This is a genomic window from Shewanella basaltis, from assembly GCF_023283885.1.
Lineage (GTDB): Bacteria > Pseudomonadota > Gammaproteobacteria > Enterobacterales > Shewanellaceae > Shewanella > Shewanella basaltis.
Genome location: NZ_JAKILA010000019.1, coordinates 53872 through 105706 on the forward strand (window position 1 = coordinate 53872; position 51835 = coordinate 105706).

At 44.2% G+C, this 51835-nt stretch carries 53 protein-coding genes and 2 tRNA genes (1 of these 55 cut by a window edge); 41 read left to right on the plus strand and 14 right to left on the minus strand.

The features are described from left to right. The 17 genes from L2703_RS13860 to L2703_RS13935 all read left to right on the plus strand — a co-directional run. Window positions 1–460 carry the 3' portion of a lysozyme gene (locus L2703_RS13860; protein WP_248971672.1) on the plus strand. Its footprint begins 8 nt before the window's first position, so 460 of the gene's 468 nt are visible here — the last part of the coding sequence; its start codon lies off the left edge, out of view; it ends in the stop codon at window positions 458–460. Beyond that, window positions 460–897 (plus strand): hypothetical protein, encoded by a 438-nt coding sequence (locus L2703_RS13865; protein ID WP_248971673.1) that lies wholly within the window; start codon window positions 460–462, stop codon window positions 895–897. Before L2703_RS13860 ends, L2703_RS13865 begins: the two co-directional genes overlap by 1 nt. Continuing rightward, window positions 818–1051, plus strand: a complete 234-nt coding sequence (lysC, locus tag L2703_RS19100; protein ID WP_428848662.1) for an Rz1-like lysis system protein LysC — start codon at window positions 818–820, stop codon at window positions 1049–1051. Before L2703_RS13865 ends, lysC begins: the two co-directional genes overlap by 80 nt. Then, complete coding sequence (locus L2703_RS13870; RefSeq protein WP_248971674.1) at window positions 1035–1325, plus strand: HP1 family phage holin; 291 nt, start codon at window positions 1035–1037, stop codon at window positions 1323–1325. Before lysC ends, L2703_RS13870 begins: the two co-directional genes overlap by 17 nt. Then, window positions 1322–2173: an immunoglobulin domain-containing protein gene (locus L2703_RS13875; protein ID WP_248971675.1), complete on the plus strand. Its 852-nt coding sequence runs from the start codon at window positions 1322–1324 to the stop codon at window positions 2171–2173. Before L2703_RS13870 ends, L2703_RS13875 begins: the two co-directional genes overlap by 4 nt. Beyond that, window positions 2170–2475 (plus strand): hypothetical protein, encoded by a 306-nt coding sequence (locus tag L2703_RS13880; RefSeq protein WP_248971676.1) that lies wholly within the window; start codon window positions 2170–2172, stop codon window positions 2473–2475. Before L2703_RS13875 ends, L2703_RS13880 begins: the two co-directional genes overlap by 4 nt. Before the next feature lie 52 nt (window positions 2476–2527). After that, window positions 2528–2779, plus strand: coding sequence for a hypothetical protein (locus L2703_RS13885; RefSeq protein WP_248971677.1), 252 nt, complete (start codon window positions 2528–2530; stop codon window positions 2777–2779). Between the two features lie 20 nt (window positions 2780–2799). Further along, window positions 2800–3333 carry a terminase small subunit gene (locus L2703_RS13890; protein WP_248971678.1) on the plus strand — a complete coding sequence of 178 codons (534 nt, stop codon included), beginning with the start codon at window positions 2800–2802 and terminating at the stop codon, window positions 3331–3333. Beyond that, window positions 3308–5290, plus strand: coding sequence for a phage terminase large subunit family protein (locus L2703_RS13895; protein ID WP_248971679.1), 1983 nt, complete (start codon window positions 3308–3310; stop codon window positions 5288–5290). Before L2703_RS13890 ends, L2703_RS13895 begins: the two co-directional genes overlap by 26 nt. Further along, complete coding sequence (locus L2703_RS13900) at window positions 5290–5490, plus strand: DUF6148 family protein (RefSeq protein WP_248971680.1); 201 nt, start codon at window positions 5290–5292, stop codon at window positions 5488–5490. Before L2703_RS13895 ends, L2703_RS13900 begins: the two co-directional genes overlap by 1 nt. Window positions 5491–5501: 11 nt before the next feature. Further along, a complete protein-coding gene (locus L2703_RS13905) occupies window positions 5502–7061 on the plus strand; it encodes a phage portal protein (RefSeq protein ID WP_248971681.1) in 1560 nt (519 codons plus the stop codon). Then, on the plus strand, window positions 6982–9036 hold the full coding sequence (locus tag L2703_RS13910; protein ID WP_248971682.1) for a ClpP-like prohead protease/major capsid protein fusion protein: 2055 nt from the start codon (window positions 6982–6984) through the stop codon (window positions 9034–9036). Before L2703_RS13905 ends, L2703_RS13910 begins: the two co-directional genes overlap by 80 nt. A gap of 83 nt (window positions 9037–9119) precedes the next feature. Beyond that, a complete protein-coding gene (locus tag L2703_RS13915; protein ID WP_248971683.1) occupies window positions 9120–9440 on the plus strand; it encodes a DUF2190 family protein in 321 nt (106 codons plus the stop codon). Next, a complete protein-coding gene (locus L2703_RS13920; RefSeq protein WP_248971684.1) occupies window positions 9433–9738 on the plus strand; it encodes a hypothetical protein in 306 nt (101 codons plus the stop codon). The genes L2703_RS13915 and L2703_RS13920 overlap by 8 nt, the downstream gene beginning before the upstream one ends. A gap of 22 nt (window positions 9739–9760) precedes the next feature. Then, window positions 9761–10342: a hypothetical protein gene (locus L2703_RS13925; RefSeq protein ID WP_248971685.1), complete on the plus strand. Its 582-nt coding sequence runs from the start codon at window positions 9761–9763 to the stop codon at window positions 10340–10342. 25 nt (window positions 10343–10367) lie between these two features. Then, window positions 10368–10793 (plus strand): hypothetical protein, encoded by a 426-nt coding sequence (locus tag L2703_RS13930; protein ID WP_248971686.1) that lies wholly within the window; start codon window positions 10368–10370, stop codon window positions 10791–10793. Continuing rightward, window positions 10790–11509 (plus strand): phage tail tube protein, encoded by a 720-nt coding sequence (locus L2703_RS13935; RefSeq protein ID WP_248971687.1) that lies wholly within the window; start codon window positions 10790–10792, stop codon window positions 11507–11509. Before L2703_RS13930 ends, L2703_RS13935 begins: the two co-directional genes overlap by 4 nt. A gap of 80 nt (window positions 11510–11589) precedes the next feature. Here the strand turns inward: L2703_RS13935 and L2703_RS13940 are convergent, their stop codons facing one another. From L2703_RS13940 to L2703_RS13950, 3 genes are all read right to left on the minus strand, one after another. Continuing rightward, window positions 11590–12174: a Rha family transcriptional regulator gene (locus L2703_RS13940; RefSeq protein ID WP_248971688.1), complete on the minus strand. Its 585-nt coding sequence runs from the start codon at window positions 12172–12174 to the stop codon at window positions 11590–11592. Between the two features lie 80 nt (window positions 12175–12254). Continuing rightward, a complete protein-coding gene (locus tag L2703_RS13945; RefSeq protein ID WP_248971689.1) occupies window positions 12255–12500 on the minus strand; it encodes a hypothetical protein in 246 nt (81 codons plus the stop codon). Further along, window positions 12478–12846, minus strand: coding sequence for a DUF6232 family protein (locus L2703_RS13950; protein WP_248971690.1), 369 nt, complete (start codon window positions 12844–12846; stop codon window positions 12478–12480). Before L2703_RS13950 ends, L2703_RS13945 begins: the two co-directional genes overlap by 23 nt. 123 nt (window positions 12847–12969) lie before the next feature. Between L2703_RS13950 and L2703_RS13955 the strand changes: the two genes are divergently transcribed. From L2703_RS13955 to L2703_RS13985, 7 genes are all read left to right on the plus strand, one after another. Next, window positions 12970–17238 carry a phage tail tape measure protein gene (locus tag L2703_RS13955; RefSeq protein ID WP_248971691.1) on the plus strand — a complete coding sequence of 1423 codons (4269 nt, stop codon included), beginning with the start codon at window positions 12970–12972 and terminating at the stop codon, window positions 17236–17238. 29 nt (window positions 17239–17267) lie between these two features. Beyond that, window positions 17268–17645, plus strand: a complete 378-nt coding sequence (locus tag L2703_RS13960; RefSeq protein WP_248971692.1) for a hypothetical protein — start codon at window positions 17268–17270, stop codon at window positions 17643–17645. A gap of 34 nt (window positions 17646–17679) precedes the next feature. Then, a complete protein-coding gene (locus L2703_RS13965) occupies window positions 17680–20115 on the plus strand; it encodes a hypothetical protein (RefSeq protein WP_248971693.1) in 2436 nt (811 codons plus the stop codon). A gap of 62 nt (window positions 20116–20177) precedes the next feature. Continuing rightward, on the plus strand, window positions 20178–21143 hold the full coding sequence (locus L2703_RS13970) for a hypothetical protein (protein ID WP_248971694.1): 966 nt from the start codon (window positions 20178–20180) through the stop codon (window positions 21141–21143). Then, window positions 21136–21426 (plus strand): hypothetical protein, encoded by a 291-nt coding sequence (locus L2703_RS13975; RefSeq protein ID WP_248971695.1) that lies wholly within the window; start codon window positions 21136–21138, stop codon window positions 21424–21426. The genes L2703_RS13970 and L2703_RS13975 overlap by 8 nt, the downstream gene beginning before the upstream one ends. Beyond that, a complete protein-coding gene (locus L2703_RS13980; RefSeq protein ID WP_248971696.1) occupies window positions 21423–23195 on the plus strand; it encodes a hypothetical protein in 1773 nt (590 codons plus the stop codon). Before L2703_RS13975 ends, L2703_RS13980 begins: the two co-directional genes overlap by 4 nt. A 33-nt stretch (window positions 23196–23228) precedes the next feature. Beyond that, the gene (locus tag L2703_RS13985) at window positions 23229–23441 is read left to right on the plus strand and encodes a hypothetical protein (protein ID WP_248971697.1); all 213 of its coding nucleotides are present in this window, start codon (window positions 23229–23231) and stop codon (window positions 23439–23441) included. Here L2703_RS13985 and L2703_RS19105 read toward each other — a convergent pair. The 3 genes from L2703_RS19105 to L2703_RS13995 form a co-directional block, all read right to left on the minus strand. Continuing rightward, window positions 23438–23731 (minus strand): type II toxin-antitoxin system HicA family toxin, encoded by a 294-nt coding sequence (locus L2703_RS19105; RefSeq protein ID WP_428848660.1) that lies wholly within the window; start codon window positions 23729–23731, stop codon window positions 23438–23440. The two genes, L2703_RS13985 and L2703_RS19105, sit on opposite strands and share 4 nt — an antisense overlap. A 6-nt stretch (window positions 23732–23737) precedes the next feature. Continuing rightward, window positions 23738–24061, minus strand: a complete 324-nt coding sequence (locus tag L2703_RS13990) for a hypothetical protein (RefSeq protein WP_248971698.1) — start codon at window positions 24059–24061, stop codon at window positions 23738–23740. 272 nt (window positions 24062–24333) lie between these two features. Beyond that, complete coding sequence (locus L2703_RS13995; protein ID WP_248971699.1) at window positions 24334–25404, minus strand: tyrosine-type recombinase/integrase; 1071 nt, start codon at window positions 25402–25404, stop codon at window positions 24334–24336. A 109-nt stretch (window positions 25405–25513) separates the two neighbouring features. Here L2703_RS13995 and dusA point away from each other — a divergent pair, with 109 nt between their 5' ends. Beyond that, complete coding sequence (dusA, locus tag L2703_RS14000) at window positions 25514–26545, plus strand: tRNA dihydrouridine(20/20a) synthase DusA (RefSeq protein ID WP_248971700.1); 1032 nt, start codon at window positions 25514–25516, stop codon at window positions 26543–26545. 141 nt (window positions 26546–26686) lie between these two features. Here dusA and L2703_RS14005 read toward each other — a convergent pair whose 3' ends face one another. Further along, the gene (locus L2703_RS14005) at window positions 26687–29206 is read right to left on the minus strand and encodes a TonB-dependent receptor plug domain-containing protein (protein ID WP_248971701.1); all 2520 of its coding nucleotides are present in this window, start codon (window positions 29204–29206) and stop codon (window positions 26687–26689) included. Between the two features lie 875 nt (window positions 29207–30081). Here L2703_RS14005 and L2703_RS14010 point away from each other — a divergent pair. The 3 genes from L2703_RS14010 to L2703_RS14015 all read left to right on the plus strand — a co-directional run bounded on the left by L2703_RS14010 (window position 30082) and on the right by L2703_RS14015 (window position 30809). After that, window positions 30082–30399: a hypothetical protein gene (locus L2703_RS14010; RefSeq protein ID WP_248971702.1), complete on the plus strand. Its 318-nt coding sequence runs from the start codon at window positions 30082–30084 to the stop codon at window positions 30397–30399. Then, window positions 30399–30530 carry a hypothetical protein gene (locus tag L2703_RS19020; protein WP_283107888.1) on the plus strand — a complete coding sequence of 44 codons (132 nt, stop codon included), beginning with the start codon at window positions 30399–30401 and terminating at the stop codon, window positions 30528–30530. Before L2703_RS14010 ends, L2703_RS19020 begins: the two co-directional genes overlap by 1 nt. 78 nt (window positions 30531–30608) lie before the next feature. Further along, the gene (locus L2703_RS14015) at window positions 30609–30809 is read left to right on the plus strand and encodes a PspC domain-containing protein (protein ID WP_248971703.1); all 201 of its coding nucleotides are present in this window, start codon (window positions 30609–30611) and stop codon (window positions 30807–30809) included. A gap of 56 nt (window positions 30810–30865) precedes the next feature. On the opposite strand, the gene L2703_RS14020 is transcribed toward L2703_RS14015, so the two are convergent. Beyond that, entirely contained in the window at window positions 30866–31603 is a 738-nt protein-coding gene (locus L2703_RS14020; RefSeq protein WP_248971704.1) for an enoyl-CoA hydratase-related protein, read from the minus strand. A 36-nt stretch (window positions 31604–31639) separates the two neighbouring features. Here L2703_RS14020 and L2703_RS14025 point away from each other — a divergent pair, with 36 nt between their 5' ends. The 3 genes from L2703_RS14025 to L2703_RS14035 are packed head-to-tail and all read left to right on the plus strand — an operon-like array spanning window position 31640 to window position 33849. Further along, entirely contained in the window at window positions 31640–32128 is a 489-nt protein-coding gene (locus tag L2703_RS14025; protein ID WP_248971705.1) for a copper chaperone PCu(A)C, read from the plus strand. 12 nt (window positions 32129–32140) lie between these two features. Then, a complete protein-coding gene (locus L2703_RS14030; protein ID WP_248971706.1) occupies window positions 32141–33112 on the plus strand; it encodes a DUF2333 family protein in 972 nt (323 codons plus the stop codon). 2 nt (window positions 33113–33114) lie between these two features. Then, on the plus strand, window positions 33115–33849 hold the full coding sequence (locus L2703_RS14035; RefSeq protein ID WP_248971707.1) for a TIGR04219 family outer membrane beta-barrel protein: 735 nt from the start codon (window positions 33115–33117) through the stop codon (window positions 33847–33849). 65 nt (window positions 33850–33914) lie between these two features. Here L2703_RS14035 and tolC read toward each other — a convergent pair whose 3' ends face one another. Continuing rightward, on the minus strand, window positions 33915–35210 hold the full coding sequence (gene tolC, locus L2703_RS14040) for an outer membrane channel protein TolC (protein ID WP_248971708.1): 1296 nt from the start codon (window positions 35208–35210) through the stop codon (window positions 33915–33917). 368 nt (window positions 35211–35578) lie between these two features. Between tolC and nudF the strand changes: the two genes are divergently transcribed. The 7 genes from nudF (at window position 35579) to parC (ending at window position 43617) form a co-directional block, all read left to right on the plus strand. Continuing rightward, window positions 35579–36205 (plus strand): ADP-ribose diphosphatase, encoded by a 627-nt coding sequence (gene nudF, locus L2703_RS14045; RefSeq protein WP_418358124.1) that lies wholly within the window; start codon window positions 35579–35581, stop codon window positions 36203–36205. 39 nt (window positions 36206–36244) lie between these two features. Then, complete coding sequence (locus tag L2703_RS14050; protein WP_248971709.1) at window positions 36245–36676, plus strand: DUF1249 domain-containing protein; 432 nt, start codon at window positions 36245–36247, stop codon at window positions 36674–36676. 40 nt (window positions 36677–36716) lie between these two features. After that, window positions 36717–37556, plus strand: coding sequence for a 3',5'-cyclic-AMP phosphodiesterase (gene cpdA, locus L2703_RS14055; protein ID WP_248971710.1), 840 nt, complete (start codon window positions 36717–36719; stop codon window positions 37554–37556). A 29-nt stretch (window positions 37557–37585) separates the two neighbouring features. After that, window positions 37586–38158 carry a YqiA/YcfP family alpha/beta fold hydrolase gene (locus L2703_RS14060; protein ID WP_248971711.1) on the plus strand — a complete coding sequence of 191 codons (573 nt, stop codon included), beginning with the start codon at window positions 37586–37588 and terminating at the stop codon, window positions 38156–38158. Window positions 38159–38228: 70 nt separating this feature from the next. Then, window positions 38229–40115 (plus strand): DNA topoisomerase IV subunit B, encoded by a 1887-nt coding sequence (gene parE / locus L2703_RS14065; RefSeq protein ID WP_248971712.1) that lies wholly within the window; start codon window positions 38229–38231, stop codon window positions 40113–40115. 112 nt (window positions 40116–40227) lie between these two features. Next, window positions 40228–41319, plus strand: coding sequence for a PQQ-dependent sugar dehydrogenase (locus L2703_RS14070; RefSeq protein ID WP_248971721.1), 1092 nt, complete (start codon window positions 40228–40230; stop codon window positions 41317–41319). Further along, entirely contained in the window at window positions 41320–43617 is a 2298-nt protein-coding gene (gene parC, locus L2703_RS14075; RefSeq protein ID WP_248971713.1) for a DNA topoisomerase IV subunit A, read from the plus strand. It begins immediately after the preceding gene. An 85-nt stretch (window positions 43618–43702) separates the two neighbouring features. Here the strand turns inward: parC and L2703_RS14080 are convergent, their stop codons facing one another. The 5 genes from L2703_RS14080 to rsgA form a co-directional block, all read right to left on the minus strand. Next, window positions 43703–43894, minus strand: coding sequence for a bacterioferritin-associated ferredoxin (locus L2703_RS14080; protein ID WP_248971714.1), 192 nt, complete (start codon window positions 43892–43894; stop codon window positions 43703–43705). A gap of 624 nt (window positions 43895–44518) precedes the next feature. Then, window positions 44519–45253, minus strand: coding sequence for a glycerophosphodiester phosphodiesterase (locus L2703_RS14085; protein ID WP_248971715.1), 735 nt, complete (start codon window positions 45251–45253; stop codon window positions 44519–44521). Window positions 45254–45268: 15 nt separating this feature from the next. Further along, on the minus strand, window positions 45269–48505 hold the full coding sequence (locus L2703_RS14090) for a mechanosensitive ion channel domain-containing protein (RefSeq protein WP_428848661.1): 3237 nt from the start codon (window positions 48503–48505) through the stop codon (window positions 45269–45271). Between the two features lie 189 nt (window positions 48506–48694). Further along, window positions 48695–49564, minus strand: coding sequence for an archaetidylserine decarboxylase (gene asd / locus L2703_RS14095; RefSeq protein WP_248971716.1), 870 nt, complete (start codon window positions 49562–49564; stop codon window positions 48695–48697). A gap of 41 nt (window positions 49565–49605) precedes the next feature. After that, window positions 49606–50664: a small ribosomal subunit biogenesis GTPase RsgA gene (gene rsgA, locus L2703_RS14100; RefSeq protein WP_248971717.1), complete on the minus strand. Its 1059-nt coding sequence runs from the start codon at window positions 50662–50664 to the stop codon at window positions 49606–49608. Window positions 50665–50775: 111 nt separating this feature from the next. On the opposite strand from rsgA, the gene orn reads away from it, so the two are divergent. The 3 genes from orn to L2703_RS14115 all read left to right on the plus strand — a co-directional run bounded on the left by orn (window position 50776) and on the right by L2703_RS14115 (window position 51800). Continuing rightward, on the plus strand, window positions 50776–51321 hold the full coding sequence (gene orn / locus L2703_RS14105; RefSeq protein WP_248971718.1) for an oligoribonuclease: 546 nt from the start codon (window positions 50776–50778) through the stop codon (window positions 51319–51321). Between the two features lie 194 nt (window positions 51322–51515). Beyond that, window positions 51516–51591, plus strand: a tRNA-Gly gene (locus L2703_RS14110). A 133-nt stretch (window positions 51592–51724) separates the two neighbouring features. Next, a tRNA-Gly gene (locus tag L2703_RS14115) sits at window positions 51725–51800 on the plus strand. Window positions 51801–51835 lie beyond the last annotated feature (35 nt).

Here is a 51835-nt window from a genome sequence, read left to right on the forward strand (position 1 = left end):
TAAATCCCGACTAATGGCACTGGGATTAACCGGTGCCTTACTCACTGGTGGCGCATTGGTGGCTACTGGTGAGGGTGAAATCCTGCATACCTATGTTGATCCCGCAGGTATTGAAACCGCCTGCTTTGGCCAAACAGGCCATAACATAAAGCTTGGTATGGTATTCACCAATGAGCAGTGTTTAGACATGCTGGCTACCAGCCTTAAAAGCTTTGATCGAGAATTAGTTAAACTTAGCCCGCCGTTAAGCGAGGGCGAACACATTGCGTACCTGAGTTTTATCTACAACGTTGGGGCAGATGCTTTCAGGGCGTCTACGCTCCGTAAAAAGTTGTGGGCGGGAGATCGCGTTGGCGCTTGCAATGAGTTGCCAAGGTGGGTTTACGCCAAGGGTAAAAAACTACCTGGTTTAATTGTACGCCGCTCAAATGAGCGGCGTTATTGTTTACGGGACTTGTAATGTTTAACGACTTTAAAACCACAGTGCTGTTATGCATTGTACTGATTATGGCCACGCTGTTAGGTATTGGCGCGTTGGGTACGCACTCTCTGAAAGCAAAGAACGCATCGTTAACCAATGATTTATTACAATCGCAAGTGAGTGTTGATGCATTAATTAGCAGTAACGACAATCAAGCCGAACGCATCAAAACGCTTGAGCGTGATTACCGTGTGATGACCGAACTCAATGCCGCGCATCGACAACACGTTATCGATTTGCAAGCAACGCACGAAAGCCGAATTAATCAAGCCAATCTCATTAAGGACTCACCCGATGAACCGACAAAAGATTGGGCTAATGCTTTGTTGCCTAATGATGCTTTGCAGCTGCTCAAGCAAACCGATTGTAAAAGTGGTGACGCAAACCCAAACGGTTTATGTACTCCCTCCACCTGACTGGCTTGAATCGTGTAATGCACCAGTATTTGCGGGTCGCACCAACATTGATTTACTCAAACACTCACTTACCCAAACTCACGCGCTAGCAATTTGCAATGCAAACATGCTGCGCCTACAACAATGGCGGCAATCACATGAGCATAACAACTGACATTAGTGCAAAGTTTACGTCGGTTGTGTCGTATGTCGCCTCGTTTTTCACCGCAGCAGGCAGCTATGTGAACGATATGGATATTGGGGTTTTGGTCGGTGTGATATGTGCAGTGGCCACTGCGCTAGTGAACTGGTTTTATCAGTCACGTAAAAGTGACCGCGACGAGCAGATACAAGCATTACAAAAGCAATTACTGAACAAGCAGCTGCAAAATATTGAGCTAGAACGCTCAAGTCACGTGATAGAAGATATTGAGGCCGAACCCAAATGAACGCATTCAAACCCGCATTTCGCCCAGCAATACGACCAGCGATAACGTCAGTGTTTGGTGTTCAGGTTCCTGTTGTTACGCCCCTATCATTCGTATCTCAGCCTCAATCGCAAACCGTTGACGAGTATGCTACCGCAACATTTAGTTGTGAAGTGGCTGGAGGTATTGCGCCTTACACTTACCAGTGGAAAAAGAACGGTGTGAACGTTGGTACAAATAGTGACACGCTATCATTCGTCACTGCTTCAACCGATAATTACGCATATATTACCGTTGTCGTTACTGATAGTGTCGGTACTGCGATTACGTCTACGGTTGCTGTTTTGGGTGTGACGAGTTATGTCTATGTGCTAGACGGTATAACACAAGATTTTACAATGAATACATCAATAGTTTGTGATGCAGGTAATACATTTAAATTTTCGGTGGCTGCCAAAGCTGGAGTACAATCTGCTATTTTTGGCGACGGAACCACAGAGGCGGTTATATTTAATGCAAACGGAAGTGTTGACATAAAAAGGGGGTCTTGGTATTACGGCGTATACACTGGGCTGACGATAGACGGTAATAAGCATGATTACGTCTGGACATTAGGCGGTGCATTATATGAAGATGGTGTGCTGAAAGGTACTAGCACTACATATCCAAGAACTGTTAGCACCATTGGCAGGTATTCGACAACAAGGTTAAGCGGCTATGTTAAAAATGTATCGCTTGAGGGTGTGAATAAAAGCTTGTTTTTAAACCTAAATAATAAGTCGCAAGGTGCGTCACAAGGGACTACGCCACTGTCAGCGTATACTGCTGTCATTACAAATTACAACGCAGCAGGGTGGACAGCAATATGACACAGCTAGAGCAATGGCTTGATTCTGGTTTATACGTGTTTGTTGTGCTGTCCGAACAAGGCTACCAAGACAGCGAACCCGCCAAAAACGCATGGCCTGATGCTGTGCAATATGGCGACTATCGCATGGTGAATTATCACAAGGCAAACGCAGAACGCTTTGTTGAATACTTAACTGCGCAGGGCTACACAATCGCATTTGGCATCAGCGATACAACACCAATGCTGCTAACGTGGGATGAAGCAATTGAATTTGCAGCCCAGTTTGCAACCGAGCCAGAAGATGAAACTACCACGCCATAGCAACCGCAAGTAACACCCGCAAGCAACGCCCCTAAAAACCCAAGGAACTCACATGATTTACAGCCAAAATTTAACGGTGACTACGTCGGCCGTGGACGTTACGCGCCCAGGTGTTATGCAAAGCTGCAAACAACACCAGCTGATATTTAGCGGTGACAACCTATCGCTGACTTACACCATTAACGGTACTGACTTTACTCAACCAGCCCTTGAAGCAGGCAGCCATAACATTGAACTGGGTAACGTAGAAAGGTTCACGCTAACCAGCGCAGGCACTAGCACCGCAATCATTCAAGGTTACTAACTGAAACAAATAGGCATTTTATGGCACGTATTCAAACACCCGAAGCCGAGCCAGTGCTACTGAACAAAACCGACCTGTGCAAAAGTTTGGGTATTAGTACCCAGGCGTTCGACAAGTGGGACGTACCCATACACAGCAAAAAAGGCCGTGAGTGTTTATACACCATGGCCGATGTGGTGGGGAACCGCGTGGCTAATGAGCGTAAAAAGCACATCAGCAAACCGTTAGATGATGAAGACGAAAAACCCAACATTGACTATGAACGCTATCGCTTAACCAAAGCGCAGGCCGACGGCCAAGAGCTTAAAAACGAAAAAGACCGCAAAGAAGTGGTCGAGGTGGCATTTTGCTCGTTTGTGCTCAGTCGTATTGCAGCGCAAATATCGCCAGTGCTGGACCAAATCCACATACGCGTAAAACGTAAATTCCCCGACATGCCAGAGCGCACCATAGACGCTATTCGCGCCGAAGTGATTAAAAGCCAAAACACCGCCGCAGAGCTGGCCAGCGGCATTGAGGATTTATTAGATGAGTATATCAGCAGCACAGATTAACAATCTGAAAGCCGCTGTATCTGCAGGTCTTAAATCGTTTTACCGTCCACCTGTTTTAACATGCAGTGAATACGCCGACACCCATTTTTATATGTCGTCAGAATCGTCCTACACAGAGGGCAAGTGGGAAAGCCTACCGTTTCAAATCGGAATTTTAAATGCCATGGGTAACGACCAAATCACCACGCTGAATATCATGAAATCAGCGCGTGTCGGTTACACCAAAATGCTGATGGCCAACGCTGGCTACAAAATCGAACACAAAAAACGCAACGTGCTGATATACCAGCCGCGTGACGGCGCCGCCAAAACGTTTATGAAAAAACACGTTGAAACGGCAATACGCGACATGCCGATTTGGAAGGCGCTCGCCCCTTGGATTGGCCGCAAACACAAAGACAGCACGTTAGAAGATAAGGTGTTTTCAAACGGTAAAACCTTAATGGTACGTGGTGGTACCGCAGCCGCTAACTACCGCGAAATTTCAACCGATGACGTTATTTACGATGAGCTTGCAGGTTTTGACGAGTCAATCGAACACGAAGGTAACGCAACATCACTAGGTGACACCCGTGTTGAACTGTCGATGTTTCCTAAATCGATTCGCGGATCTACCCCTAAAATTCTCGGTACCTGCCAAATTGAAAAGGCCTGTAGTGAAAGCAAATACCAATTTCGGTTTAACTTACCCTGCCCGCACTGCGACGAATTGCAGCATTTAAAGTGGGGCGGCAAAACTGAGCCATTTGGTATTAAGTGGCAAGGCAGTGACCCAAGCACAGCGTATTACGTGTGCGAACACTGCGGCTGTTGCATTGAAAACAATCAGCTGCATGATATGGAAGAGCACCCCCGCGCAGTATGGATATGCGACAAAACGGGCGTGTATACCCCTGACTTTATCTCTTTTTTTGATAAAGACGGCAACGACTTTTTAACGCCTGAAAATATCTCGATTTATATCTGGTCGGCATACAACACGCTGAACAGTTGGGCAAAGCTTGTCACTGAGTTTTACAAAGCCAAAGGCGACAAAGAAAAGCTGCAAACATTTGTTAACACCAAATTGGGCCAGCCGTGGGACAACGACAACGGCGAACGCATCGAGTGGGAAGACCTAGGCCGCCGCCGCGAAATGTACCCCAACGGCAACATGCCTGATTGGGTTGTGTATTTAACGGCGGGTGTCGATACCCAAGACGACCGATACGAGGGCCGTGTTTGGGGCTGGGGCGCAGGTAAAGAATGCGCCTTAATCGACAGGTTTATTTTGTACGGCGACCCCGCAAGCCAAGTGCTGCTCGATAAAGTCGCACTGCGCTTAAACCAAAGTTACACCCGCAACGACGGCATAGTGCTTAACATCGGCACAACCGCGTGGGACTCGGGCGGTCACTACACAGACACCGTTTACTCAATGAGTAAAAAGCTTGGTTTGTACCGTGTAATCCCAGTTAAGGGCGCCAACATGTACGGCAAGCCGATTGCCAATTTCCCGCGCAAGCGGAGCAACAAAGGTGTGTACTTAACTGAGGTCGGTACCGACAACGCTAAAGAGTTGATCATGGCCATGATGCGCACTCAGCCCAGTGTTGATACCCGTACACCTGGTGCAATTCATTTGCCGTTAAACGACAGCATTTGTGATGACACTGAACTGCAACAGCTCACCGCCGAACGCAAAATGCCAACACGCCGCGACGGTCGCATTGTGTACCGATGGGACGCAGGCGGCAGACGTAACGAAGCACTCGACTGTTTTGTGTATGCCATGGCTGCGCTGTATATCGCCATTGACCGATTCGGCATTAACCTCGACTCGCTCAGTAAAGCGATAACAAACAAAGACGAAAACCCATCATTAACCGATGAACCCCCACAACCCAAAAAACCGAAAAAAGCCCCAGCTAATAACTGGCTCAATGGTGGTTCGGCTAAATCAGGAGGCTGGCTGTAATGTCAAAGCAACAAGCGACAGAAATGGTCGCGCTGTATATCGAAGCCGAAAAAGACGTGCTGGCGGGTAAGTCAGTCACCATAAACGGCAAAATGATGAGCACAGAAGACCTAGAGCAAATTCGCAAAGGCCGCATTGAATGGCAGCGCACATTAAGCATGTACACCCGCCCACGGGGTACCACACTCGCCCGATTTTAACAGGAAACAATATGAGCATTATCAACGATGCACTATCGTTTATATCCCCTAAGTGGGCGCTAAATCGGCAGGCTGCGGCCATGAGTTATCGCAACCTAAAAGGTTACGAAGCAGCCAGCCCAAGCCGAACCCACAAAGCCAATAGAGAGGGGCGCGGCGCCAACCAAGCGGTATTTGCTGCAGGTAAAAGCTTGCGAGAACAAGCCCGTTGGTTAGACGAAAACCACGACCTCAGCATTGGCATTTTAGACCGCATGGAAGAACGGGTCATTGGCGCCCAAGGTATTGTGGTTGAGCCACAACCCCGCAGTATCAGCGGTGAAATACTCGACGAACTGGCCAATGAAATACAGCGCCGCTTTGCAACCTGGTCATTAAAGCCTGACGTAACAGGGCGCTACACGCGACCAGAGTTAGAACGTTTGGTGTTACGTACCGCACTGCGCGACGGTGAAGTATTCGGCCAGCAAGTGCGCGGAAAAGTGGCCAAGTTTGGTCACCCAAACCCGCAAGGCACGCAATACAGCATCGAGGCGTTAGAGCCTGATTACATCCCGTTTGAGCTTAACGATGTATCAAGCCGAGTGCGCCAAGGGTTGGAGGTTAATGTTTGGGGCCAAGTGGTTAACTACCATGTACTGCTTGATCACCCGTCTGACCAAATCGGCTTTCGCTACAAAACAAAAACGGTACCCGCCAGCAACATGTTGCACCTGGGCTTATTTAAACGCCTGCACCAGTTGCGCGGTATCAGTATTTTTCACGGTATTTTAACCCGCCTTGGCGACATTAAAGACTATGAAGAATCTGAACGAGTCGCCGCCCGTATTGCCGCCGCGCTAGCGTTTTACATTAAGCGCGGTGACGCCAGTATGTTTATTCCCGATTCTGGCGAAAGCCAAAGCCGCGAAATTAACATTGCACCCGGCATGACATTCGACGATCTCGCACCGGGTGAAGACGTCGGCATGATTGAGTCAAACCGCCCCAACGTGCACTTAGTCGATTTTCGTAATGGTCAGTTAAAAGCGTGCGCCGCAGGTACCCGAGGCAGTTATTCAAGCATTGCCCGTGACTATCAAGGCAGCTACTCAAGCCAACGCCAAGAGTTGGTCGAGCAAGACGAGTCAAACCGCATTATGCAGCAATGGTTTTGTGCCGGTTGGGCAAGGCCAGCATTTAGAAACTGGTTGCAAATGGAGTTAATGAACAAGCAAGACCCATTAACCCTGCCGCCAGACCTAGACACCCGCACCTTGTTTGATGCGGTGTACTACGGGCCAACCATGCCATGGATTGACCCACGCAAAGAATCCCAAGGCTGGGAAATGATGATAGCCGGTAATGCCGCAACCGAGGCTGATTGGGCGCGCGCCCGTGGCCGTAACCCAAGCGAAGTTAAACGCCAACGCCAGCGTGAGGTTAAGTTTAACCGCGAAAACGACATGGTCACGGGTAACGACCCAGAGCCACAAAACGGAGTAACCACAAGTGAAAAAAACACAACTGGCGCTGGCCGCCGCAATGATGCTCGCACCACAAGCAAGCCTGACCCTGACGCCGACCAATAAGCCCGACAAAAGCTGGTACAGCTTAAAGGCTCAAAACGGTAATGCCGAGTTAATGATTTATGACGAAATTGGCGGCTGGGGCATTAGTGCCCGTCAGTTCGCCAGCGACTTACAAGCATTAGGCAAAATCGGCACCTTAACGGCGCGCATCCATTCACCGGGTGGTGACGTGTTCGAGGGCATGGCGATTTACAACATGATCAAAGGTCACCCCGCGCACAAGGTTTGCCATATCGACGGCCTTGCCGCATCAATGGCCAGTGTGATTGCCATGGCATTTGACGAAGTCATCATGCCAGAAAACGCCATGATGATGGTGCATAAACCATGGGGCGGCACATTAGGTGACGCCGACGACATGCGCAAATATGCTGACTTACTCGACAAAGTAGAAGGCAATTTAGTTGGCGCATATCAACAAAAAACAGGTTTGCCAGAAGATGAGCTACACACGCTTTTGGCAGCTGAAACATGGCTAACTGGCCGCGAAGCGGTTGAAAAAGGTTTCGCCAACACCCTAACTGAACCGCTGCAAATGGCGGCTTCGCTCAACTCAAAAAGACTCAAGGACTTTACTAATATGCCTGAAGCTCTAAAAAACCTGTTTGCACCGCAGGGGAATGTACCTGGTGCAACCAACACGCCTGCGCCAGCAGCCCCAGCACCATCCGCATCGGTACCAGCACCCGCTGCCCCGTCGCAAGCGGATATTCAAGCCGCTGCAATTACCTTTAACGCTGAGCGTATTAGCGGTATTAATGCTGCGTTCGCCACGTTCCCGCAATTAGCAGAACTTAAAAATACCTGTATTGCAGATGCAACCATCAATGCAGACAAAGCCAAAGACATGATTTTGGCAAAGCTTGGCGAAGGCACTACACCGTTAGCTGCACAGCCTAACAGTGTGATCATTCATGCGGGTAACGGTAACATTGTCGGTGACTCAATTCGTGCGCAACTAATGGCACGCGCTGGCCATGAAGCAGCACATAAAGACAACGCTTACGGCAGTTACAATTTGCGTGAACTGGCTCGAGCATCGTTAGCCGACCGTGGTATCGGTTGTGCTGGTATGAACGTCATGCAAATGGTGGGGTTAGCGTTTACTCATACCTCATCTGATTTCGGTAACATCATGTTAGATGTGGCCAACAAGTCAGTGTTAAAAGGTTGGGCTGATGCCGAAGAAACCTTTGAACGTATCGCTAAAAAAGGTCAGTTAAGCGACTTTAAAGTGGCACATCGTGTTGGCATGGGTGAGTTTAAAAGCTTACCAGAAGTCAAAGACGGTGCTGAGTACAAGTACATCACCATTGGCGACCACGCTGAAAAGATTGCCTTGGCGACCTATGGCGGTATTTTCACATTAACACGCCAAACGGTTATTAATGACGACATGGATATGTTAATGGGCGTACCGATGAAAATGGGTAAAGCGGCCAAGCGTACCATTGGTGACTTGTTCTGGGCTGTATTAACCAAAAACGGCAAAATGAACGACGGTAAAGCCTTGTTCCATGCTGACCATGGCAACTTAACATCAGGTGCGCCAAGCGTTGAAGCGTTCAGTATTGCTGCTGAATTAATGGAATCGCAAATGATTGGCGAATCGCCATTAAACATCATGCCAGCGTTTGCATTGGTACCGCCAAATCTTAAGCGTGCGGTTCTGCAAATTATTCAGTCAACGTCGGTTAAAGGTACTGATGCAAACTCAGGTGTTGCTAACCCAATCCGCGACTTTGTTGAAGTGTTATCTGAACCACGCTTAAAAGCGAAAAGCGATAAAGAGTGGTACTTATCAGCGGCACAAGGTGAAGACACGATTGAAGTGGCATACCTTGACGGAATCGACACGCCTTACATTGAGCAGCAACAAGGCTTTACTGTTGACGGTGTTGCAACAAAAGTGCGTATCGATGCGGGTGTGTCACCACTTGATCACCGTGGCTTGGTTAAATCAACAGGCGTATAACGTAAACATAAAACAAGCCGCTATCGAAATCGTTAGCGGCTTTTTTATGCTTAAATTTCAGCAATTCTTATCAGGAATGAATCATGAAAAATTGTATTTCAGATGGTAATACCATCGACTTTACCGCCACGGCAGCCGTTGCCAGTGGTGGGACAGTGTTGTTGGGCAAAGTAGTTGCCGTGTCGCTTGGCAATGTTGCCATTGATGAAATGGGCGTAGGCGCAACCGAAGGCGTGTTTGAATTGCCTAAAGTCACCGCCGACGACATCACCCAAGGTGCGCAGGTGTATATCAAGTCAGACGGCATGATCACCTCCACCGCATCGGGCAATACCTTAGCGGGTAAAGCGTGGGCAGCAGCTGCTAACCCAAGCGATACCGTTTGGGTAAAAATCAATGCCTAGCGTTAACGAACGCATAAGCGCCAAGCTTACCCGTGCGTTCATCAAACTGGCACAGTCGTGCCAGTTTACCCCTTCATCGGGTCAAGCCGCTTTTAGTCGTAGTGTTCACCTGCCGCCAACCGAAATAGATCTCAGTAATGAATACGTGCAAGCGCCAGTGAACATTGCCGAGTTTTTGCAGCAAGAAGGCGAGGTAATGGCTGATGATGTGTTTGAGTTAAATGGTAAGCAGCATCGGTTAACTCAACTGCATACGCGGGATGAAATTACCGTGACGTTTATTTACTTAGCGCTGTAAGTATTTTATACGGGAGTTAGATATGTGGATAAACACACAAGGGTTTAAGGAGGTTTCGAAAGAGCTAAAGCGGATGCGTGATGTACAAGCACCAGCTATCGCTAAGGCTATTGATGATGCTGCTTTTTTTGGAAAAAATCTTGCGGTAGATAAAATATTTAACAAATTTGGTTATGAGTCAAAATCATATGTGGAAGATAATTTTTTTATTAGTATCAACCCCAATGATTTGACCGCCCATATTTCTGCAAGGTACAGGGCTGCTAGCTTGACGAGAATGGCTAAGCCACGTTACAGAACAGGGAAAAAAGGGCAAAGAGTATTAAATGGTTATGATGTTAGTGCTTATAAAAACCAGCCAGTTTGGTTTAAGGGAGCATTTACTATTATTGGTCAAAACGGTAACCAAGTAATGTTTATGCGTAAGCGCAAAGATAATTCTTGGAGAAAACTAGGGAAGCATAAAGCCAAAAAGGCAGGTACGGTAGACCAAAAGCCATTATACGGCCCATCAGTTTGGGGGGCATTTAAGTATATGCGTGACGATTTAGAGCCACCCATTATTGCCCATCTGCGTAAAAAATATGGCCAATACGCTAAGTAGTTACATTCCTGTTTAGAGGTTCCCCATGATCCAAGCTTTAATAGACCGACTCAAATTGGTTGACGGCGCGACTGTACGCGAAGGTTTTTATGGTCAGTCGGTTGTAAAGGATGATCAATTCATTTTTTTGCAGCCTTACACCGATTTGTTCGGCGCTAAAAACGGCATTAACCCATACCGCGATGATTTGGTATTGCAAGTGGTTGCCGGCATTAATCTGAGTAAATCAACCAACCCCACCGCCGAGCTAATCAACCTAGTTCGCGACATTCGCAGCGCACTCTTTAAAGACGAACGTAATACCGAGAAACCGTCATGGCTACCCCAAGCTATTACGTTTAAAGAGTCCGAAGCATGTAAATACATTATGCCCGAAGCCCATGAAAAACATGGATTAGCGGTCATCACTTTAACCTTAATTCATACAGTACCATTTGGAGAACAACTATGAGCGAAACCGTAGTAGAGAGTTATATCGGCTCGGGCATCGTGTATGTCAACGGCCGCGACGTGGGTAACGCCAGCGGCGTGAACATTTCAATCGAGCAAGAAACCAAAGAGCAGCCAAACTATCGCGGTGGTGGCGGTAACGCTGCTGAAATCACCGTGGTTAAATCGGTTAACCTATCAATGACGTTAAACGACTTTAGCAACGCCAACCTAGCGTTAGCACTGCGCGGTAAAATTGACGTGTTAACCGCCGAGTCGGTAACAGACGAAGCCATTACTGCTGTGTTAGATGGCCTAGCCGACACCGCAAAAATGATTGATACCGATATTGCGGTAACGGTCACTAACTCAGCAGGTTCTACAACCTATGACGTCAACGACGATTACATTGTCAGTGCCGCGGGTATTCGTGCATTAAGCACAGGTGCCATTACCGCAGGTGAATCGCTTAAAGTGACTTACACCAGTAAAGCGGGTAACGCCCTGCAAGCACTGGTTGAGTCAGGCGAAGAAGTGAAGGTGGTGGTTGACGGTATTAACGACGTAACCGGCAAGCCAAGCGTGCTTAAGTTTTACCGCTGGAAGCCAACCCCAACATCGGGCCTAGACTTAATTGGCGACGACTTCGGTTCGTTCGATATCGAAGGTGGCGTACTGGCCGACAGCAGCATTGTTGCCACGGGTAAGTCTAAGTTCTTTGTGCGTAGCGCAGCGTAATTGAACTGTCCGGAATATCCGGATAGTTCAACATTCAAGCCCACAGTTAACCGCTGTGGGCTTTTTTAATGTAAGACTAATTAACGCAATCGAGCTTGGCTTTCAACAAATCGAACGCTGGCTGCAATTTGCTTATTTGCCGCTTCACTAATTTCAAGCAGCTGCGCTAAGGTTAAAAAGCGTGGTTCGCGGATGTACTGCACTAATTTATCACGGCTAGTCACAAACTGGTCGTCATGTATCGGTTGCGAGCTGACTATTCTGCCAGCCTCCCAAGTAAACATCATACGCTGGCGCTCAAATGGGTGGGTGGTGCGGCTTAGTTTTGCTTGGGCTTCGTTAAAGGCATTAATAAAGTTGATCTTAAGTTCAGCGGCCTTTGCACCCGTAAAACCCATGACTAAAAACATAAAGCCGTCTTTGGTTAGGTGGTAGCACTTTAAATCACGCTGACTGGTGCCAACCTGTTGATTTTGCACGTTAGCGCAAAAATGCGCTGACGTAAAATCGCTTGGGGCGTCAACCATTATTTGGCCAATTTTACGTAATACATCTTTGTGTTGTTTGCCAAAGTAATCAGCAACGATAAGTGAATTGGTTATGGTTTGTTGGCCGTTAATAAAAACCAGTTGTGCAGGGTAGTTTTTAGACTGTTGTAAGTTCATTGGGTGACACTCCTTGATATCGTGAGTAATCATCACCAAACGGTACGAAACATTGGGTGATGAGCTGAGCAAGGTTCGTACTACCGCATCAAGGAAGCGGCCAGCCAAATGGCTGCCTCACCCAGCCCACCATAGTAGTGGTGCGCTGAGTCACGCAATAAAAAACCAGCACGTGGCTGGCGACATTGCGCCTTGATAAATAGCGGGGTACGAATCCCGGCATTGGATTTTGCCAATGCCTCATTAGTATCGCCCCACTCAGGCGCATTTGTCAATTTGTTATCACTTAGCTGAGCAATACGTTTAACCGCGGCTAACGATTGCATCGTTAAGTGCCGCAATAATAGTGCTTACATATGCTTGGTCGTGGCTACTCAGCGCCTTGTTTTCACCTGCGGAGGTATTGAGTATTACGGTGTAAGTGTTTTTCACTTGTTTTGCATTGTAATATGCTAACCCGAAAAAAATTACAGCCATAAAAAAACCGATTGTACCAGCAGCAAAGCAAGCTAGCGCAATAAGTATCAATATAAAGGTTTGCGAGTGCGAACCTTCAATAACCCCCGATTTAACTGATGTGACATTGCTCATTGCATAAGTTTGTCCGTCAACAATAAATCGGCTGTTACTCACTACCACTTTACCCTTATCCAAAAATATTTTTTCTTCCATGATGCTTCCTTAGCGTATTTGGTGTGCAAGGATTTTGTGGCAAGTCGAGATAAAAAACAACAAATTTTAAGCCAGCAATTGCTGGTTTTTTTGTGTGTATCAACAATATGAGAAGAGGCGACCATGAGTTTTAAAGACCAAGTTATTAACCTGATCATCCAAGGCAAGGATTTATTTACTAGCGAGGCCAAGAAGTCTGAAAAGGCATTAGCTGGGCTTGCAGCACAAAGCGAAAAACTGAATGCTGAACTGGATGATTTAAAGCGTCAAGAAGCGGCAGTTAAGGCCATTGATGGGCTAACTGCATCAGTTAAAAAAGGCGAAAAAGCCTATGTTGATAATGCAGTAGCATTAGAAAACCTTAAAAAAGAACAAAAGCAAGTTGCCGCTGAAGCCAAGCAACTTGACGCGGCACAGGTTGCTGCGGCTAATTCTACAGCCCGTATTGAAACTGAATATAACCAAGCGGTGGCCGAGTTAGCAAGGTATGACAACCAGCTAAAGCTAGCAAGTGCGGAGGTTGATAAGCTAACCGCAACCCAAAATAAAGGCGCTCAAGCCAGTCAGTCGCAAGCGTTAGCATTAGCCAAAGCCAAAGATGATTTGCAAAAGTTAGATGCAGCCCAAAAAAGCACTGCAACTAGCGCAACCCGCTTGGCAACAGAACTTGAACAAGAAACCGCTGAACTAAAAAAAATAAGCAGCGAAGTTGACAAAGCTAGCCAGAAAAAAGGCGAGTATGCGCTTAAGGTCAAAACGGCAAGTTCAGAATTAACCAAGCTTGGCAGAAGTCTAAACAGTAACAAAACGGAGTTAGACAAGCAGCAAGCGGTGCTGAATAAAGCCGGCATTGATATGGGCAAGCTGGCTGATGCCAGCAAAGACTTAAAAACCAAACAAGCCGCCGCTGAACAAGCCTTAAAAGGGGTGAATGACAAGTTAGGCCAGCATGAAAAATTACTTGATAGTAGTCAAAAAACAGCGGGTGCCGCCAATAAGCAAACCTTAATCACCACTAAAGCCATTAATGCGTTAGCTAAAGCCTATGCTGTTTTGCTATCTGCCCAAACGGCTATTCAGTCTGTTCGTTCAAGTGTTGAAGGTTATGGTGAATTAGAGTCGGCGATCACTAAAGTTGAAAAAACCACAGGGAATGCCCGTGAGGCCGTTGTTAAAATGGCGTCTGAGCTTAAAGACCTGGGCGAGAATGTTACCCCAACTAGCACCAATGAATTGTTGCGAATGGCTGAGGTTGCAGGTCAGTTAGGCACTAAGTCTACGGAAGATATTTTAAACTTAGTCGCGGCTGCTGATGCCCTTGGTTTATCAACAAACCTAGCGGGTGATGAAGCGGCCACCATGCTTGCGCGCATTTTGGGAATGACACAAGAAGGTATTCCACAAATACAAAACCTGTCGTCTTCAGTGGTTGCGTTAGGTAATGATTTTGCCGTTACAGAGGCTGACATTGTCAGCATGACCAAAGAGATTGTCACTGGTACCCGTGAAATCAATTTAGGTTCTGCGGCATCTGCTGCATTTGGTGCAACCCTTGCTGAGTTAGGCCAACCCGCCGAACGGTCACGTACAGCTATTCAAAAATTAGGCGCAGCAATTAATGAGGCCAGCAAAAAAGGTGGCGATGATTTAGAGCTGCTAACTAAAATTACCGGTGAAACGGCTGACCAAATTGAAAAAGATTTAGGCACCGCACCTGAAAAAGTATTGGTTAAGTTTCTTGAGGGCTTACAGCGTGTTAAGTCTGAGGGTGGCCTCGTTTCTGATGCGCTTAAGTCGATGGGCATTGAAGGTGTTGAAGCAACGAGTGTGCTCAGTGTATTAGCTGATGGCACAGACCGTTTAAAAACGGCGTTAGAATTATCTAACAAAGCTTATATTGCTGGCGACTACCACATGAAGGAAGCCGCTAAAGCTTATGCAGATCAGTCTGCGGCTATTGGTCGCCTAGAAAACAAATTCCACACGCTGACAACAAGTATTGGTGAGGCATTTTCAGACGAAGTTGATACTGCAATACGGGCAACCAGCGATGCCATTGATGCGGTAGATGAAAACGTTATTCAACTGATGGAACGCATACCAGAGCTGGCTAATGGCTTTGTAGATTTACTCGCTGATATTAATAATTTTGCGGCAGGGACTGATGAGTCTTTTAGCGCACTCCAATACACCATGGATGCCTTTGCTGCTGGCTTAAACACCATTAGCATAGGTGTTAATTCGCTTGCGTTAGAATTAAGCAATATGAATATTGCCACGCTTGAAGCGCTGCGTTCAGCAAGTAAATTATCGGGTGTTGAGTTTGTTACAGCAAAGCAAGTTGAGGATGCTAAAAGTCGTAGCGCGACAATTGCCGAGGCTATTAAGCGTGATCAAGAAGATATTATCGCGCTAAATAAACGCATGAATGGTGAGTCTTCTATTGCTTATGAAGGCTTAATTAATACCACGGTAAAATACAAAGACGCGCTTAAAAACCTATCGATTGATCAACGTAACCAGATAAACGACATTCTATTATCTGGCACTTATAACAAAGACCTTGAAACCACTTACCGAGAGCTCACTGCTGCTTTAGTACGGGCCAATCGCGAAACCGAAATTGAGGCGCAATTAAAAGTAAAGGCGGCCGAGGCTAGCAAGAAAAAAGCGGAAGAAGATAAAAAAGCTGCTGATGCTGCGGCTGAACATGCTGATAATCTCGCTGTGCTAAACCACAATACTTTAACGTATTCTGAAGCGCTAATTGATATTAAGGGGCGCCAAAAGTCATTAAATGAGCTTTACGCAAAAGGGGTGATATCTGCTGAGGGTTTGGCTAAGGCGTCAAATATACTGAAGGATTCACTTAAAAGTTACGCCACGCAGGTTGATGCAAGTAATACGAGCGCAGCAACCCAAACTGAACTAACAGATCAGTTTATTGCTAAACGCAAAGAGCTACAGGCGCAGTATGAACAAGGGCTGTTAACTGAAAAAGAACTGACTATATCGCAACAAGAATTAGCCAGCGCTTATGACAAAACGGTTAATGAAGTTAACCTTGCTACAGCGGGCACAGCACTGCTGTCAGATGAGCAGTTAGGCTTACAAGAAAGTATTGTTAGCACCGAAGCTGAAATACGTGCACTAGAGCAAGCTTTAAAAGATGAGAACAAGGCAACTAATGAACTCATTTTAATTAAAGCCAAGTTAGCTAAGGAAGAAGCAAACTTAGCTGACATGAAACGAGAATCTGTTGAGCTTGCAAAAATAGAAAACGCAACATATGTAGAGTTGCTTGTTCTACAGCGCGAGTACGAAAGTCAACTAGAAATACTCGACCGCAACTTTAGAGCAGGCTTGCTAACCAAGCAAGAGTACGATGCTCAAACAAAAACGCTTGAGAAAACACTTTCTGACTTAAACGATGTTGTTGGAGAAAGCTCCCGAAAAAAAGAAGAAAATGCCGAAAAAACCAAAGAGGCCACCGCAGCAGTTAAGGATAACACCGAGGCCAACAAAGAAAACAGCGAGTCTTTAGAAAACCAAACCGATCAATACATTGCACTGCGTGACGCAACTGTCGCACATCGTAGCGTGATGCTTGATACCGGGCAAACTTATATCGATACCGCTGCCAGCGCAGACGAACTCATAAGCCGAATTGAGCAAATGGGTATCTTGCAAACAGCTTATTTGGCTGGTGAAGAAAAGCGCCGTTACAGCGAACTGCAAACGTCGTTATCAATAAGAAGGCAAATTGATGACATAGAAAGCAGCACCTACAGCCTAGAAGCGCTCGACAAAATGGCCGCTCAAGCAGCCAGTGGTATTTTAGGGTTGTCGGATGTGCAATTACAACCGCTGACTAATGCCATTGATAATGCCCGCGCTAAGTTTCAAGATTTAGCTGATGACATTAATGCTACTACTTTGGATATTCAAGACCGTTTAGACACGGCTCTTGGCAATGAAAAGGATATCATTAAGCGCAAGTTTGCTAGTGAGGTAAAAGAGATTGACGACTTAATTGCCAAGGCTGAAGCATATGGTAATAGCCAGTTAGTTTCAAAGCTTCAAAAAAGCCTGAGTGATTTAAAAAGGGCGCAAAGTCTTGAGCTTAAAGCCCAGCAAGATGCCAGCGAAAAGCAGGCCCTTAGTGACGCCGAAACCGCCAAGCAACAAACCGCCACCACGACCGCAACGGCAGCAGCCAAAACCACGGCAACTCAAACCCAAACCACGACCACAACAACCGCCGCAACCAGCAGCGACACGGTGGTGTTGCAACTGCAAGTGGGTAACAGCACATTTGATGCACAGGCCAAACGCAGCATTGTGAATGAGTTGGTAGCTGAAATTAAGCGCCTGCAATCTGTAGGTGGTTAGCGTTAACGCAACGAATAAACAGAGGCGATATGTATAACACCACCATCGACACTATTGTGTTAACCGAGCCACTACACTGGCTAAACCGCAATAACACCCAGCGGGTAGCGGCCAACATGAAGCGGGCGCTTAACGGTGCCCCGCATATTCAGCAAACCGTGATACCCGCAGGCATAGCGCTAGAGCTTGGCAGCAAAAACGGCTGGATGCCCCGCAGTGAGTTTGCACAACTGCAAGCCCATGCGGCCAGCACATTAACTGAGTTTGTGATTAGTCACGATGGCACCGACATTAATGTGGTGTGGGATAACACCCAAACCAGCGTGATAACTGGTGATGACGTGGACGACCAGCTAGGCGGGTATCCGCTGCTCACCAACGTGGTATTACGTTTTTTAACGCTGTAACTCTTTTTCGCTTATTGATAAACACAGGTGGCCCATGAGCATTACCCGTAATAAATTAAAGATATTTAAACCCGAGTTGCTTGGTACCAGTGACGACGCAGGCGGCCAGCGTACTCGTAACGCGGTGGAGTCGGGCAAATTAAACGAATTGTTTACTGCCATTTCAGACATCGACCACGCGCAATCGTCACTCGATGTTGTTAAATGCTACCCAGCATTAGACACCACAGACACAGCCACATTGCTCGATGCCCATGTGTTTATTAGTCAGCCGCCAACCGACCCGCTAGTGTCTATGCTGTTGGTTGAGGCCGATGCATTAGACGATGAAGACCGCATGGTCGAAATGAAAGAAATATTAGAGTCGTCAGTCACGGCGGGGTCATTAATCCGTTCTGGCGCCCCAGGCTTTTTACCGAATCAAAACAGCTTTAGCCGCGAGTATTTACAGTCTACTTATACGTTCGACGGTAAAGAGTACCGCAAAACCACCAGTTTGCGCGTGGGCCAAGTGATTGCCATTGCAGTGGAATACCCTGGCGTTGAAGATGCAGACTGGCCACGCAAAATACATTACGCCATGGTGACTGACACCAACGGGGCAGGCAACAGTGAGGGCAATATTGTATTCGACCCGCCGATTGATTTTGCAACCCCTGAGTACAACGTTACCATTAATGCCACCGCCAACTGCACTAAGCTGCGATTAACGAACGAGGCCAGCCCGTTAACGTTCCATGGCGTGAGTAAGTTAACTGCCGCGAGTAGCAACAAGAACCTAGCCGTTGCTTCTGTGCAGCAAAACCTGTTGCCAGTGGTGCTAAGCGAGCAAGTTAAAACAGGCCAAGCGATTAGCGACGGCGACATAGTACGTAAAACGGTGACCCAAAATGCGACAACGGCGCAAAGCTATCAGTTTGCCTTGGTTGATGTATTACAAGGTGATAACACGGCAATAGATTACACCCCAATCACCAGTTATACATCGGGTGGCATTCAGTACGGCAGTGACGATGCCATTGTGGTGGTGAGTAGTGACACGGTTAGCGTGACGTTATCGCGTAAACCTGACCTCAATACCCCTGTGTCGTTGCAGTATATCTCGGGCGTGTCGTATCAAAACTATGACAACGCCGATGCATTTCCTGCAGATCGCGAGTTAGTACCCAACACCTTAACCGGCAAGGTGACTTATCAAGGTGGGCCTTATCAATTTACTGAACGTGATGGCGCGTTATACATCACTATTTACACTGGTTTTGGAACGCTTACTCGTGAAGAAATCCGCGCCGCTATTGTGGACTATCAAACGGGCAGTATCACGCTAGAGTCTGGCATGAGTAATCTTGAGTATGTGGGCTTAGTGATTGCGCCCGAGTCAGCCAGCGTGGCTACGTTTGTATTAAACGCCAGCGATGCCGTGTTAGATACCTTTTACGTGCAGGTGTTTACCGTGGGCGATGTGTTAATCAGCGCCAGCAGTGATGCCAACGGCACGGTAACCGGCACAGGCATTAGCGGCAGTATTGTCAATAACCTGGTGCAGTTGTCGTTTACTCAAGATGTTAAGCTAAGCACCTTGCGCTATGACATTACCGAGCAGGTGCGCAACCTGCCACCTGCTGATATTTACGGCCTTAACCCGCTGCGCATACCCAATGCTGGAATTGTCGATATTTTCAGGCAGTGGGGCACAGTTGCTGTGTCACACACTGACTATCAAAACGTAGTTAGCCCAAGTAGCGGCACGGTCATTACCATTCGCACGGGCAGTAACTTTGTTGATATTACCGACTCAACTGGCGCCAGTTTGTGGACCGCTACCAGTGATCACTTTAGCGTTGACAGCGCAGCCGGCACGGTCACGTTAAACAGTGACTTTAGCGGCTTTACTGCACCGTTTATTTTAAGTGACACCATTAGCGAGTTGGCGTTAGTCACGGCTGTTAACACCAATACTGTGACCATTTCGGCGGCGTTGTCGCGTGAGTATCCTATTGGTTCTAGCGTGGCCAGTGTGCAGATACTCGGTGATTTACAAGCGCGAGTCGGCAAGGTGCGCGACATGACCAGTTGGGCGAACAATTGGGACCTAGACGGCGAGGCCGCCCAAGGCAATTTAAACACGGTTGATTACCCGATTGAGGTCACCAACGCTGCGGCGGTGAATGAAGATTGGGCGATAGTGTTTACCTCAAGCACAGCGTTCCGCTGTGTCGGTAAACGTATTGGTCAAATTGCCACGGGCGATACGTTAAACGATTTTGCCCCAATTAATACGTTAACCAATCAACCGTACTTTGTGATCCGCTCCGGCGCGTTCGGTGCCGGTTGGAACCCGGGCGAGGCCATTCGCTTTGCCACCGTGGCCAGTGCTAAACCGGTTATGCCAATTCGCACCGTGCAAGCAGGCCACAGCCAAATCAACACCGACCGCGCCGTATTGGCGTTTCGCGGTAACGAAGCTTAATTACTTTTTAAAGACAGTGGTGCCAGCAGTAATGTTGGTACCGCTTTCGTGTGAGGAAAATCATGGGATTACCAGTAACGGTTTATCGTTGGGATGATGCAGGGGCGCCGCAGTTATCGACACCCAGTTCGTCAGAAATTATTGCGATATTAAAAAAGTGTTTAGTTGAAGGGTACGGTAATAAAGCGTCTTTAGGTTGGACAAATGAGTTTGAAAGTGCTGATGGGAAAAGGGTTATCTTCAGAAACTCACCCATTTCAGGGACTGGTTCGTATGTAAGATTTGATGCTACGCCTACTGGATCTTGGGCCAATAATGTACATATTAAAACAGCTCAGATTGCTACTGGTTTGGATGATTTACAACGAGTTAGCTATCAGAAACCACTTGCGGTTGGTGAGTTTGATAAGGGGTGGGTTTTGATTGGTACAGAAAGAGGGTTTTATTTTCAGCTCAGAGATTCTAGATCGACCGATTGCGTTTACTATGGTAGCTATGATTACAAGGCCAACAAACAGTTAGTTTTTGTTGGTGATATTAATAGTTATCACGGCATTGATGCCGGTGCGTTTACGGTTTTGCTTGGGGATGGACACGCTGATGACTATACAGGGACGTACGGCGAAAGTTTAGCAGCACTTGTTAGCGATCATAAGTTTAATAAATTATACGATACCGACGGTTTTGATCACTCGTCTAATATGTACATGAAATATAACACCCCATATATAACGACCAGAGCATTGGCTGGTACAGTTGAAAGCAGGGGGGTTACTCCAATCTATTTTAAAGTAATTCTTAGTGAACAATCGTTTGGGACGCTGGACAGAGCAGGCACGCCAGCCTATTTAAGCACTAAGTCACCATTTATCCGCGGGGATGTACCAGGGTACTTGATGTGTAATTGCAACGGGTATTTAGATACACCTTGGCCATTAATTATTGACATCAATGGTGTCGCTCATTTTGGCATGACAAATCCCGTAGGCGTTCAATTTTTTGTGAATTTGGAGTCTTGGTATGACTAAGATAATTTCACCTATTTTGCCTGAGTTTAAACCGGTCCGGCTGGTTTCAAAATTGCAGGTTGATGTTGACCCGCTAGCGGAAAGATTATTAGTTATAAACAACCGTCAATTTAATGTGCTTCATGCAAGTAACATAAAAGCGGCTGGTTTAGTTAACATTATTTTACCAGCGATTTATGCAACAACAGGAGAGTTGTCAGTGATTATTTTTGATGATAATCAAGAGTATAATGCTGCTATCGTTGACGGCGTTAAACCTGATTTAATAGATGCTAATGCATGATTGAATTACGACTTAGTCAACCTTGGCCAAATGCCAGTTCGCCTGTCACTATTCGCTTTGAAGGCGAAGTGGTACCAGAGCCGCCAATCCGCGCACCGTCTTTGGGTATTCATTTGGGCGTTACCTGGCAACCGCCATTGCGCGCTGCAAAAGATTACCAACTGATAAGTGCAAGCCAACAGCTCGGTAATCAAATTCAGTTAGGTGTGCTATCTAATCCTGCAACAGACTATCGCGTAAAAATCCAATGGCAAAATAAACCACTGACTCAACAGCAAACAGTAATACATTATGCTGGCAATGCGTTAACTGAGTTAACCACAAATTGGCAATGGTTTGTCGCGCCGAGTGTTGAACAAAGCGTGACTTTGCCTTGGCTGGTACCAAATCAACACAGCACAATTATGTCTGTAGATTGGCAAGTCACCCCAACGCTGAATACGTTCCAAGCCAATATCAACTGGTGTAATGGTGCTGAGTTAGTTAACGATATCACCACCGCGTACAGCTATGGCAATGTTCGGTTAACTCAGCCAAGTATTGCTTGGGGGCCGCATACTGCGAGTTGGATTTGCTCAACCCGTTATCGACCACCAACCGGCAAAGTAACGATTCGGTTTAGCGAACCTTGGGCCAGTTCAACCAGCCCATTGCAGTTACGTTTTACGACATCAGCTAACTATTGTTATTTTGACGATGGCGGCGGGCTAATCGAAGCCAACCCAAGCTTGCCAAGCCTTGATTTTGAAACCCCCATAGAACCCCAACTGCGCAGGTATTATTTAATGCAGCCAACTATTACGTGTGTGCGTGTGTCTGATGACGTACCGATTGTGATCAGTAATATCAGTATCAGCCGCAGCCGTGGCCAGTGGGCCAGTTCGGTGAGTATCGATTTTTCAAGTCGCATCGATGCCAGCCGTGCTGAAAACCAACTGCTTAAAGTCGGCATTAACGGCTATGAGTTTTTTGTTTTGGTAGAGCAAACCAGTGTAAGCAAAGTGTTTGGAAATGAAACGTATCGCGGAACTGGCCGCAGCCGCAGCGCCGAATTAGCCACGCCGTATGTATTGCCAATCAGCTATACCAACGCAACATCACGCAGTTTTGCGGGTTTGCTCACCGACATGTTGCAATTTACGGGTTGGACAATCGCCCTTAATGGCATTGTTGATTTTAACGTACCTGCAGGCGCGTTTAGCGTTGGCAATAAATCACCCATCGATGCAGTGCAAGAGGCCGTTGCGCAATTGGGTTGCATGCTGTTATCAAACGATGAAACCAAAGCATTAACCGTGGTACCACGCTGGCCAACCGTGCCGTGGTTAATGGATGGTGTAACACCAGACTTAACCGTGCACGATGCTGTGATCACCAATTACAGCGAATCAAAAGAAATCGGTACCGAGTGCAATGTGGTTTGGCTGCGCGGTGAGCAGCAGGGTATTAGCGCAAAAGTAAAACGCGCGGGTACCGCTGGCAATATCGCCGCCGATGACATCAGCGCTCAATTAATTGTTGATAACCAAGCAGCACGAACAGCCGGCACCAACGCACTGGCCGACACGGGCAACAAGCTTAATATCAATATGAGTTTACCGATAATGGCAGACTTACCACCCGCAACACCTGGTATGTTGATTGGCGTTCGTGAAGGTGTCGAGGTATTCAAAGGTACGTGCGACTCAGTCACTATCAACGCATCGGTTAGCGATACTGGCGACATCGATGTAGAGCAAACCATCACCGTCGTTCGCCACGTTGCATAAGCGGTTGTATCTAAATCAGCATAAGGAATCGTAATGTTAAAGCAGTTACAACAAAGCTTAAGCGCCCCGCGCTTAATCATGACGATTAACGCGGTCAACACCGACGGCACCGTCACCGCCAGCACTGCCAGTAACCACACGCAACGAGTCATCGGTTCAGGCAGCGTTGGCGATCACATCTACGTTCAAGACGGCAGGGTGCTAGGGACTGCACCCGCATTAGCGTTTGTAGAGATAGAGGTTTAGTTTTTAAGGGAAGTGCTTATATGTGGATCAGTCCTAAGTTTCTTATCATTACAGTATTTAAGAAATACTTTTACTGAAACTCCTGCTTGTGAAGCCATAGAACTAACTAATGTTTTAGAGAAGGGGGCTTTAGGGCAGTCAACGGTAACTTTAAATAAGGAACCGTTGACTACTTTTTTCCAATGAACATGAGATGTGCCTTTCTGTGGGTACTCTTGGAACCCCATGTTCTTTAAGGCTCGCTTTACTTCTGCACAAGTCGGTGGTGCATATTTAGTAAAAGGGAACAAAGTGACTTAATTTGCTAATCTAAGCGGAAGAACTTCGTCAAAAAGTCTAGACTGATTTTTGATTCTACTAGTAAATTTAGTCACAAATGCAGCCCAGTAATACTCAAACCTTTGTGATAGAGGTGCTTTTCTGCTTAGTAACTGGTGTGCATATTGATTATCGATAGTAAAAGCATCATTTATGTAAGAATGTATCATGTCTTCTAATTTTGCTTTAGCAGACTCAATAGACTCAGCTTGCGCAGCTAAACATAAATCAACAGCGACAGCCACCCAAGCTTCACCTTCTTTCTTGGCATAGCATCGAATAACTAACTCGTTTGTACGCATTTTGAACTCCTACTTGCTTTGGACGCGCATTATACTGTTTGTAGCTTTGTTGGCAATATCTTTTTTGTATTGTATATCTTTAAGGCATTTTTTGCATATACGCAACATTTTTATTGAATAAGATCGTAGAATTAATCAAATCACCGTCATTTAAATCAATAGGATAAAGCAATTTTTTAGGATGGTTAATTTCTACGGACTTAGATTATCGCATTGAATGCAAAAGCAATTAGCGCTTACTCCAAATCCGTTGTCTGTGAGTAACACCAAGATTATTTTTTTACATCTTTATCATGTAACCGCTTCGGGAATAGCTCAGTGTAAACTTGCCACAGCGTATTGATGTTGCGGTGGCCTGTCACCTGGGCAACTTCATCAATAGTGTAACCCTTTTCAAATAACCGGCTAGCCCCTTCACGCCGTAAATCATGATAGCGTAAATCCTCAATACCCAATTCATTTCTAACCCGTTGAAACCCCGCCGCAACAGACCTTTCATTAAACGGGAATACCCGCTCATCATTACGTGGTTGTTTTTGTAATATCTCCCACGCCCCACCCAATAGCGGCACCAGCATGTGATTACCCGATTTTTTACGAGGGTCTTTACGGTCACGCACAATCACCGCTTTTTGTGTCTCATCCACATCTTCCCACAAAATTCTGCAGACCTCACCAATACGCATGCAGCTTAAAATAGAGAAGTCGAGCAAATCAACATAAGGAATATGTGCAGCTCTTTTGCCTGATCGCTCTTCTAGTCCAACCTTTAATTTTTCTATTTCAACAACCGTCGGCCTACGCGAACGCCGCGCTGATTTGGCAATGAGATTTTGATTATAGAGTGCATCATAAGCATCAATCACCGCCCTTTGGGAGACCTCATAACTAAAATTAGACTTAGCGATTTTTAGTAACCAGCGGATAACACTCACATCGATATTGATTGTTGCAGGCCCTGTGCCAGATTCTTTTCTACTTTGACAATGCTCAATCACATCTTGAGGCTTTAGTTTATCAATTCTGACTTTGGCGATATCACAGTCACCCAGTAAACGAATACAAAAACGTTTAGACCGACCAATAGTGCTATTGATATTTTGGTCAGCCAATGTTTTATCGATTATCTCACCAAGAGTAGGGAGCACCGTTTCATCTTGCTCAAAGCCGTCTTTTTCAATTTCAACAATTCGCTCTTTGCCCCAAGCCTCAGCTGGCAACCTTTTGGTAAAAGTTCTTTGCTCCGTGTATAATACGATGCCTTTTTTCTTAACACGGATTAAGCAGCGATACTTACTTGTGCCGTCAGCTTTATCACGTTTTTGAATACTGTAAGACGCCATTGTTGAGGTTCCCCGTTACCATAGTCCAATCTATTATGGTTCCCTATAGGTTCCCCGCGCAACTAAAAATGCTCAAAAACGTGTAAAAATAACCCAAAATGTGAGAACAATGAATTTATCAAATATAGACTCAAAGCAAGATACACCAAGGGTTGAGCTAGATAGAACGTTTAGCATAGCACCTATGCTGGATTGGACGGATCGCCACTACCGTTACTTTGCGCGTTTAATGTCGGCTAAGGCGCTACTTTATACCGAAATGGTGACTACCGGGGCCATATTACAAGGTAAAGGAGATTATTTAGCTTATAACACTGAAGAGCATCCGTTGGCGTTGCAACTTGGTGGTTCTAACCCTGTTGATTTGGCATCGTGTGCTAAGTTGGCTGCAGAGCGTGGTTATGATGAGGTTAATCTGAATGTAGGTTGTCCGTCAGATAGAGTGCAAAATGGCCGCTTTGGTGCTTGCTTAATGGCAGAGCCTGAGCTTGTTGCTCAGTGTGTCGATGCGATGAAGCAAGTTACAGATATCCCTATTACGGTTAAAACCCGCATTGGTATTGATGAGCAAGACAGTTATCCATTTTTAACTGATTTTATTGAAACCGTAAATGCAAAAGGGTGTACTGCATTTATTATCCATGCTCGCAAGGCTTGGTTACACGGGTTAAGCCCAAAAGAAAACCGCGAAATTCCGCCGCTGGATTATGATCGCGTGTATCAATTAAAACGTGATTACCCACAGCTTAATATTAGTATTAATGGCGGCATTAAAACGCTACAAGAAGCGAAGTTACATTTAGCGCAACTCGATGGGGTGATGGTAGGGCGTGAGGCGTACCAAAACCCGTATATTTTGGCTCAGGTAGATCAACAATTATGCGGTCTTGATAGTCCTGTTATGACTCGCGAACAAGTGATTGAGCAGATGATCCCCTATATTGAGGCGCATTTAGCCCAAGGTGGCCGCTTAAATCATATCACTCGTCATATGATTGGTTTGTTCCAGGGGTTACCAGGTTCTCGTGGTTGGCGTCGTCATTTAAGTGAAAATGCCCACAAACCGAATGCCGATATTAATGTGCTGTTAGCTGCTGCTAAGTTTGTTGATTCCCAAGCATTAGCTGAGACACAAGCTTAGCCGGATTGGTATTAATCACTTGTTGGTTATCACTTGGGTATAACGTCATTTCCCCACGTTGACTGCATGGGGAAATAAACAAACAGCCTGTTGTGTGCAGGCTGTTTTTTTAGTGGTTAATGGGCATGAAAAGGCGACCCATTAAAACTTAACGCTGACACCGCCGTAGTACTGGCGACCAACAGTGTCATACACTTCTGGTACCGTACCACCATCGCTGCCGTTAGACACATTTGAAGGCTCTTCGTCAGTGATGTTTTTCACGCCAGCACTAAGTGTAACCATGTCAGACACATGATAAGTACCCGCAATGTTGTGATAAAGCACGGCATCAACATCATCGCCGGTACCTAGATCTTCCATTTCACCAATATAACGGTTCGAATAGATAACATTCCAATCACCTTGGCCAGCTTGAATATTGAAGTTGTTGCGTAATTCAGCATAAGCACCAAAGTTACCGTCGATCATATTCGTATAATCAATGCCTTCTTGCTCAAAGTTTAGCAAGTAGGTGGTATCGTTGTTGATTTTCCAATCAAGTGATAATGCGCTAAAGCTATAGGCTAAGTTGAAGTCGATACCACTGGTATCTTGGCTACCGACGTTAGTTAAAGAGCTAGTGAGATTAGTTAAATCACCATTTGAACCAATATTAAAGGTTTCACACGATGAAGATGAGGCATCGGCATAGCATGCATCAAGACCCGCTTGAACATCTAAACGAGTAATGGCATTAGTTACTTTGAAGCGCCAATAATCAAGCGTTAACGATAACCCTTCAACGTAACTAGGTGAGTAGACTAAACCCGCTGTGTATGAATCTGATTCTTCTGCTTGTAGATCTTCATCTGAGGTATAACGCACCAAGATTTGTGAATCTTGCTCGTTACCCCATGGATCTTCTAAATAGTCATATGAGCCTGTGTCTCCGCCGTAAAGTTCGCTGATACTTGGCGCACGGAACCCAGTAGCTGCAACACCACGTAGCATTAAATCATCGGTTGCTTCATAGGTTAAACCAACTTTCCAGGTAGAGGCCTTACCAAATGTTGAGTAATCGTCAAAGCGCAGTGCAAATTCACCGGTGAGTTTGTCAGTAAATGGAACACTGACTTCTTGGAATACTGAAATGACATCGTAGTTGCCATCGGTTGCATCTTGCTGTGCAGCAGTACTGTCGCCAGCAACAGTCACAGGATCGGGGTTGTAATAACCGCTTTCGTAACGGTATTCTGCGCCAATCGCAAACGCGACGGTACCCGCACTTACATCAAATAAATCACCGTTTAGGCCCGCAGAAATAACCTGTTGTTCATTTCCGCCATCAGCATTGTCGGTATAGCTGATGTCATCCACAATTGCAGTTGTTAATGCATCACCACTGAACCAGGCATCTTGATTGGCATAAACTGACTCAGACAGATTGGTTGCATTAATTGAGTTTGCAACGGTAGATTCAGCCTTGTTCTTACCGTAGGTGTAAGCGATATCCCAGTTCATACCTTTATTAATATCAAGATCACCCGCAAGACCCGCTGAGATCCGGAATGTATCGGTATCTTGTGAATAAATACGTGGCCCAGCATCTGTGATACGGCGACGATATTCAACACGGCCTGTGTCATCAGCTGAAATACCAGCATCTGTCATTGCATCGGTCAAGGTGACACATGAGCTATCCGCATCGCTATCACACACATCTAGCATGACTGATGCCGGTTGTGGTGCTAACTGTTGATCAGATTTACGTTTGGTATAAAGTGCATCAGCCGTTAATACTAGGTCATTGTCGAGTTCTTGAACCATGTTAGCAAACAAGCTGTAACGCTCGTTTGGCGTTTGGTAGTAGCTGCTTGTCGTATAATCATAACCGGTTGAGCGTTCTTCCCAACCACCGGCACCATCTTGCACCATACCATCGAGTGAACCGGTTGGAAGATAAGAGCTGTACCCGGGCTCAGTCCAATCGCGGTCAGATTGAATCACGCCTTCACGCTTTGAATAAGCCGCACCAAATGTGTAGTTACCGCTGTCGGTATTAAATCCGTATAAACCGCTGATTTCACCCGTTTCACCATCGCTTTCGCTGGTAGTGCTGCCGTTTAGGTCTAATTGGAATCCTTCAAAATCTTTTTTGGTGATGATGTTAACCACACCTGCAATAGCATCAGAACCATAAACGGCCGATGCACCATCTTTTAATATTTCAACACGTGCAATCATTGCCACGGGAATAGAGTTCAAATCCACAGAGCTGTCTGCACCTGAACCTGAGTTCACCATACGACGGCCGTTTAGCAGCACTAACGTGCGTTGAGAACCCATGCCACGTAAGTCAACTTGCGCTACACCATCAGAACCATTGTTTGAGCTTGAACCTAAAGCGGCACCGGCCATTGACGTTTGAGCTTGTAGCAACTCATCGACAGAGGTAAAACCTTCTGCACGGATTGATTCGGCAGAAATAACGGTCACGGGGGATGCCGTTTCCATGTCTTGTCGCTGGATACGTGAACCAGTGACTTCGATACGTTCAACTTTCTCGTTATCTGCCGCGATAACAGCAGAAGAAAACAAACTTGTTGTTGCGACACTTGTTGCTGCTACAGCGAATAAACTGCGGCGTATTGCTTTGGCAGTCAATGTTACTGAACTCATGGAAAACTCCCTATTCTTGGAATTAAATAAAACCAATTGTTATATTTTTAATTATTGGTAATCGGCCAGGCCAATTACCAAAAATATTATTAATGAATAAAAAAAGTTTCGTCAACAAAGGTGGCATGTAAACAAAATGATAACAGATTAAAGGTTGATAATTAATTTGACTAAATATTTTATCATTAAAATCAATGGTTTGATTGTTTTTTTGGTTTGTTTGTTGTTTTTGTGTTATTTATCGGGGGTTAAATTAATACAAAGCAGAAACTATAAATACACAATGTTAATAACTTAATTAAACACAGGTTTAACGCGTGCAACAATAAAGATGATAGTGATCAAGAAATGTATCTATTACTATTTTTGTAAATTTAATTAAATTATTGTTTATCTGAACTGAAAATTGCTGATTTGTTTTTTTTACTCACTCATTATGCATTCAATCTTTGGCTTAAATATTTTGTACGCTTATTTTTATTTCAAATAAGGTTAATAAATAGCTAAAAACGCATTTATACGCTCATAGCTTGCTCAAAACAGTGCGATGACGCATTCATTGCCCCTCATTTCGTCAAACAGTTACCGCATCACTACAGCAAAATAATAGTGTTAGCTTGCGCCACAGTCGCCCCTTAACCCTGTGCGTTAAATGCACTGGTTATTTTCGCCAACTCGGTGGTTATTTTTACTACCTGTTGGTTTTTTAAACTGAGGTGTTTGAGTGTATTTTATTAAGAGTTTAAAATAAAACCGTTATTTTACAATTGATTATCTGTTTTATTTAAAGTTGGCACGCAGCTTGTAATACCTATGGTGTAATCAACTAGACAGGTGTTTAGTTGCCATTAACCAACACAAGAAAGGATGCCACCATGTTTACTTTAACTTCAAATAAACTTGTAAATCGTACCGTTAAGTTTTCTATCGCTGCTCTTGTATTAGCAACCGCCAGCGTATCGGCTCAAGCGGATGAGATTTCAGTGACTAGTACGTTCCAAACGCTTGAAAAAAATATATCTCAAGCCAGTCAAGAAATGATCGCAACAGCTAAGCAAGAGTTTATGTTGTCATTACAAACTCAAATTGCACAGCAGGTGTATGACATTAATACCAGCGTTGCGCAAACGTCGATAATTGAGCCAGAGTTGAATCGAAGCGCTATTGCTGCACAAACGGCAGAGAATAAGTAATGGATTGGCTGTGGAATATAGGCTTGGTGCTGCCATTAATGTCGCTACTCTTGTTGCCTGTATTGAGTTTTGCATTGTGTGCCATGTTCGCCAGTTTGCTGTTATGGCCAAGCATTAATGACCAAGCCTAAGCGCTAAATGATGATGAATACATTGATAGTTTATTTGGCGAATATCAACGTTAACCAGCAATATAAAGGGAGACAAATATGGATCGTTTAATCAGTCGATTACAAGATGAGGCGAGGATTGTGTGTGGCGTTTCGGCTAATTTAGCAAAACAGTATGGTTGGTCATTATTATGGACCCGTGTTGTCACTATGGGTTTGGTGGTGACAAATCCAGCTATCAGTTTGGCAGCATATTTTATAGTAGCAGTTGTCATGGGCCAAAAAACCTCACGCTTTTAACGCTCACTCCAGCATTGTATCTGGCGGTGAGCGAGTGCAACATTATTTAGTGATGATTATTTGTTTAAAAAGGCTTTAAAACGTTGTTTAGCTTCATCACTTTGTAAACGCTTAGCAAACTCTACGATTTCTAATTTCATTTGGGCTTTTACTTGAGCCTGATTGTAACGTAACAGTTGTTTTGATGCTTGCATCGATAACGGTGGCTGGGCCGCCAATTTTTTTGCCTGTAAAAGACTAAAGTTCATTAGCTCATCTGCGGCAAGCACACGGTTAATTAAATTCAATTGCAAAGCTGTGTGAGCATCAAAAGCATCACCTAATAAAATCAGCTCAGCGGCTTTATGTTGGCCAACAATAGCGGGTAATAATATGCTCGATGCAGCCTCTGGCACTAGAGCTAAATTAACAAAAGGCATTTGGAACTTAGCGTGATCGTCTGCATACACTAAGTCGCAGTGCAGCAGTAATGTTGTGCCGATACCGACAGCGGCACCTGTTACAGCCGCAACCACAGGTTTTTTCAGATCAAGTAAGCAAAACAAGAATTTAACCGTAGGGTGATTGTCATCTAATGTACCACTTTGCAGAAAATCTACGATATCATTGCCAGAAGTAAAGCAATCGTCGGTGCCATGAAACAGAAAGGCGCGAATGTCGTTGTCGGCTTCGCCTTGGATCAGGTATTCTGTTAATTGTTGATACATTTCTAGATTGAAGGCATTACGCTTTTCTGGACGATTAAACCCGATGATGCGTACACCTTGATCATCTCTTACCTGAATATAACTCATTCGTGATTTCCTGTAGTGAATGCGAGTGTGTTTTACATGGAGTTTAAGACATTGAAAGTAATATTCAAACACCTGTTTAACTTTTTAGTGTTATCATCATGGTCATTCGCGGCATCGGCTAATATTGTATTGACCGATGGTTATGTCAGAGCCATGCCTGCGAGTGTACCCAATACTGCAGCTTATCTCACTCTAGAAAACCATACTGCTAATGCCGTAATGTTAGTAGGCGTTAATTCTAGCGTAGCGAAAGAAGCGCAGTTACATACAATTATTGAAGAAAATGGCATGGTAAAAATGCGCCAGGTTAAAGGGTTTTCGATACCGTCTCATGGTTCGTTGGTACTTCAACCTACAGGTGATCATATAATGTTATTGTCATTAGCGGCCCCGCTGGCGGTTGATGATAAAGTGCCTCTAGAATTAATTTTTGAGGATGGTCAGAAACTTACCATTGAGCTACCTGTCTTAAAGCAGGCTGCAGCTCAACACGGTGAACAAGCAGACCATCATCACCATCATTAAGGAGTGATATTGATGCAAGTATCAAGGAATAAAATATTAGGCGTGGTAGGGGCACTTTCTTTAGTGCTGTATTTTGTCAGTGTTTGGTGGAGTATGGAGCCCGACACGATTGAACCTATTTCTGCGCAGTCTGATAACTCAAAAAAAATTGTGGGTTACAGCACCACCAGTTCATTGATTTTAACCATGGAAGCACTGCTTGATAAACCTGGTGGGTGGCTGTCTAATGATATTATGCCTCCGTCACTGATGATGGATAATATGCCCGCATTTGAGTTTGGTGCGTTGGAGCAAGTACGTGATTTAGCACTCATTATGCGTAAAGAATTTAGTCGTTCTCAGTCACAATCTACCGCAGATAATGACTTGCTCGCAGCTCACTCTAAACTGAACATTGAAAACACCAGCTGGCTTGTCCCTAGTGCAGAGGGGGAATATCGTGAAGCAATCAAATTACTGAAACTTTACCGCGCTAAAATCAGTGACGCTAATAATAACAATGCTCAGTTTTATGCTCGTGCCGACAATTTAAATGAATGGCTTAAAGAAGTACAAAAGCGTTTAGGGAGCATGTCGCAGCGTTTATCGGCTAGCGTCGGTCAGGAACGATTAAATACTGATTTAGCCGGTGACAGCTCTGCTCGTCAATCAACACCAGGTCTATCAAGCAGCGAAATTAAAACCAGCTGGTGGAAAATTGACGATGTATTTTATGAAAGCCGAGGTTCTGCATGGGCTCTATTAAACTTTATGCGCGCAATCGAGGTGGATTTTGCTGACGTGCTTGAAAAGAAAAATGCTGAAGTCAGCTTGCGCCAGATAATTCGTGAACTTGAAGCGACTCAGCAAACGGTATGGAGCCCAATCGTACTAAACGGTAACGGTTTTGGTTTAGTGGCTAACCACTCGTTAGTTATGGCGAACTATATTTCGCGTGCTAATGCTGCGGTTATTGATTTAACAAACTTACTTTCTCAAGGATAATGATGAATAAAACACTTATTGCCACCGCTGTAGTGGGTTTATTAAGTTTGTCATCTGCAAATGCGGCAACGGTTGTGGGTTTTAAGATCGGTGCTGATTATTGGCTAGCAGATACCACCAATTCATTTAATGACGACGATAATGTCGGCCATAGTTTTTCTGATGACTCGTCTCAAGGGAGTGTATGGATTGCTGTTGAGCATCCTTTACCGTTTGTGCCCAACTTAAAAATACGTGAAAACCGTTTAGAATCTAGTGCGGATTTAGATAATGTTGATTTTACGTTTAATGGCAATGCGTTTGAAGGTGAAGTGTCGGTTATTAATGAGCTCAATAATACCGATTTTGTGCTTTATTACGAGATTCTAGACAACGATTTAGTGTCTGTGGATTTAGGTGCAGCATACAAAAAGATGAACGGTTCGTTACGTGTATTTGATGCTGGCCACCCAGAACAAATTGACATTGATAGTGGTGTGTTTATGGGGTATGCCAATGCCCAAGTTGGCGTTGCTGGCCTTGGTTTATTTGGCTTTGCCGATGTATTGTTTGGTGTTGATGAGTCAAATGTATATGACTATGGTGTTGGGTTAGGTTGGCAATTTGACAATTTAGCCGTCAATACGTTAGTACGAGTGGGTTACCGTGATTTTAACTTTGATGTTAGCGACTTTTCTGATGTGTCACAAAATACTCAATTTAAAGGTGCGTTTGCTGGAATTGAGCTGCGTTTTTAAGTTGAAAGTATAGCCCCATAAAAAAACCGCCAGTTGGCGGTTTTTTATTGGTTAACATACGCTGATTACTGTGCAATCAAACCGTTGTTAATGGCAATAATGTCGTCTTCATTTAACGTACCAGCAGCCTGTTTTAAGGCAAGGATTGAGTTAATATAGCCATAACGGGCTTCTGACAATTGACGTTTAGAATCGTACAGATCACGAGTACGGTTTAGTACATCAACAATAGTACGAGTACCCACTTCAAATCCGGCTTGAGTGGCTTTTAACGCGCTTTCAGATGAAATCACTGATTGCTCGTATGCCTTAATAGAGCTAATTGATGCAGTCACGTTATTGAAGTTATTACGAACATTTTTAGTCACACTACGGTGCGTTTGTTCTAATAGCTCACTCGCTTCTACATAAGCAAATTGGGCTTGTTTAACTTGTGAAGACACAGCAAAGCCTTCAAAGATTGGCACGCTTAACGTGACACCAATATTGGTGTTGTCGTAATCTGGACCAGGAGTTTGGTCTACCCCTTTGTTATAACCAGCAGACAAGCTTAAAGACGGCATGTGACCCGCTTTGTATAAACTAATGGTCTCATTTGCGATATCTTTTGCGATGCGCTGAGTCATTAAATCAATGCTGTTAGTCTCGGCCATTTTTAACCATTCTGCTGACGATGCAGGCGCTGGTGTGCCAGCAGAGAAGCGGGTTGTGTCTAGTACGTTAATTGATTTGTGGTCTATGCCGGTAATTTCACGTAGCGCTTCGTAGCTGTTATCTAAGGTGTTTAACGCTAAAATTTCGAGTGCTGATGCAAGATCATATTGTGCTTGCGCTTCGTGCACGTCAGTAATTGCCGTTAAGCCTACAGCAAAGCGTTGCTTGGTTTGTTCAAGCTGGCGTTCAATTGCGGCTTTTTCTGCACCTTGGAACTCATAATTGTCTTTGGCGGTTAATACATCAAAGTATGCGCTAGTGACACGAGTAATTAATGACTGTAGTGTCGAAGCATAAGCCGAATCAGCTTGTGAAGCGGCCATTTCTGCCAAATTTAATCCAACCCATGCACTATGATCGTATATGACTTGGCTAAGGCTAACACCACCGGTTAACCCATCGGTGTCGACGGTTGGATCGTTCCATGCTTTTGCATAACCAACATTGGCGCTAATGGTAGGTAGTAGTGGTGCTCGGTTCTCTTCGATGCTTTCATATAATGCATCGCGCTGTGCTTTTGCTTGCAATACGATAGGGTCGCTAGTCAGTGCTTGCTGATAAATTTGTAATAAGTCGTCAGCCTGCGCTACCGGTGCGGCAATAGCGAATGCTAATGCTGCGTATAATGATCCAATTTTGAATTTCATTTGCTGCCCTTTTTAGACATTGCCTCATAGATAAGAGGTGTTAAAAACTGTTAATTCGGTTGTGCCGTAAGGTTAAGGTTAGGGTAGATAGCAAAGCAATCTTAACGTGGCAATCAGTATGTGCATTGTGTTTAATGCGGTAAAAATACTCCACAATACTTTATAATGCATTGTGCACTATTTTTTATCTACTGTGCATCTTAATAGTATTGATTTTTTGATTTTCAAGTCAAATTTGAAGTGTAACAGATTTTATTTTTTTTAATCCGTTTGTATGTGTAATAAAAATCAATTTATCAAGGTCATTATGCAACGGTAATTTGGTTAAAAACCGCATATAAGCGTTTGTTTAATCGACAAGGAAATGTATGCCTGAACATTTGAATACACCGAGCTTTAACGCTGATTCTGATTTTGAACTGATTGCAAAAAAAGTACTCTACAAGGGTTTTTTTCAACTAGATGAATACACCTTTAAGCACAAACTCTTTAACGGGGGCTGGAGTGGTGAGGTCACACGCGAGGTATTTGAGCGTGGTAGTGCTGTTGTCGTACTTCCGTATGACCCTGTGCGTGATGAAGTCGTGCTAATTGAACAAATTCGCGTACCTGCATTAGCAACTACTAAATCAATCTGGCTTCTTGAGTTAGTGGCAGGTATGATTGAACCCGGTGAATCTCCTGAGCAAGTCGCCACGCGTGAGTTGGCTGAAGAAGCCGGCTTAAGCATACAAAGTTTAACGCCCATTAATAGCTACCTGGTGAGTCCTGGTGGCACAACTGAACGATTTTATTTGTTCTGGGGGCATGTTGATGCCACGAAAGCGTCAGGAGTACATGGGCTTGATCATGAAAATGAAGATATCCGTGTTCATGTTGTCAGCCGTCAACAAGCTTATGAATGGGTGAACGATGGCCGAATTGATAACGCCTCTACTGTTTTGGGGATTCAGTGGTTAATGCTGAACTACCAAAAGATTCGCGACACACTTTAATCGTGTTAAAGACAAAGATTAACAGATAGGAATGATTGATTGACTGTGTCAAACCACAATAAAAAGCAAAAGTATCAACCGAATGTCAGTGCATTTTTGGCTGTTTGCGGTCGTAATTACGCGCTTATTTTAAAATGGTTACCAGAAGACGTTATCGTTAACAAGCCTTGGCAGGTAGAGGGTGAGTTTGGTTCGTTGTGGGTCAATATTATTGAGAATACAAAATACACTCAGTTAATCGAGATTTCTCGCCCTATACCAAATGGACACTTTTTTAAATCCCCAAAAGCCACTGTTCGTATTTATCATGATGCTCAATTAGCAGAAGTGTTAAGTAGCCAACAGATTTATCGCTTAAAGCCAGTGTATGATTATCCTAATATACGCATGCACCATAGCGACGAGAAATTTCAAGTGAATGCATTTCTTGAAGAACTGTTGAAGATTGGTGCAAGGAGAGTGGCTTGTTAATCTTAGAATATTTACCATTTTACTGAGTTAGGAATGTTTAGTGCTTAAAGACGCAGTACATTATTCTGTTGCTGAAGGTGAACCTGTGCGATTAGTTCAATTAACTGATCCGCATCTTTTTGCCGATCCTGAAGGGCAGCTTTTAGGTGTTAACACTACGCAATCTCTTCAAGCTGTGCTTAATACATTTATGGCAAGTCAATATCCGGCAAATTTACTCCTCGCAACCGGTGATATCAGCCAAGATTATTCGCCAGAGTCTTATCAGCATTTTGTCAATAAAGTGCAAGCACTCAATTTACCTTGTCACTACTTACCAGGCAATCACGATGATCCGCGCTTAATGGCGGTGCGTATGCAAGGTGAGCATGTTTTTGGCCAACAGCTTATTGTCATCGGAAAATGGATCATTTTGATGCTCGACTCTACCGTACTTGGTAAGCCCGGTGGCTATATGGGGGAGAAACAATTTGCGCTGATTGATGCAGCTATTAAAGCTTATCCTGACAAACATGCATTGCTTGTGATGCATCACAACCCAATATTGATGGATTGCGCATGGCTTGATCAGCATTGCATGATGAATGGTTCAGACTTTTTAGCGCGCACAAGTCGTTACCCGCAAGTTAAAGGTGTGTTGTGGGGACATGTTCATCAGCAAGTTGATAAATTACACATTGGCCCCCACGGTGAGATACCATTAATGGCGACGCCATCAACGTGTATTCAATTTAAACCGCTTTCATCTTATTTTGCTTTAGACCAACTGCAACCCGGTTATCGTTTGCTGGAGCTGGCAGGCGATGGTAGCATTCGCACTAACGTATACCGCGTGCCCGGAAATCGCTTTTCACCTGATAATGAGGCAAGTGGGTACTAATGATGTAATCTGCCGACTCGCGAGGAAATATGCTACTCTATATACATGGATTTAATAGTTCACCGCAGTCGGATAAAGCTGTTCAAACCGCCAGATACATTAACCAGCATTACCCCCATTTGACCTTTTATCAACCTCAATTACCGTCTTCGCCACATGCTGCAATGACACTGTTGTGTGAGTTTACCGAGCAAGCTAAACAGCAGGGGCAAACACTGCGTTTTATAGGATCATCATTAGGCGGTTATTTTGCCAGTTACTTAGCAGAAACCTATGGTGGTAAAGCGGTTTTAGTTAATCCTGCGGTAAAACCTTTCGAATTATTTGAACAGTTTATCGGGCCTCAATATAATCCCTATACCGATGAACATTATCAGGTGTTACCCCAACATCGAGATGAGGTTGCTCAGTTTGATACTCAGGTGATTCGACATCCAGATCGTTTTCTTGTGTTGTTGCAAACTGGCGACGAAGTGTTAGATTATCGACAAGCATTACATAAGTACCACAGCTGCGAATTACATTTAGAGCCCGGTGGCGACCACAGTTTTGTCGGCTATGAACAACAATTAGACAGAATTTGTAATTTTATTCAGCTGTAACGTTTATACGTTATAAATAACGATCAATTTGAGCTAACTTTGGCTCCATTTAACTCCAAATGTGTGGATTATGACCAACCAATATACTTCAGATGCGATTGAGGTCCTTAACGGACTTGACCCGGTAAAGCGCCGCCCTGGTATGTATACCGACACCACGAGACCCAATCACCTTGGGCAAGAAGTAATTGATAACAGCGTCGATGAAGCGTTGGCGGGTCACGCCACTAAAATTGATGTTATCTTACATGCCGATAATTCATTGGAAGTGACCGATGATGGCCGTGGTATGCCTGTTGATATTCATCCTGAAGAGGGCATTCCCGGGGTTGAGCTTATTCTGACAAAACTGCATGCTGGTGGTAAGTTTTCCAATAAAAATTACCAGTTCTCTGGTGGTTTGCACGGTGTTGGTATTTCTGTGGTCAATGCCTTGTCTACACGTGTCGAGATTACCGTTCGCCGCGATGCGCAAGTGTACGACATGGCATTTGAAAACGGCTTTAAAGTAGAAGAGTTAACCGTAACCGGCACTTGCGGGCGTCGCAATACCGGTACACGAGTGCATTTTTGGCCAGACGTAAACTATTTTGACTCGCCTAACTTTTCTGTGAGTAAGCTGATTTATTTATTGCGCGCGAAAGCGGTATTGTGCCCGGGCTTACGCATTAAATTTACCAATAAGCACACCAATGAAGTGCACGAATGGTTTTATGAAAGTGGCTTAACGGATTACTTGCAAGAAGCGGTAAAAGGGTCGTTAATGCTGCCAGAAGAGCCTTTTGTGGGCAGCTTTAAAGGTGAGTTAGAAGCCGCAGATTGGGCGATTACTTGGTTACCTGAAGGTGGCGAAAGCCTCAACGAAAGTTATGTTAACTTAATTCCTACCCCCTTAGGCGGAACTCACGTGAATGGGTTTAGACAAGGTTTACTTGAGTCTATGCGTGAGTTTTGTGAGTTTCGTAATTTGATCCCTCGTGGTATTAAATTATCTCCCGACGATATCTGGGACCGCGCGGCATTTATTTTGTCGATAAAAATGCAAGACCCGCAATTTGCAGGACAAACCAAAGAAAAACTCTCTAGCCGCCAAAGTTCGGCCTTTGTTGCTGGCATTGTTCGTGATGCTTTCTCTCTATGGTTGAACTCAAATACAGAACTTGCAGAGCAATTAGCTGAACTGTGTATTAGTAATGCCCAACGCCGCTTAAAAGCCGCTAAAAAAATCGCCCGTAAAAAAGTGGTTTCAGGCCCAGCTTTGCCTGGTAAGTTAACCGATTGCAGCGGCCAAGATCCGATGCGCGGTGAGTTATTTTTGGTTGAGGGTGACTCCGCTGGTGGCAGCGCGAAACAAGCTCGCGACCGCGAGTTTCAGGCGATTATGCCGCTACGGGGTAAGATTTTAAATACCTGGGAGGTCGATGCGTCACAGGTACTTGGCTCGCAAGAAGTGCATAATATTTCTATTGCTATTGGCTGCGATCCTGACAGTGATGACATTTCTGAACTACGTTACGGTAAAATTTGTATTTTAGCCGATGCGGACTCGGATGGTCTGCATATTGCTACGTTATTGTGCGCATTGTTTTTAAAACATTACCGCGTATTGGTTGAAAAGGGCCATGTGTATATTGCGATGCCGCCACTGTTTCGTATAGATATCGGTAAAGAGGTTTTTTATGCGTTAGATGAAGCAGAAAAAAACGGTATTTTAGATCGCATTGCCGCTGAAAATAAAAAAGGCAAAGTGCAGGTAACCCGATTTAAAGGGTTGGGTGAAATGAACCCGTTGCAATTGCGTGAAACGACAATGGATCCAAATACACGCCGCCTGGTTCAGCTAACGATTGACGATTCTGACGAGACATGGTCATTGATGGATATGCTTTTAGCTAAAAAACGCGCTTCTGACCGAAAAGTTTGGTTAGAAAGCAAAGGTGATTTAGCATTACTCTAACTCGCAGTTAAATGCCAATAACGATATTAAGATAAGGCAAAAGAGAATTAACATGCAGTATTTCAGATTTCGATCTTATTTCAATTTAGGCAATAAATACGCCTTCGCAGGGATGATGTTATTAGGTTTGTTTCCTGTATCGATTGCCATTGCATCGCAATCTGTGATGATTACCGTAACTAAAGGGTTTGGGCTCAGTTTATATGCATCAGATTTAGGTGATATTAAACAAATGACTGTGGGTGACGACGGTACCTTATTTGTGGGCTCTCAAAAAAGTGGCACGGTTTACGCATTAGTTGATAGCGATCAAAATGGCCAGGTCGACAAACGTTATCTGATTGCCCGCGGGTTGGAATACCCAGAGGCATTAGCGTTTCATAATGGTTCGCTGTATGTCACCGAAGAAGACCGCATTATACGATTTGACGAAATCGAGTCTCGTTTGCGCCGTCCTAGCCGCGCACGGGAGGTCTATTCTAACTTACCTAATTTAGATAAAAAGTATTCTCGGTCTATGCGTTTTGGCCCTGATGGACGTCTATATGTGTCAATTGGTTCCCCTTGTAATGTGTGCGAAGCGTCATCGCCGTTTGGCAGTATTATTGCCATTAATGTCGATACCGGAGCCAGTGAACAAGTTGCATTAGGTTTACGCAGTGTCACTGGATTTGACTGGTCTCCAGACACCGACAAACTGTGGTTTGCGGATCTCGGCCGTAATTGGATGGGGGATAATATTCCCGCAGATGAAATCAACCGTGTCGATATTAAAGGGAGTCATTTTGGTTTCCCCTATTTACATGGCACAGATGTGGTAGAGCCTGCCTATGACAAACCTAAAAATTTAAATGTAATCGTGCCAGAATTTGAATTACCCGCACATGTGGCTCCAACAGGTTTAAGTTTTTATCGTGGAAAGCAATTTCCTGAACGTTACCAACATAAAATATTTGTTGCCGAAAATGGTTCTTGGAATCGGTCGAGCAAAGTGGGCTATCAAATCGTGATGCTCGACATTGACAACGACAAGATTAATCAACGTGAAACTGTGGTGAGTTTTTTGGATGGAGAATTTCCCGTCGCTCGTCCGTTTGATGTGATCAATGCGCCAGATGGTGCGATGTATATATCAGATGATCTGAAAGGTAATGTTTACCGCTTGTTTTATAACGCACCCGAACAATCACAGGAATCTAACTAAATGAGTGATTCGATTGAATTAAGCCTCGATGGCGTAGAGCAAATGCCACTAAGGCGCTTTACCGAAGAGGCTTATTTAAATTATTCAATGTACGTCATTATGGACCGTGCTTTACCGCATATAGGTGATGGGTTAAAGCCTGTTCAGCGGCGTATTATTTATGCTATGAGCGAGCTTGGCCTGTCGGCTCAATCTAAGCATAAAAAATCAGCCCGTACGGTAGGTGATGTATTAGGTAAATATCATCCTCATGGTGACAGTGCCTGTTATGAAGCGATGGTGCTTATGGCACAACCATTCTCATACCGTTATCCGCTTGTTGATGGTCAAGGTAACTGGGGGGCTCCAGATGATCCTAAGTCATTTGCGGCAATGCGTTATACCGAAGCCAGATTGTCTAAATTTTCAGAAGTATTATTGTCAGAGTTAGGCCAAGGTACCGTCGAGTGGGGGGCTAACTTTGATGGCACTCTTAAAGAGCCTAAAACCTTACCTGCGCGATTACCGCATATTTTACTTAATGGTATTACCGGTATAGCGGTGGGTATGGCAACGGACATTCCACCGCATAACGTGCGCGAATTAGTGTCTGCCTGCATTGAGTTACTTGATAATCCTAAAACTGAGCTTGAGCGGTTAATGGAGTTAGTGCCCGGCCCTGACTACCCAACCGAAGCTGAGATTATTACGCCAAGAGACGATATCGCGAAGATATATGAAAGTGGCAAAGGGTCAATCAAGATGCGTGCTGTGTTTAGTGAGGAGCAGGGCGAAATTGTGATTACCGCGCTGCCACACCAAGCCAGTAGCGGTAAGATTTTAGAGCAAATTGCGAGCCAAATGCAGGCTAAAAAGTTGCCAATGGTATCTGATTTACGTGATGAGTCTGATCATGAAAATCCAGTGCGACTTGTCATTGTGCCTCGTTCAAATCGGATCGATTGTGAACAGTTAATGACGCATTTGTTTGCGACTACAGATTTAGAAAAAAGTTATCGAATTAACTTAAACGTGCTTGGTTTAGATGGTCGTCCGCAAGTAAAAGGCTTAAAAACCTTATTAACTGAATGGTTAGAGTACCGTGTCAGCACTGTCACTCGTCGCTTGCAATATCGTTTAGATAAGGTTTTGGCAAGGTTGCATATTTTAGAAGCCTTGATGATCGCGTTTTTAAATATTGATGAAGTGATTGAAATTATTCGCTTTCATGATGAACCCAAAACCGAGTTAATGGCACGTTTTAACTTGTCTGATAAGCAAGCTGAATCGATATTAGAACTCAAGCTTCGCCACTTAGCCAAGCTTGAAGAATTTAAGATTAAAACGGAGCAAGATGAACTTGCAGCAGAGCGTGACAAATTAGAGTTATTGTTAAGTTCAGATCGCCGTTTAAAAACATTAGTGAAAAAAGAGTTGCTCCAAGATGGTGAAACCTATGGAGATAACCGCCGCTCACCTATTATTGAACGTTTTGATGCAAAAGCATTAACGGAACAAGAACTGACTCCGACAGAATCGGTCACCGTTGTGTTATCGGATAAAGGATGGGTACGTTGCGCAAAAGGGCACGATATAGATGCCGAAGGCTTATCGTATAAGTCGGGTGATAGCTTTTTATGCAGCGCGATGGGTAAGAGTAATCAAGCGGCTGTCTTTATTGATTCAACAGGCCGTGCATTTGCCACCGATAGCCACACACTGCCTTCTGCGCGAAGTCAGGGCGAACCTATCACAACACGTTTTAATATGGCTCCTGGGGCGACCATGCAGCATGTGTTGATGGGCAGTGACGATCAGTTTTTCTTACTTGCTACTGATGCTGGCTACGGCTTTATTTGTGCCTATTCAGACATGGTTAGCCGTAACAAAGCAGGTAAAGCATTATTAAGCTTACCAACCAACGCACTGGCATTGGCGCCTAAACTGATCCATAAAGGCACTGAACAGTCTTTACTGGCCATTACCTCTGAAGGGCGGATGCTAATGTTTAGTGTTGATGCATTGCCTCAATTATCAAAAGGTAAAGGTAACAAAATCATCGGCATCCCTACTGAACGTGCTAAAAACCGTGAGGAGTTACTCTTACACCTTAATGTTGTTCCACATAATACTGCAGTTACCCTGTGGGCGGGCAAACGCAAACTCACATTGAAACCGAGTGATTTAGAGCACTATCGTGGTGAGCGTGGTCGTCGTGGAGCCAAATTACCTAGAGGACTTCAACGTGTTGATAGCGTTGATGTTGAACCATTACTAGAAGACGGTTTACAAGAGGACAGTGTTAATACAGAACAATAGCCTTTTGTATTGTTTAAAAGCATAAAAAATGCAGCTCACAAGAGCTGCATTTTTTTAGTTGCTTTATGTCTAATGCGAAATGGTATTAAGCCACTTCATAAAAATTAGGTTCGAAGTCAAGCTGTGTTTGGATGATTTCATTTGCCATACGCGCGCATTTACCGCATTGGTTAGCAACGCCTAAACGCTTCTTTACATCTGCCAATGAACTGTCACCTAAGCTAACAGCAGCTTTGATTTGAGAATCAGTAATGGCATTACAAAGACAAACGTACATAAGGAAGCCTCTTCACACAAAAAGTTCACAGCTAAAAAAGTAATCTAATTCTAAATGAAAACAGTTATCATTGGCAATTACTTTTTAGTATAAAATTGACTGTTTTTAATGCAATATGATCGATATCTCATCTTTAGATTCAACTAATGAATCAGAAATCAGGATTTTCAGTGACCACCTAGAATACGTCTAGCGATGTTTGATTAAGGCATGTAACTATATGGGTATTTCTTAGCAAATGGCGAGAATGCAGCGCAGCAACAGCGAGGGAAGGTGAAGAGATACTCGGTTATTCGATATGCTATTCGTCAGCAATTATGCCCTAAACGAACACGTTGAGCCGTTTGACATGGCATCAGCCTTGTTTAAATGCTCAACATTTCGTTGCCCAATTAACCTCAGCTCTGGATAACAAACGCCTTTCAAGCAGTCCTTTGCCTTCCTCACTGCGTTGAATTAACTTGCAATAGGCTAGCTATTGACGCGTTAATTCGCCTTGTTAGCAAAACAAATCACAAGCTTGACAGTGGATTTTAGTCAATCTATTGATTTATATCGTTATCAATACATCTCTTATCCAGAGTTGAGGTCAATTACCTTCAAAGCGCAGTAAAACTGACTTGATCAGTCAAACCATGTTTTTATTTGTTCAGGTAGTGCTAAAGCTGCTGCCGCAATCGCTTTGTCGGGATAGTTGCTAAACACCCCATCGACACCCAGCGCTTTTAAGCTTTGGATGTCATCGCTATTATCAACGGTGTAAACATATACTTTAGCACCACGCTGATGCGCATCGTCAATGATTGCTTGATTGATAAATGCCACATCTAAATGAATGGAGTAAGCATCTAAATCGGTAACCACTTGAGCTAAATCCAAGGGAATACTGCCTAATAAGGGGGCGACAAAAGCCTGGGGAAGTTGTTGTTTTATTTGGGCGACATATAAGTGGTTAAAAGAAGATATAAGCAGCTGCGAAGGTGAAAAGCGCAATTGTGCCAAGAGGCGCGGGTACATGTTGACGAAAGGGGTTACGCATCCGACTCCCTTGATTTCGATATTGATAATACAGTGACCTTGAGTAATGCTGTCAAGGTGAGTCAACACATCCCATAAACTGGGTATGGGCTCCCCTCCTACTGCATATTGTGTTAATTCTGCAAGGGTACAAAGGTGGATGAGTCCATGTCCGGTTGATTTCCCCTCGAGGCGACGGTCATGAAATACGACCAACTCCCCTTCAACGCAATGAACGTCCAGTTCAATGGCTTTGGCACCTAATTCAATAGCCTTTGTCATGGCAGCGAGTGTATTTTCAGGCGCGTAACCACTGGCTCCGCGATGAGCAAAGATAAGCATAGTGTCTCCTGCTGATTAACCTTTAAACAGCCCTGGGGTTTCTTTTTTACCTTGATTTAAATGAACTTCCATCTGTGGGTACGCAAGTTCAACATTATTTTCTTTCAGTTTTTTGCTAATACGTTTATGTAAATTATGGCGTAATGGCCAACGTGCAGACATATCTTTAGCGTATGAGCGCACTTCGTAGTCCTGAGTGTGTGTACCAAAACCGGCAAACCAGACTTCTGGCTCAGGTATGGTTAACGACAGATCACATTCACGTACTGCTTGATGTAATAACATCTCAACTTTGGTTGGATCAGCATCACGTGACACTGAGACTTTTACAATAACCCGAGTAATGGGGTCAGATAATGACCAGTTAACTAACTGTTCAGTAATAAAGGCCTTATTGGGCACAATAATCTCTTTGCGATCCCAATCAACAATCGTGGTAGCGCGAATTTGAATTTTACTGACGGTTCCCGTGAGATCGCGAATTGTGACTGTGTCGCCAATACGGATGGGTTTTTCAAATAAAATAATAATACCAGAGATAAAGTTGGCAAAAATTTCTTGCAGGCCAAAACCTAAACCAACCGAGAGCGCGGCCACTAACCACTGTAATTTAGACCACTCCATCCCGAGGGTCGAGAAACCAAACAACATACCAAAAAACATCACTAAATAACTGCTTACCGTTGTGATAGCAAAGCCTGTACCGGGTGACAAATCGAGTCGCTGCAAGAGCATTAACTCCAGTAATCCCGGTAGGTTTTTTGCAATAACAGCTGAAAAGCCAACTAAAATGATGCCAAAGAGGATTGACTGCAAAGTAATAGGGACTTGCTGTTCAATACCATTTAATGTGCTGGTGGTTGTCCACAGCGTGATGCCGTCTAAAAACGAAAAAACGGCGGTATGTGTCTGCGCTAAAATACCCAGCAAACTGGCAAAGAACGCCAATAATAAAATGGATCTGACTAACCCGAGAGATTGACTTGAGATTGTTTCTAAATCGACCACGGGCTCTTCGTAAGTTTCAATAGGGTCATTGTTCATTTCGCCTCTTTCACGTTGAGCTAACCGCTCAGCACGCTTTGCTTTGGCGCGGTCAAAAGCGATTAAACGACGTTCAATGAGCATCCAACGTTTGATTAATTGGTAAGTCAGTAAAAAACCTAACCCCAGCAGTACCGATATTTGTAGTTGAAGCAATAATTGGAAAGCCGTGAAGTAATAGCCAATACACGCCAGTATTGCGCTAAATAAGGGCGTGATAATCAGTATTGCCCACACCAATTTTTGTACTACTTCAAGATTATTTGCGTTGGGTTTATTTTTACGATATTGGCCCATGAGTACCAAGACGTCTTTGTAAAGTATAAATAACATAATACAAAATACGATAAATGCTCCGCGACCAAGGCTGTTGCGCACAAGGGATGTTTCAAGTGCCTCAGTAAAGCCCATTAAGCCAATTAAGGGGGCGCAAAGCATGACAAAGGAGGCCATTATTTTTTGGGCCTGCTGAACAATATTTTTTGGCCGTCTGAAATGGCTAATTAATATGCCTTTATCGACGGTTAATAAGTAAAAGAAGCGATATATCAGGTAACTAACACCAATAGCTGTCACTCCAGAACCAAGAGCATAAACAACATTTTGCTCGGAGCGCATAAAAATGACCCCTGCCGTGATGACAGGTAATGGCTTAATTAAGGCATACACTAAACTGATGATAAGTGTTTTGATTGTGTACTTAAATTTGTCTTGAGTCACGTTGCCAACAAACACAGAGTAACGGGCAATGTATTGATTAAATTTGGGCGTCAACATATCTTGTGCCATTAAGCAGCACAGCAATAAAATAACCCACCAAGCCCATAAAATGCTGTTTTCATTCCATGCTTGCTGAACTGCCAGTAATTGACTCGGTTGAATAAGCCAAGCACCACTTTGGCTTAAGTCGACAAGCCAGAGCGCGCCAATTCTAGGGGCGTTGGGTACCCAAAATAAATGCTCGTTAAGTGTGTTTTTTAGGGTGTTATGTAGCTGGTTTAATTGCTCATAACCAATTCTTAATTTAGCAAATTCAGCTAAATACTGGTCATAGCCTTGCAATAGTTGTTCTATTAATACCTGTTGTGATTGCAGTAATTTGATTTGTGTTTCGTTGAACAATGAACTGTTATCAAGTTGCTGGGCGTTGAGCGCTTGTTGTTGTTCTAACTGATATCGTTGCAGGCGAGCGTCTGCGAGTTCCGTTTGAAGCTTATCAAGACTTGGTGGCTTAGGTAACGATTGCAACATTTGTAAAAAACGATCGCCAAAAGCGGAGTTAGTTTTTACCCAGGTTATTTGTTCAAGTACATTTGATAATTGTGCATTTTGAGACTGATAACGTTTTTCAATCCGTTGTTGACGCTCAACCACAGCATTATGATTGCTGGTGAGCGTTTGTAATAACTGAGCATATTCTTGATTAGACTTGCTTAGCTCTTGAGATAACGGATCGGCTAACTCTTGTTCATCAATTAAATTGTTCGCAATGGTATTTGCTGTTTGTTGCTGGCGATATTCAATATTGTGTTTATTAATTAATTCTATAAAGCTTTCTTGTTGGCTTAATGCAAGTCGATTAACTTGTTGTTGAAGTTGAGTGATCTCTAACTGTTTGGGGTTTGCCAAACGCTCAGCTTGCAAGGTCGCAATATGCTGACTCAGTAATTCACCCTGCAAAGAATTGCGTTTACCCAGTGGAGTATCTGCAGGTGCTTGCTTTGTTTTGTTGTGTTGTGCCAGGGCATTTTCAGCTTGAATGATCAAATCAGGTAGTTGGATTTGTCTTTGGGTAATTAATCTCAACTGTTGGTTTAAATACGACTCAGTTTCTTTTAATTCAGACAGGTGAAAATATGCCATTGATGCTTGCTGATTAAGATCAATATCTGCATCAAGTGTTAATGTTGTTTGTGTCTCTTGTAATTGTTGATTAAGTGTCTGTTTAGTCTCATTGATTGAGCGTTCAAGATTAATGTAATTTTGTTGCTCGACTTTGAGCTCGCTAATGCTGTTTTCAAGTTCGGTTATTTGAGTGTGAATATCAAGCGCTTGATTGTCCGTTTGGGTGTTAAGTCCAAGACGTTTGTCGAGTGTAATGGGGGCGTTGGCATAAACGGGAGCCGTAAGGCTACACAAAGCAAAAAGAAACAGTAAAAAAGACACTAAACGTAACATAATTATCGGCTCAAGTTGGCGTTTAGTCATGGTAACAAAATCACTAAAATAAGCTCTATTTTTTTAGTTAATTGAACAGCAAAAAGTATGAATTCTTTAGGTTTTACATGAAATTAAGTCATATTTAATGAATCGTTTTCAAATTGTTAAGTAATTAGGCCGTATCTTAACAAAATACGGCCTAATTAAGCATGAGCGGGTCACTCATTAATGAGGTGTTTATGCTGCCTGGGTTAATGTAGCAAATGCTTGTCCCATGCGTGTTGTTTCACCTGGCTCAACACCGTCAGCAAAGGTTTCTATTGCATCTTGAGCGAACAACATTACCACAGTGCTGCCTAATTTAAAGCGACCCATTTCAGCGCCTTTTTCTAAGGTTAACGCTTCTGGGCCTGTTGTTGGGTAGTCCCAGCTAAATACTGCTTTGCCAGCAGGAGGGGTCACAGTGCCTGCCCAAATAGTTTCAATGCTGGCAACAATGGTTGCACCAACAAGCACCATGGCAAGTGGGCCTGACTCGGTTTCAAAAATGGCCACAACGCGCTCGTTACGAGCAAACAACCCAGGCACATTTTGCGCGGTTAATGGATTAACTGAAAACAAGTCGCCTGGCACGTAGGTCATTTTAGACAGGGTGCCGGTAAGGGGCATATGAATGCGGTGGTAATCTTTTGGTGCAAGGTAAATGGTAGCAAAATCTCCACCATCAAAACGGGCTGCATCGGCTTTATTGCCGCCCAGTAGTGCCTCTGCGGTATAGCTGTGGCCTTTTGCCTGAAAAATATTACCCGCTTCAATTGGGCCACATTGGCTTACCGCGCCATCAACTGGATGAGCCATAATATGTGCATCTTGGTTAATTGGGCGAAGCTCTGGCTTTAATGCCCGAGTAAAAAAATCATTAAAGGTTTTGTAAGCTTCTGGCTCTGGCTGTTTGGCTTCAGACATATCAATTTTATATTGCTTGATAAACCACTTGATTGCCCCGGTAGTGAAGACGCCAGCTTGTGCAGCAGCAAACTTGCCAACTAAACGTGATAAAAAATGTTTTGGCAGTATGTATTGCAACGCAATTTTAATTGAGTCCAATGTGTTTCCCTTTCTGTTATCTTTTTGAGTCATAGTGACTATTATTCATCAATAGCACGAAAATGTCGCGCATGACGTTGTTCATCTAAACTGGCAATAATACGATGGTAGTTGTTGAATCTGTCTTGTGTAATATGACCAGCCTCTAGTGCATCGCGTAATGCACAACCTGGGTCGTCTGCGTGTTTACAGTCCCGGAATTTACAGGTGCCTAAAAAGTCTCTAAATTCAACAAAGCACCAACCCACACGCGTTGCGTCAAGGTGCCATAGCGCAAATTCACGCACACCTGGCGAATCAATAAGATCCCCCCCACTTTGAAAGTGTAATAGCTTGGCCGTTGTGGTGGTGTGTTGCCCTAACCCTGAATTGTCTGAAACATCACCCGTTAGCAACTCGGCTTCGGGCATTAAAGCATTAATCAGTGATGATTTACCGACACCAGATTGACCAGCAAAAACACTGACCTTTTCTTTGAGTAAGGCTTTTATTTCTTCAACGCCTTCACCTGTATGACTACTGACACGGTAAACCGGGTAACCTATTGCTTGATATCGACTCAATGCCTGTTCGATTTCGTCGCGATTCTCGTCGTTGAGTAAATCAATTTTATTTAAAATAATGATAGGTGGAATATCGGTATCTTCACAAGCGACTAAATATCGGTCGATAATCTGAGTCGTAAAGCTAGGTAATACAGACGATACAATTAAAATTTGGTCAATATTGGCCGCGATAATTTTAACGCCATCGTAGAGGTCAGGTCGAGTCAGTGATGATTTGCGTGGATGGACAGCCTCAACAATACCGCCAATACTAGAACTTGCTTGCACTTCAGTGGCAAGTCTTACGACAACATTATCTCCGGTGACTAGGCTGGTAACCGCTCTGCGAATATTGCAACGCGACACTGTTCCGTCGCGGGTTTCGATGTCGGCATGTTGGCCAAAACGAGATATCACAATGCCCGCTTGTTCAGGGCCTAATAAATTGTCCTGTAATTCAGGCGCGTCGTTATCATCGTTTCGTTTTAGTCGCTTAGTCTGATTAGCTCGCATTCGGCGTAATTGACCTTGGCTTAGTGGTTTCTTTTTACTCAAAGGCTTATCTTCATTAAATAGGTGTTTTTTTGTGTCTCAAAAAAACAGTATGATACACACTCTTTTATAAAAAAGCCTGAATTTAGGCGATAGATAACATAAGGCGACACAATGGCTGCTGATGCGAATAACCTAATTTGGGTTGATTTAGAAATGACAGGTTTAGAACCTGATGTCGATAGAATCATTGAAATTGCAACCTTAGTGACTGATCAAGAACTGAATATTATTGCCCAAGGTCCTGTTTTAGCCATTTATCAAACTGACGAAGTTCTGGCCGGTATGGACGATTGGAATCAAAAGCATCATGGTGAGTCGGGGTTAATTGACCGTGTCCGTGCTAGCCAATGCTCAGAAGCAGATGCTATTAAGCAAACAATTGAGTTTTTAGCTCAGTATGTGCCAAAAGGTGCTTCGCCGATGTGTGGCAATAGCATCGGCCAAGACCGCCGCTTTTTAAATAAATACATGTTGGAGTTAGAAGAGTTTTTCCATTATCGCAACATAGATGTAAGCACTATTAAAGAGTTAGTACGTCGTTGGAACCCTGAAACCATGAAGGGGTTTAGTAAGAAAAATACTCATCAAGCACTTGAAGATATTAAAGAGTCGATCGCTGAATTGCAGTTTTATCGCAAAGAAGTATTTAAAATTTAAGCAATCGAACAAATATTTTAAAAAAGGGGGTTGCAGCGTAGTAAAATTTACCTATAATGCGGCCTCAACTTTCTACAGAGCACCAAACTCTGAGCATAGAAAGTAAAAATGAAATTTGAAATGCGACATTAGCTCAGTTGGCACAGGTAGAAAGACGATACCTTGTTGATTGTTACAAATGAAGCAAACAGTACGCGACATTAGCTCAGTTGGTAGAGCGATACCTTGCCAAGGTATAGGTCATCGGTTCGAACCCGATATGTCGCTCCAAATTTTAGATGATGCCAGATAGAATCAGTTAGCAGAGCGATACCTTGCCAAGCTAAACGAGATAACAGCGTCATCGGTTCGAACCTCTTTTTGTTTAAAAGAAAGTTCGCTCCAAATTTAAAAAATTTGAAATGCGACATTAGCTCAGTTGGTAGAGCGATACCTTGCCAAGGTATAGGTCATCGGTTCGAACCCGATATGTCGCTCCAAATTTTAGATGATGCCAGATAGAATCAGTTAGCAG

Bases quoted from the DNA above. Each gene is read 5' to 3' on its own strand.
- L2703_RS13865 (WP_248971673.1), top strand. From the start codon at position 460: ATGTTTAACGACTTTAAAACCACAGTGCTGTTATGCATTGTACTGATT.
- lysC (WP_428848662.1), top strand. From the start codon at position 818: ATGCTTTGCAGCTGCTCAAGCAAACCGATTGTAAAAGTGGTGACGCAA.
- L2703_RS13870 (WP_248971674.1), top strand. From the start codon at position 1,035: ATGAGCATAACAACTGACATTAGTGCAAAGTTTACGTCGGTTGTGTCG.
- L2703_RS13875 (WP_248971675.1), top strand. From the start codon at position 1,322: ATGAACGCATTCAAACCCGCATTTCGCCCAGCAATACGACCAGCGATA.
- L2703_RS13880 (WP_248971676.1), top strand. From the start codon at position 2,170: ATGACACAGCTAGAGCAATGGCTTGATTCTGGTTTATACGTGTTTGTT.
- L2703_RS13885 (WP_248971677.1), top strand. From the start codon at position 2,528: ATGATTTACAGCCAAAATTTAACGGTGACTACGTCGGCCGTGGACGTT.
- L2703_RS13890 (WP_248971678.1), top strand. From the start codon at position 2,800: ATGGCACGTATTCAAACACCCGAAGCCGAGCCAGTGCTACTGAACAAA.
- L2703_RS13895 (WP_248971679.1), top strand. From the start codon at position 3,308: ATGAGTATATCAGCAGCACAGATTAACAATCTGAAAGCCGCTGTATCT.
- L2703_RS13900 (WP_248971680.1), top strand. From the start codon at position 5,290: ATGTCAAAGCAACAAGCGACAGAAATGGTCGCGCTGTATATCGAAGCC.
- L2703_RS13905 (WP_248971681.1), top strand. From the start codon at position 5,502: ATGAGCATTATCAACGATGCACTATCGTTTATATCCCCTAAGTGGGCG.
- L2703_RS13915 (WP_248971683.1), top strand. From the start codon at position 9,120: ATGAAAAATTGTATTTCAGATGGTAATACCATCGACTTTACCGCCACG.
- L2703_RS13920 (WP_248971684.1), top strand. From the start codon at position 9,433: ATGCCTAGCGTTAACGAACGCATAAGCGCCAAGCTTACCCGTGCGTTC.
- L2703_RS13925 (WP_248971685.1), top strand. From the start codon at position 9,761: ATGTGGATAAACACACAAGGGTTTAAGGAGGTTTCGAAAGAGCTAAAG.
- L2703_RS13930 (WP_248971686.1), top strand. From the start codon at position 10,368: ATGATCCAAGCTTTAATAGACCGACTCAAATTGGTTGACGGCGCGACT.
- L2703_RS13935 (WP_248971687.1), top strand. From the start codon at position 10,790: ATGAGCGAAACCGTAGTAGAGAGTTATATCGGCTCGGGCATCGTGTAT.
- L2703_RS13940 (WP_248971688.1), bottom strand. From the start codon at position 12,174: ATGAACTTACAACAGTCTAAAAACTACCCTGCACAACTGGTTTTTATT.
- L2703_RS13945 (WP_248971689.1), bottom strand. From the start codon at position 12,500: ATGCAATCGTTAGCCGCGGTTAAACGTATTGCTCAGCTAAGTGATAAC.
- L2703_RS13950 (WP_248971690.1), bottom strand. From the start codon at position 12,846: ATGGAAGAAAAAATATTTTTGGATAAGGGTAAAGTGGTAGTGAGTAAC.
- L2703_RS13955 (WP_248971691.1), top strand. From the start codon at position 12,970: ATGAGTTTTAAAGACCAAGTTATTAACCTGATCATCCAAGGCAAGGAT.
- L2703_RS13960 (WP_248971692.1), top strand. From the start codon at position 17,268: ATGTATAACACCACCATCGACACTATTGTGTTAACCGAGCCACTACAC.
- L2703_RS13965 (WP_248971693.1), top strand. From the start codon at position 17,680: ATGAGCATTACCCGTAATAAATTAAAGATATTTAAACCCGAGTTGCTT.
- L2703_RS13970 (WP_248971694.1), top strand. From the start codon at position 20,178: ATGGGATTACCAGTAACGGTTTATCGTTGGGATGATGCAGGGGCGCCG.
- L2703_RS13975 (WP_248971695.1), top strand. From the start codon at position 21,136: ATGACTAAGATAATTTCACCTATTTTGCCTGAGTTTAAACCGGTCCGG.
- L2703_RS13980 (WP_248971696.1), top strand. From the start codon at position 21,423: ATGATTGAATTACGACTTAGTCAACCTTGGCCAAATGCCAGTTCGCCT.
- L2703_RS13985 (WP_248971697.1), top strand. From the start codon at position 23,229: ATGTTAAAGCAGTTACAACAAAGCTTAAGCGCCCCGCGCTTAATCATG.
- L2703_RS13990 (WP_248971698.1), bottom strand. From the start codon at position 24,061: ATGCGTACAAACGAGTTAGTTATTCGATGCTATGCCAAGAAAGAAGGT.
- L2703_RS13995 (WP_248971699.1), bottom strand. From the start codon at position 25,404: ATGGCGTCTTACAGTATTCAAAAACGTGATAAAGCTGACGGCACAAGT.
- dusA (WP_248971700.1), top strand. From the start codon at position 25,514: ATGAATTTATCAAATATAGACTCAAAGCAAGATACACCAAGGGTTGAG.
- L2703_RS14005 (WP_248971701.1), bottom strand. From the start codon at position 29,206: ATGAGTTCAGTAACATTGACTGCCAAAGCAATACGCCGCAGTTTATTC.
- L2703_RS14010 (WP_248971702.1), top strand. From the start codon at position 30,082: ATGTTTACTTTAACTTCAAATAAACTTGTAAATCGTACCGTTAAGTTT.
- L2703_RS19020 (WP_283107888.1), top strand. From the start codon at position 30,399: ATGGATTGGCTGTGGAATATAGGCTTGGTGCTGCCATTAATGTCGCTA.
- L2703_RS14015 (WP_248971703.1), top strand. From the start codon at position 30,609: ATGGATCGTTTAATCAGTCGATTACAAGATGAGGCGAGGATTGTGTGT.
- L2703_RS14020 (WP_248971704.1), bottom strand. From the start codon at position 31,603: ATGAGTTATATTCAGGTAAGAGATGATCAAGGTGTACGCATCATCGGG.
- L2703_RS14025 (WP_248971705.1), top strand. From the start codon at position 31,640: ATGGAGTTTAAGACATTGAAAGTAATATTCAAACACCTGTTTAACTTT.
- L2703_RS14030 (WP_248971706.1), top strand. From the start codon at position 32,141: ATGCAAGTATCAAGGAATAAAATATTAGGCGTGGTAGGGGCACTTTCT.
- L2703_RS14035 (WP_248971707.1), top strand. From the start codon at position 33,115: ATGAATAAAACACTTATTGCCACCGCTGTAGTGGGTTTATTAAGTTTG.
- tolC (WP_248971708.1), bottom strand. From the start codon at position 35,210: ATGAAATTCAAAATTGGATCATTATACGCAGCATTAGCATTCGCTATT.
- nudF (WP_418358124.1), top strand. From the start codon at position 35,579: ATGCCTGAACATTTGAATACACCGAGCTTTAACGCTGATTCTGATTTT.
- L2703_RS14060 (WP_248971711.1), top strand. From the start codon at position 37,586: ATGCTACTCTATATACATGGATTTAATAGTTCACCGCAGTCGGATAAA.
- parE (WP_248971712.1), top strand. From the start codon at position 38,229: ATGACCAACCAATATACTTCAGATGCGATTGAGGTCCTTAACGGACTT.
- L2703_RS14070 (WP_248971721.1), top strand. From the start codon at position 40,228: ATGATGTTATTAGGTTTGTTTCCTGTATCGATTGCCATTGCATCGCAA.
- parC (WP_248971713.1), top strand. From the start codon at position 41,320: ATGAGTGATTCGATTGAATTAAGCCTCGATGGCGTAGAGCAAATGCCA.
- L2703_RS14080 (WP_248971714.1), bottom strand. From the start codon at position 43,894: ATGTACGTTTGTCTTTGTAATGCCATTACTGATTCTCAAATCAAAGCT.
- L2703_RS14085 (WP_248971715.1), bottom strand. From the start codon at position 45,253: ATGCTTATCTTTGCTCATCGCGGAGCCAGTGGTTACGCGCCTGAAAAT.
- L2703_RS14090 (WP_428848661.1), bottom strand. From the start codon at position 48,505: ATGACTAAACGCCAACTTGAGCCGATAATTATGTTACGTTTAGTGTCT.
- orn (WP_248971718.1), top strand. From the start codon at position 50,776: ATGGCTGCTGATGCGAATAACCTAATTTGGGTTGATTTAGAAATGACA.